General features: G+C 42.7%; 58 protein-coding genes (1 of these 58 running past the window's edge). 30 read left to right on the top strand and 28 right to left on the bottom strand.

Features of this window, described 5'->3' with window-relative positions:
• Positions 1 to 894, top strand: an 894-nt coding sequence (locus HJG39_RS16135) for an IS110 family transposase (RefSeq protein ID WP_268410652.1), incomplete at its 5' end; no start/stop codon positions are given.
• A gap of 366 nt (positions 895 to 1,260) precedes the next feature.
• Here HJG39_RS16135 and HJG39_RS16140 read toward each other — a convergent pair.
• The 3 genes from HJG39_RS16140 to HJG39_RS16150 all read right to left on the bottom strand — a co-directional run bounded on the left by HJG39_RS16140 (position 1,261) and on the right by HJG39_RS16150 (position 2,808).
• Positions 1,261 to 1,755, bottom strand: a complete 495-nt coding sequence (locus tag HJG39_RS16140) for an AAA family ATPase (protein WP_268410655.1) — start codon at positions 1,753 to 1,755, stop codon at positions 1,261 to 1,263.
• 142 nt (positions 1,756 to 1,897) lie between these two features.
• Positions 1,898 to 2,329 carry a hypothetical protein gene (locus HJG39_RS16145; protein ID WP_268410659.1) on the bottom strand — a complete coding sequence of 144 codons (432 nt, stop codon included), beginning with the start codon at positions 2,327 to 2,329 and terminating at the stop codon, positions 1,898 to 1,900.
• A 113-nt stretch (positions 2,330 to 2,442) separates the two neighbouring features.
• Entirely contained in the window at positions 2,443 to 2,808 is a 366-nt protein-coding gene (locus HJG39_RS16150; RefSeq protein ID WP_268410662.1) for a cupin domain-containing protein, read from the bottom strand.
• Between the two features lie 327 nt (positions 2,809 to 3,135).
• On the opposite strand from HJG39_RS16150, the gene HJG39_RS16155 reads away from it, so the two are divergent.
• The 3 genes from HJG39_RS16155 (at position 3,136) to HJG39_RS16165 (ending at position 5,750) form a co-directional block, all read left to right on the top strand.
• Positions 3,136 to 3,312: a hypothetical protein gene (locus HJG39_RS16155; RefSeq protein WP_268410665.1), complete on the top strand. Its 177-nt coding sequence runs from the start codon at positions 3,136 to 3,138 to the stop codon at positions 3,310 to 3,312.
• A 79-nt stretch (positions 3,313 to 3,391) separates the two neighbouring features.
• Entirely contained in the window at positions 3,392 to 4,828 is a 1,437-nt protein-coding gene (gene rimO, locus HJG39_RS16160) for a 30S ribosomal protein S12 methylthiotransferase RimO (protein ID WP_268410667.1), read from the top strand.
• A gap of 16 nt (positions 4,829 to 4,844) precedes the next feature.
• Positions 4,845 to 5,750, top strand: a complete 906-nt coding sequence (locus HJG39_RS16165; protein WP_268410670.1) for a MaoC/PaaZ C-terminal domain-containing protein — start codon at positions 4,845 to 4,847, stop codon at positions 5,748 to 5,750.
• 3 nt (positions 5,751 to 5,753) lie between these two features.
• Here the strand turns inward: HJG39_RS16165 and HJG39_RS16170 are convergent, their stop codons facing one another.
• The 3 genes from HJG39_RS16170 to HJG39_RS16180 form a co-directional block, all read right to left on the bottom strand.
• Positions 5,754 to 6,410: a cyclic nucleotide-binding domain-containing protein gene (locus tag HJG39_RS16170; RefSeq protein ID WP_268410674.1), complete on the bottom strand. Its 657-nt coding sequence runs from the start codon at positions 6,408 to 6,410 to the stop codon at positions 5,754 to 5,756.
• 42 nt (positions 6,411 to 6,452) lie between these two features.
• Entirely contained in the window at positions 6,453 to 7,994 is a 1,542-nt protein-coding gene (rmuC, locus tag HJG39_RS16175; RefSeq protein ID WP_268410677.1) for a DNA recombination protein RmuC, read from the bottom strand.
• 179 nt (positions 7,995 to 8,173) lie between these two features.
• The gene (locus tag HJG39_RS16180; protein WP_268410680.1) at positions 8,174 to 9,685 is read right to left on the bottom strand and encodes a fumarate hydratase; all 1,512 of its coding nucleotides are present in this window, start codon (positions 9,683 to 9,685) and stop codon (positions 8,174 to 8,176) included.
• A 163-nt stretch (positions 9,686 to 9,848) separates the two neighbouring features.
• Between HJG39_RS16180 and pabB the strand changes: the two genes are divergently transcribed.
• The 3 genes from pabB (at position 9,849) to HJG39_RS16195 (ending at position 13,373) form a co-directional block, all read left to right on the top strand.
• Complete coding sequence (gene pabB, locus HJG39_RS16185; RefSeq protein ID WP_268410683.1) at positions 9,849 to 11,249, top strand: aminodeoxychorismate synthase component I; 1,401 nt, start codon at positions 9,849 to 9,851, stop codon at positions 11,247 to 11,249.
• 30 nt (positions 11,250 to 11,279) lie between these two features.
• Positions 11,280 to 11,861, top strand: a complete 582-nt coding sequence (locus HJG39_RS16190; RefSeq protein ID WP_326849270.1) for a CoA pyrophosphatase — start codon at positions 11,280 to 11,282, stop codon at positions 11,859 to 11,861.
• A 138-nt stretch (positions 11,862 to 11,999) separates the two neighbouring features.
• Positions 12,000 to 13,373 (top strand): L-serine ammonia-lyase, encoded by a 1,374-nt coding sequence (locus HJG39_RS16195; protein ID WP_268410843.1) that lies wholly within the window; start codon positions 12,000 to 12,002, stop codon positions 13,371 to 13,373.
• Between the two features lie 116 nt (positions 13,374 to 13,489).
• Here the strand turns inward: HJG39_RS16195 and cysB are convergent, their stop codons facing one another.
• Positions 13,490 to 14,464, bottom strand: a complete 975-nt coding sequence (gene cysB, locus HJG39_RS16200) for an HTH-type transcriptional regulator CysB (RefSeq protein ID WP_268410686.1) — start codon at positions 14,462 to 14,464, stop codon at positions 13,490 to 13,492.
• A 241-nt stretch (positions 14,465 to 14,705) separates the two neighbouring features.
• Between cysB and HJG39_RS16205 the strand changes: the two genes are divergently transcribed.
• Entirely contained in the window at positions 14,706 to 15,395 is a 690-nt protein-coding gene (locus HJG39_RS16205; RefSeq protein ID WP_268410845.1) for a sensor histidine kinase, read from the top strand.
• A gap of 58 nt (positions 15,396 to 15,453) precedes the next feature.
• Positions 15,454 to 16,233 carry a hypothetical protein gene (locus tag HJG39_RS16210; protein WP_268410689.1) on the top strand — a complete coding sequence of 260 codons (780 nt, stop codon included), beginning with the start codon at positions 15,454 to 15,456 and terminating at the stop codon, positions 16,231 to 16,233.
• Positions 16,234 to 16,312: 79 nt separating this feature from the next.
• On the opposite strand, the gene HJG39_RS16215 is transcribed toward HJG39_RS16210, so the two are convergent.
• The gene (locus tag HJG39_RS16215; protein ID WP_326849271.1) at positions 16,313 to 17,200 is read right to left on the bottom strand and encodes a LysR family transcriptional regulator; all 888 of its coding nucleotides are present in this window, start codon (positions 17,198 to 17,200) and stop codon (positions 16,313 to 16,315) included.
• Between the two features lie 103 nt (positions 17,201 to 17,303).
• Here HJG39_RS16215 and HJG39_RS16220 point away from each other — a divergent pair, with 103 nt between their 5' ends.
• A complete protein-coding gene (locus HJG39_RS16220; protein ID WP_268410692.1) occupies positions 17,304 to 18,005 on the top strand; it encodes a CoA transferase subunit A in 702 nt (233 codons plus the stop codon).
• A gap of 11 nt (positions 18,006 to 18,016) precedes the next feature.
• Complete coding sequence (locus HJG39_RS16225) at positions 18,017 to 18,676, top strand: CoA transferase subunit B (protein ID WP_268410695.1); 660 nt, start codon at positions 18,017 to 18,019, stop codon at positions 18,674 to 18,676.
• Between the two features lie 118 nt (positions 18,677 to 18,794).
• Here HJG39_RS16225 and HJG39_RS16230 read toward each other — a convergent pair whose 3' ends face one another.
• Positions 18,795 to 19,109, bottom strand: coding sequence for a TraR/DksA family transcriptional regulator (locus HJG39_RS16230; RefSeq protein WP_268410698.1), 315 nt, complete (start codon positions 19,107 to 19,109; stop codon positions 18,795 to 18,797).
• A 378-nt stretch (positions 19,110 to 19,487) separates the two neighbouring features.
• Between HJG39_RS16230 and HJG39_RS16235 the strand changes: the two genes are divergently transcribed.
• Positions 19,488 to 20,846 (top strand): DEAD/DEAH box helicase, encoded by a 1,359-nt coding sequence (locus tag HJG39_RS16235; RefSeq protein WP_268410701.1) that lies wholly within the window; start codon positions 19,488 to 19,490, stop codon positions 20,844 to 20,846.
• 234 nt (positions 20,847 to 21,080) lie between these two features.
• On the opposite strand, the gene HJG39_RS16240 is transcribed toward HJG39_RS16235, so the two are convergent.
• A complete protein-coding gene (locus HJG39_RS16240; protein WP_268410703.1) occupies positions 21,081 to 22,007 on the bottom strand; it encodes an electron transfer flavoprotein subunit alpha/FixB family protein in 927 nt (308 codons plus the stop codon).
• Positions 22,008 to 22,757, bottom strand: a complete 750-nt coding sequence (locus HJG39_RS16245; RefSeq protein WP_268410706.1) for an electron transfer flavoprotein subunit beta/FixA family protein — start codon at positions 22,755 to 22,757, stop codon at positions 22,008 to 22,010. It abuts the gene before it with no gap.
• Positions 22,758 to 23,171: 414 nt separating this feature from the next.
• On the opposite strand from HJG39_RS16245, the gene HJG39_RS16250 reads away from it, so the two are divergent.
• The 5 genes from HJG39_RS16250 (at position 23,172) to HJG39_RS16270 (ending at position 29,990) form a co-directional block, all read left to right on the top strand.
• Positions 23,172 to 24,809, top strand: a complete 1,638-nt coding sequence (locus HJG39_RS16250) for an electron transfer flavoprotein-ubiquinone oxidoreductase (protein WP_268410710.1) — start codon at positions 23,172 to 23,174, stop codon at positions 24,807 to 24,809.
• Positions 24,810 to 24,931: 122 nt separating this feature from the next.
• Positions 24,932 to 25,330: an H-NS family histone-like protein gene (locus tag HJG39_RS16255; RefSeq protein ID WP_268410712.1), complete on the top strand. Its 399-nt coding sequence runs from the start codon at positions 24,932 to 24,934 to the stop codon at positions 25,328 to 25,330.
• A gap of 758 nt (positions 25,331 to 26,088) precedes the next feature.
• On the top strand, positions 26,089 to 27,006 hold the full coding sequence (locus HJG39_RS16260) for an AAA family ATPase (protein WP_268410715.1): 918 nt from the start codon (positions 26,089 to 26,091) through the stop codon (positions 27,004 to 27,006).
• Positions 27,007 to 27,015: 9 nt separating this feature from the next.
• Complete coding sequence (locus tag HJG39_RS16265) at positions 27,016 to 28,002, top strand: DUF58 domain-containing protein (protein WP_268410717.1); 987 nt, start codon at positions 27,016 to 27,018, stop codon at positions 28,000 to 28,002.
• Positions 27,999 to 29,990: a transglutaminase family protein gene (locus HJG39_RS16270; protein WP_268410720.1), complete on the top strand. Its 1,992-nt coding sequence runs from the start codon at positions 27,999 to 28,001 to the stop codon at positions 29,988 to 29,990. The genes HJG39_RS16265 and HJG39_RS16270 overlap by 4 nt, the downstream gene beginning before the upstream one ends.
• 16 nt (positions 29,991 to 30,006) lie before the next feature.
• Here HJG39_RS16270 and rlmM read toward each other — a convergent pair whose 3' ends face one another.
• The 4 genes from rlmM to HJG39_RS16290 are packed head-to-tail and all read right to left on the bottom strand — an operon-like array spanning position 30,007 to position 32,997.
• The gene (gene rlmM, locus HJG39_RS16275; RefSeq protein WP_268410722.1) at positions 30,007 to 31,092 is read right to left on the bottom strand and encodes a 23S rRNA (cytidine(2498)-2'-O)-methyltransferase RlmM; all 1,086 of its coding nucleotides are present in this window, start codon (positions 31,090 to 31,092) and stop codon (positions 30,007 to 30,009) included.
• Positions 31,093 to 31,467 (bottom strand): DUF423 domain-containing protein, encoded by a 375-nt coding sequence (locus HJG39_RS16280; protein ID WP_268410725.1) that lies wholly within the window; start codon positions 31,465 to 31,467, stop codon positions 31,093 to 31,095.
• 14 nt (positions 31,468 to 31,481) lie between these two features.
• Complete coding sequence (locus HJG39_RS16285) at positions 31,482 to 32,090, bottom strand: alpha/beta family hydrolase (RefSeq protein ID WP_268410727.1); 609 nt, start codon at positions 32,088 to 32,090, stop codon at positions 31,482 to 31,484.
• Positions 32,091 to 32,100: 10 nt separating this feature from the next.
• The gene (locus HJG39_RS16290) at positions 32,101 to 32,997 is read right to left on the bottom strand and encodes a transcriptional regulator GcvA (RefSeq protein WP_268410730.1); all 897 of its coding nucleotides are present in this window, start codon (positions 32,995 to 32,997) and stop codon (positions 32,101 to 32,103) included.
• Between the two features lie 205 nt (positions 32,998 to 33,202).
• Here HJG39_RS16290 and HJG39_RS16295 point away from each other — a divergent pair, with 205 nt between their 5' ends.
• On the top strand, positions 33,203 to 33,481 hold the full coding sequence (locus HJG39_RS16295; protein ID WP_268410732.1) for a hypothetical protein: 279 nt from the start codon (positions 33,203 to 33,205) through the stop codon (positions 33,479 to 33,481).
• Positions 33,482 to 33,821: 340 nt separating this feature from the next.
• Here the strand turns inward: HJG39_RS16295 and kdsA are convergent, their stop codons facing one another.
• The 7 genes from kdsA to hemA all read right to left on the bottom strand — a co-directional run bounded on the left by kdsA (position 33,822) and on the right by hemA (position 40,551).
• On the bottom strand, positions 33,822 to 34,670 hold the full coding sequence (gene kdsA / locus HJG39_RS16300) for a 3-deoxy-8-phosphooctulonate synthase (RefSeq protein WP_268410736.1): 849 nt from the start codon (positions 34,668 to 34,670) through the stop codon (positions 33,822 to 33,824).
• A gap of 103 nt (positions 34,671 to 34,773) precedes the next feature.
• Positions 34,774 to 35,583 (bottom strand): SirB1 family protein, encoded by an 810-nt coding sequence (locus HJG39_RS16305; protein ID WP_268410739.1) that lies wholly within the window; start codon positions 35,581 to 35,583, stop codon positions 34,774 to 34,776.
• A gap of 238 nt (positions 35,584 to 35,821) precedes the next feature.
• Positions 35,822 to 36,199, bottom strand: a complete 378-nt coding sequence (locus HJG39_RS16310; RefSeq protein WP_268410742.1) for a SirB2 family protein — start codon at positions 36,197 to 36,199, stop codon at positions 35,822 to 35,824.
• 106 nt (positions 36,200 to 36,305) lie between these two features.
• Complete coding sequence (locus tag HJG39_RS16315) at positions 36,306 to 37,259, bottom strand: DUF3369 domain-containing protein (RefSeq protein ID WP_268410745.1); 954 nt, start codon at positions 37,257 to 37,259, stop codon at positions 36,306 to 36,308.
• Between the two features lie 71 nt (positions 37,260 to 37,330).
• Complete coding sequence (gene prmC / locus HJG39_RS16320; RefSeq protein WP_268410748.1) at positions 37,331 to 38,176, bottom strand: peptide chain release factor N(5)-glutamine methyltransferase; 846 nt, start codon at positions 38,174 to 38,176, stop codon at positions 37,331 to 37,333.
• Between the two features lie 18 nt (positions 38,177 to 38,194).
• A complete protein-coding gene (prfA, locus tag HJG39_RS16325) occupies positions 38,195 to 39,280 on the bottom strand; it encodes a peptide chain release factor 1 (protein ID WP_268410751.1) in 1,086 nt (361 codons plus the stop codon).
• Positions 39,277 to 40,551 (bottom strand): glutamyl-tRNA reductase, encoded by a 1,275-nt coding sequence (gene hemA / locus HJG39_RS16330; protein WP_268410754.1) that lies wholly within the window; start codon positions 40,549 to 40,551, stop codon positions 39,277 to 39,279. The genes prfA and hemA overlap by 4 nt, the downstream gene beginning before the upstream one ends.
• Before the next feature lie 252 nt (positions 40,552 to 40,803).
• On the opposite strand from hemA, the gene lolB reads away from it, so the two are divergent.
• From lolB to ychF, 7 genes are all read left to right on the top strand, one after another.
• Positions 40,804 to 41,403, top strand: coding sequence for a lipoprotein insertase outer membrane protein LolB (lolB, locus tag HJG39_RS16335; RefSeq protein WP_268410757.1), 600 nt, complete (start codon positions 40,804 to 40,806; stop codon positions 41,401 to 41,403).
• On the top strand, positions 41,388 to 42,245 hold the full coding sequence (gene ispE / locus HJG39_RS16340) for a 4-(cytidine 5'-diphospho)-2-C-methyl-D-erythritol kinase (protein WP_268410761.1): 858 nt from the start codon (positions 41,388 to 41,390) through the stop codon (positions 42,243 to 42,245). Before lolB ends, ispE begins: the two co-directional genes overlap by 16 nt.
• A gap of 244 nt (positions 42,246 to 42,489) precedes the next feature.
• On the top strand, positions 42,490 to 43,437 hold the full coding sequence (locus HJG39_RS16345) for a ribose-phosphate pyrophosphokinase (protein ID WP_268410764.1): 948 nt from the start codon (positions 42,490 to 42,492) through the stop codon (positions 43,435 to 43,437).
• 194 nt (positions 43,438 to 43,631) lie between these two features.
• Positions 43,632 to 43,913, top strand: a complete 282-nt coding sequence (locus HJG39_RS16350) for a hypothetical protein (RefSeq protein ID WP_268410766.1) — start codon at positions 43,632 to 43,634, stop codon at positions 43,911 to 43,913.
• Between the two features lie 134 nt (positions 43,914 to 44,047).
• Entirely contained in the window at positions 44,048 to 44,674 is a 627-nt protein-coding gene (locus tag HJG39_RS16355; RefSeq protein WP_268410769.1) for a 50S ribosomal protein L25/general stress protein Ctc, read from the top strand.
• A 5-nt stretch (positions 44,675 to 44,679) separates the two neighbouring features.
• Positions 44,680 to 45,264 carry an aminoacyl-tRNA hydrolase gene (pth, locus tag HJG39_RS16360; protein WP_268410771.1) on the top strand — a complete coding sequence of 195 codons (585 nt, stop codon included), beginning with the start codon at positions 44,680 to 44,682 and terminating at the stop codon, positions 45,262 to 45,264.
• 33 nt (positions 45,265 to 45,297) lie between these two features.
• A complete protein-coding gene (gene ychF / locus HJG39_RS16365; RefSeq protein WP_268410774.1) occupies positions 45,298 to 46,389 on the top strand; it encodes a redox-regulated ATPase YchF in 1,092 nt (363 codons plus the stop codon).
• A 175-nt stretch (positions 46,390 to 46,564) separates the two neighbouring features.
• Here ychF and HJG39_RS16370 read toward each other — a convergent pair whose 3' ends face one another.
• The gene (locus HJG39_RS16370; protein ID WP_268410777.1) at positions 46,565 to 47,737 is read right to left on the bottom strand and encodes a vWA domain-containing protein; all 1,173 of its coding nucleotides are present in this window, start codon (positions 47,735 to 47,737) and stop codon (positions 46,565 to 46,567) included.
• Positions 47,737 to 48,573 carry an AAA family ATPase gene (locus HJG39_RS16375; protein WP_268410780.1) on the bottom strand — a complete coding sequence of 279 codons (837 nt, stop codon included), beginning with the start codon at positions 48,571 to 48,573 and terminating at the stop codon, positions 47,737 to 47,739. Before HJG39_RS16375 ends, HJG39_RS16370 begins: the two co-directional genes overlap by 1 nt.
• 327 nt (positions 48,574 to 48,900) lie before the next feature.
• On the opposite strand from HJG39_RS16375, the gene cysK reads away from it, so the two are divergent.
• Together cysK and HJG39_RS16385 are read left to right on the top strand one after the other, a co-directional pair.
• Positions 48,901 to 49,866 (top strand): cysteine synthase A, encoded by a 966-nt coding sequence (gene cysK, locus HJG39_RS16380; protein ID WP_268410784.1) that lies wholly within the window; start codon positions 48,901 to 48,903, stop codon positions 49,864 to 49,866.
• A 123-nt stretch (positions 49,867 to 49,989) separates the two neighbouring features.
• Complete coding sequence (locus tag HJG39_RS16385) at positions 49,990 to 50,454, top strand: hypothetical protein (protein ID WP_268410787.1); 465 nt, start codon at positions 49,990 to 49,992, stop codon at positions 50,452 to 50,454.
• A gap of 17 nt (positions 50,455 to 50,471) precedes the next feature.
• On the opposite strand, the gene ggt is transcribed toward HJG39_RS16385, so the two are convergent.
• Together ggt and HJG39_RS16395 are read right to left on the bottom strand one after the other, a co-directional pair.
• Positions 50,472 to 52,229, bottom strand: coding sequence for a gamma-glutamyltransferase (gene ggt / locus HJG39_RS16390; RefSeq protein ID WP_268410790.1), 1,758 nt, complete (start codon positions 52,227 to 52,229; stop codon positions 50,472 to 50,474).
• 12 nt (positions 52,230 to 52,241) lie between these two features.
• Entirely contained in the window at positions 52,242 to 53,084 is an 843-nt protein-coding gene (locus tag HJG39_RS16395) for an enoyl-CoA hydratase (protein WP_268410793.1), read from the bottom strand.
• A 71-nt stretch (positions 53,085 to 53,155) separates the two neighbouring features.
• Here HJG39_RS16395 and rrtA point away from each other — a divergent pair, with 71 nt between their 5' ends.
• Positions 53,156 to 53,764, top strand: a complete 609-nt coding sequence (gene rrtA / locus HJG39_RS16400) for a rhombosortase (protein WP_268410796.1) — start codon at positions 53,156 to 53,158, stop codon at positions 53,762 to 53,764.
• A 66-nt stretch (positions 53,765 to 53,830) separates the two neighbouring features.
• Here rrtA and HJG39_RS16405 read toward each other — a convergent pair whose 3' ends face one another.
• Both HJG39_RS16405 and HJG39_RS16410 read right to left on the bottom strand, forming a co-directional pair.
• Entirely contained in the window at positions 53,831 to 54,901 is a 1,071-nt protein-coding gene (locus HJG39_RS16405; RefSeq protein WP_326849272.1) for a methyl-accepting chemotaxis protein, read from the bottom strand.
• Positions 54,902 to 54,990: 89 nt separating this feature from the next.
• Positions 54,991 to 55,731, bottom strand: coding sequence for a class I SAM-dependent methyltransferase (locus HJG39_RS16410; protein WP_268410799.1), 741 nt, complete (start codon positions 55,729 to 55,731; stop codon positions 54,991 to 54,993).
• 90 nt (positions 55,732 to 55,821) lie between these two features.
• Here HJG39_RS16410 and gloB point away from each other — a divergent pair, with 90 nt between their 5' ends.
• Both gloB and HJG39_RS16420 read left to right on the top strand, forming a co-directional pair.
• Positions 55,822 to 56,604 (top strand): hydroxyacylglutathione hydrolase, encoded by a 783-nt coding sequence (gloB, locus tag HJG39_RS16415; RefSeq protein ID WP_268410801.1) that lies wholly within the window; start codon positions 55,822 to 55,824, stop codon positions 56,602 to 56,604.
• Positions 56,605 to 56,625: 21 nt separating this feature from the next.
• Positions 56,626 to 57,671, top strand: the 5' portion of a protein-coding gene (locus HJG39_RS16420) for a lytic transglycosylase (RefSeq protein WP_268410805.1). 622 nt of this gene lie beyond the right edge of the window; only the first 1,046 of its 1,668 coding nucleotides appear in the window; the start codon lies at positions 56,626 to 56,628; its stop codon lies beyond the right edge, outside the window.

Below are 57,671 nucleotides of genomic sequence, written 5' to 3' on the forward strand. Positions count from 1 at the left end.
TTTCAATTAGATATTTTCCTTCGACCACTAGACATCTATTTCACCGTGTCGAACGATGAGAAAGGCATTAAACAAGCCATTGATAAAATTAAACTGTACAAGCCTCAGAGGATTGTCATAGAAGCCACTGGCAGGCTTGAAATGCCGTTTATTATGGAATGCGCCAAAGCCAAATTGCCGTTTGTGATTGCCAATCCAATTCACATCAAACGCTTTGCAGGTGCAATTGGTCAGAGAGCTAAAACAGACAAGCTAGACGCTCAATTAATTGCTCACTACGGTGATGTCATCAAGCCTAAGTTATCTCAGTTAAAGTCAGAAACCATGCAGGCTATGAGCGATTTAGTCGCTCGGCGAAATCAACTGTTAGTGATGCAAACGATGGAGAAAAATCGGTTGCAGATATTGCCTAAAGCGCTAGCGATGACAATTAAGCCCATCCTCACTGCATTTAAAAATCAAATTGCTAAAGTAGAAAATAAAATCGTTTCACTTATCGAATCATGCTCTGATTATCAAGCGAAAAATGCCATCCTTCAAAGCATGAAAGGTATTGGAAAAATTGCCTCCGCATCCATTATCAGCAACCTGCCCGAGTTAGGTTATATGACCAACAAACAAGCTTCTGCATTAGTCGGTGTCGCGCCTATGAATCGTGAAAGTGGACGCTTTAAAGGGCTTAGAAAAATCCAAGGTGGACGCCATCAGGTCAGAACCGTTTTATACATGGCGATGATGTCTGCAATACAAAGCAACCCCGTTTTTAAGGAAATGTATCAGCGTCTCGTAGAAGCAGGAAAGCCCAAAAAAGTAGCGATAATAGCTTGCATTAGAAAGATGGTCGTAATCTTAAATTCGATGCTCAGAGATGGAGTAATGTGGGAAGCAAATTAGCTATTGACGCCATAGTCTCTTGTTATACACCGAACTATTTATTAATTGAAAGAACTACGTAATAAAAGACGAATACCAATGTCAGCAAACCTACTGAGGAGCACATACCTCTTCCGTAATTACGTTCCGCACTGAAGCCCGTATCGAATGACTTTGGATAAGTACCTAAAGTAAATATTTTACATATCGGCCAGCCTACCCAATAGCAAATGGTATAAAAAAATACTTCTGCGAGTATGTAACCAATAGCTCGAAAAAATCCACTAACTATCTCTTCCATCCACAAATTTCCAATAGGTGTATAACGCCTGCGCTCTGCGGAAATTTAGGAGCGCTAGCGAGTAAATTTTCCGTAGCAGCGCCTTGTTATGCATTTTGCGCCACTTTGGTTGTATTGAAGCCTTCCTCTGGGGTGGGAGCCATAAAATACTTTGTAACCTGCTCAAACATATCTGGTGTATCAGTTGCCGCTCTTTCAGGCTGTTCTTCGCGCCGTTTTTCAATCTGTTTTAAACAGACCTCATTTGACAAGTCGATGTATACCAAATTATGTGGAGCTTCAACCTCGGAGAAAATACTCCGAAACCAATCTCTTTGTGACGGAGTATTTGCCGGGAAGTCCATTACCACATTGGTTCCCGCAGACAACATGGATTGAACAAGCTTTTTAATCTGAGGCTTAAGTAGATTTGAATATTCGATATAGTCATTTAGTGATGAAATCTTATTTGGGTAAAGTGACGCAAGCCATTCATCTTCTGAAAACAATACTGTATTGCCTTTCTGTGCGATTTCGCTAGCTTTGGTAGATTTTCCTGCACCCATTTTTCCACAGAAGAATATCAATGTTCCTTTGTTCATCGTTGCTCTCTATTTTGATGCATAACGCCGCGCACAAGGGCCGGAACGTAGTTGGTTGTTTTGTGGTAGCGTAAGCGTTAAGCCACAAAACGAGCAACGCAGTGGAGGTCCAGCCACGAAGTGGCGTGCTTGGTGCGCCTTGTTATGCACCGCAAATATTCTGTTTTGTGACCGGTTTATACGGAAGGATTTGACTAGCTTCCGTATGAAATTGGAATTTTGCTGCAATCTCTTTACCATTCTTCTTTTTATAGGTATCAACATACCCAAAAACAGGGCCTTTTTCATAATACAGGATATAATAAGTCGATCTAAAACGATCCGTAAGCTCACATTCTGCCAATACCTCCCAAGATTCAGGCTTTCCATAATACGCCTCAACCTGCCCAATCATATTCTCCTGCGCCAGAACAGACTTTTCATTTTCTAAAGTCGACCCTTTAATCATCTCAGGGATAAATGCAGATTTTCCATTTTTTAAATAGGCGTCCATTGCTTTTATTAAAATTTCTGGTGGCTCGCAGTACGCACTTAACGAGAACATTAATATACCAATAGAAACTAAATACTTCACTTACTGCTCCTTACTTTGATTTGCATAACGCCGCGCACAGGGGCGGCCAAATAAGCGCAGCGTTTTGGACGTCCCAGCGACCAGCGGGAGCGATTGCTGCGCTTTGTTATACTCTAAATCCATTTCTGGTCTTCACTTGATACTGTGACATCGCTTTCTAGCTCACCAGTATGTGCTGTACTAGATGGCTCTATCATCATAAAGTGAGTGTCGGGTTCTGCGCGAGGGCAGTGCTCGACTCCTTTAGGCACAACAAACATATCACCAACATCCAGCTCAATATTTTTATCACGGAGCTGTATCGTAAGATGCCCTTTAAAAACTATAAATAACTCATCTTCGTTTTCATGTTGATGCCAAACAAGCTCACCACTACCTTTAGCTATTTTTACAAGCTGACCATTAGATTCAGCAATAACTTTAGGGGTCCACTCTTCCGTAAACAACTCAAATTTTTGGCTAATTGAAATCTTACTCATAATTTTCCTTGAAGGTATAACAGTAACTTACTGCGAATTCTCGGTATCCCCGCATTTGAACAGGCGTAAATCACATCAATTCGCTCATTTTTTTTCAATATTCTCAGGAGTATAGCCACTATTTCTGACCCTGCCACCAACAACTGTTTTGATCAAAGCGAGACTTGGGATTTACACAGGTCCCTGTAAATGCAATTTACTCAAATTTTTACTTTTAATAATCAACTACATACGAAATTTCTGTGGTACAAACGAGACTTCCTGTGTGTGAAAGCGAGAATTATTTCTCTGCTCTTGCAAGCTCTCTGCTCTTACAAGCACTATCTTATGAACGCTAATCCATCCACCGAAGATTCCTCTGCGAATGCAGTATCAAAAAAAGCAAAAGTGTTCGTTGTGAAGGATGTGTTAAGCGGCCTTGTTCTCGCAGAATTCTCACAATTTGAAATGCATATATTCAAGCGTTGGGGTTTGGATAAATACAAATATAGCGCCGCCATATAAATTCAAATCATTGTCTTGTATAATCCGCGCCCGATTCAAATTTGTACAGTTTTACAGCAATCAGATTCATAGGCGACGCATGACCGTAAACCAGTTTGACCCCAAGCAAACCACGACATTGGATACTCCAAAAAAAGTAATTGAAGCGCAAGCGAAAGCTGGCTCTCAGGAAGCCGAAGGTAGCCAAGTCGACCGTATTCCACGCATTGGGTTTATTTCGTTAGGTTGTCCGAAAAACTTGGTGGATTCTGAGCGCATCCTAACGCAACTTCGCACCGAAGGTTACGATGTTGTGCCTACCTTTGAAGATGCGGATTTAGTGATTGTTAACACTTGTGGTTTTATTGATAGCGCGGTTCAAGAATCCCTCGATACCATTGGTGAAGCATTGGCGGAAAATGGCAAAGTCATTGTAACCGGCTGTTTGGGTGTAAAAGAAGATGAGATTCGCGAAGTTCATCCTAACGTGTTAGCTATTACCGGCCCACATGCTTATGAAACCGTTGTAGAGCAAGTCCACGACCATTTGCCGCGCCCTTCTCATAATCCGTTTGAACACTTAGTGCCAGCACAGGGCGTTAAGCTTACACCACGTCATTATGCTTATTTAAAAATATCCGAAGGCTGCAATCATCGCTGTACTTTCTGCATTATTCCTTCGATGCGAGGCGATTTAGTGAGCCGCCCGGTTGGCGACATTCTCAGTGAAGCTCAACGCCTAAAAGACGCTGGCGTGAATGAAGTGTTAGTGATTTCGCAAGATACCAGTGCATACGGTGTGGATGTTAAACACCGCACGGGTTTTTGGGATGGAATGCCAGTAAAAACCGACATGATTGGTTTGTGCGAACAGTTAAGCCATTTAGGTATTTGGGTGCGCTTGCATTACGTATATCCATATCCGTCGGTTGATAAAGTGATTCCGTTGATGGCGCAAGGTAAAATCTTGCCGTATTTAGACATCCCTTTTCAACACGCCAATACCCGTATTTTGAAGTTGATGAAACGCCCAGCCGCTACAGAGCGAACGTTAGAGCGCATTAAAAAGTGGCGAGAAATGTGTCCTGAGTTAGTCATTCGCTCTACGTTTATTGTAGGCTTCCCCGGTGAAACTGAAGTGGAATTCCAAGAATTATTGGATTTCTTAGATGAAGCACAACTTGACCGTGTGGGCTGTTTTAAATACTCAGACGTAGAAGGTGCAACCGCTAACGGCCTGCCGGACCCGGTTCCTGAACATGTAAAAGAAGAACGCTACGAGCGTTTTATGCAAAAGCAGCAAGCCATTAGTGCAGCGCGCTTACAACAGCGCATTGGTCACATTATGATGGTGATTATTGATGAAGTGGACGAAGAAGGTGCGATTGGTCGCACCTACGCCGATGCCCCCGAAATTGATGGCATGGTGTATTTAAATGGCGATATGGACGTTAACCCCGGCGACTTCGTTGAGGTATTAATTGAACACGCCGATGAGTATGACCTTTGGGGTACTCGGGTAACAGAAGAAGATTAGAGGAAAACTAAACGCTATGTCGATGAATTTGCCACTGAGTTTATTGCAGTATCAAGGGCCGATGTTAAAAACCTTAGGTAGCATTGCGTTATCGTCCGTGCTGCCTAAGAAGCGTATGAAGCGCAATCCTGAACATATCGACGATGTGCACGTTGTGCTCCCCACGCCACCGCCCGATTTGGTGAATTTATATCGACGCTGGTGTACTTACTCTGTTCTCACTGAAAATGGCAATGCGCCGCTAGAGTCAAACCAAGAATTACCCCCCCACCTATTCTCTCAATTCGCCCTTTCAATTTGTGCCAAGCAACTAAAGCAAACCCGCTATAAGCTTTCTAATATTCTAAACCAAGGTGTCGGCCTTACTGTGCATCATCCTATTCCAATGGGCGAAGCGCTGCATGTAACCTGTAAAATGCTAGAAATTAAGGAAGAGAATAACCGTGCCCGATTACACCAAGAATTGCACATTGGCACCCAGAACAATCCTCATTGTTATACCGCTTCTTTTCATACTTTGTTTATTCTTGGTAAAAGCAAAAAGGATAAACGCCATTCACCATCGATAGAAGGTTATCGTCGCGTTGGAAAATGGATTGTTGCCCCTAATGACGGCCTTAATTTCGCACTCTTAACCGGCGATTTAAACCCGATTCATTGGATCAGCTTTGTCGCGAAAATGTCGCCTTTTAAGCGCAAGGTGCTGCATGGTTTTGGCATGTTTACTCGCACCATTGAAACGCTACAAGCAAGTGAGGCCGAACCCATCAAGTCGATTAACGTGCGTTTTATTAGCCCTGCATTTTTAAACGGTCAATTGGTGTCGGTAATGCTATCGGAGGCAAAAAAAGAGGGTGAGCGTCATTTAGCGTTAATAGACCAAAACGGGAAAGCTTTAATGTTAGGTTCAGTCGAGATTTAAGCCTTAGCGATTCTTGCGTGTATCTCTGTGCTTTTGGTGACTATTGCTTGCAGAGGTTTTCTCCACATTCTCAGCGGAGTCTGCCTCGGGGTTCAAATCGGTATCGGTATCGGAGTCAGAATCAGACTCAAAATCAATATGTTCAAAGACGCTGGCACCAAGGCCATTATTCATTAAATCCTGCTGCTCATAGCCTTTGACTTTGTTTTTCAATTCACCAATTTCATCTTCATAGCGCAGTGTGTTGTCGTTCATTCCTGTTACTCGCTCCACCAGCCCTGAAATTATGCGATCTTTAATCGACTCGCGAATGCGTGCTGGCATACGCCGGAATTGTTCATCAGCAATTAACATCACTACCATATCAGTAGCGGAGGTCACGGTAGCAGAGCGCGGCTCTTTGCAAATAAAGCCAACTTCCCCAATAAAATTTCCCGGCAATAACTCACCAATTTTCCGGCCTTTATGAAAAACATCCGCTCTGCCAGCCAAAATGATATAGAAGAAGGGTTCCTGCGCGCCTTCTTTAATAAAGGTCTTATCTGCTCGAATACGTTTAATGTTCTGAGTTAACTTCAGAACCATTTCCCTTTCGGCTACCGTTAAATCTTTAAATAATGGAATTCTTGGCAGTATTTCCATTAATTTAATTTTGTTCATTTGACTACCTGTAACCCTAATCGAGCGCCCTCAATTGCATCGTCACGATTCTTCGTGTTGCTCTGACGCTTCCGCCAACGCTGCATCCGATTTATCAACCAGCGCTTTATCCAACTTTTTCGTGGTTTGCACACCGAGTTTGCGAAATTCCTCTGTACGTCGAATCAAGTTACCACGCCCGGTTGAAAGCTTATTAAAGGCATCGTTATAAGATGATTGTACCGAGGTAATGTTTCGACCGAGTTTTTCCATATCGGTTACAAAACCGTGGAATTTATCGTATAACTTGGCCGCTTTATCCGCGATTTCTTGCGCATTTTGGTTTTGATATTCGTATTGCCAAATATTATTAATCGTTCTTAAAGCTACCATTAAGTTGGTTGGACTAACCAACATAATATTAGCGTCCATGGCTTGTTTGATTAAATCCGGCGCTTGTTCCATGGCTAATAAATACGCAGGTTCAACCGGCACAAACATTAGAATATAGTCTAGCGTATTCACACCTAGTAGGGTTTGATAATCCTTTTTACCCAATTCTTTAATATGCACTCGCAAAGAATTAACATGATCTTTTAAGTGGCCTTGCTTTAAAGTGTCATCCTCTTCATTAAAGTATTGTTCATAAGCACTCAAGGAAACTTTTGAATCGATAATGACGTCTTTGTTTTGCGGTAAATGCACAACCACATCGGGCTTAAAAGCTTTGCCTTTTTCATCTTTCAAATGTTCTTGGGTGATGAATTCATGACCTTCACGCAATCCAGATTCCACCAGAATACGCTCTAATACAATCTCGCCCCAATTCCCTTGTTGCTTGTTGTCGCCTTTTAGCGCTTTGGTTAACGCTGCGGCTTCTTGGGTAATTTGCTGATTTAATTCCTTTAATCCCATAATTTCAGTTTTCAGCGAGGCTCGTTCTTGTCCTTCACGGATATGTTGTTCCGACACCTGCTTTTTAAACCCTTCAATTTGCTCTTTTAACGGATTCAACAGCGCATCTAATCCGGCTTTGCTGGTTTCGGTAAATTTGTCGGATTTTTGCTGAAAGATTTTATTAGCGAGGTTTTCAAATTGCGTTTGCAGGCGAATTTCAGCTTCTTGTAACAACGCCAGTTTTTCTTCGTTTGCTTTGTTGGTTTCGGCATGTTTTGCGTTAGCCGCTTGGTATTCACTTTCTCTCAGCGATAGCGCTTCTCGACTTTCCTCATAGCGGCTTTGCCAATCCTGACTTTGTGCTTGCAACTGCGAAATACGAGAGGTGAGTTGGTTCACCTGCTCAAGGTGTTTAGCGGAGGTTTTTTCTAAGTCGGTATTACGATGACGTAATTCATTCACTTCATCTTGAACTCGCTCAAGATCCGCTTTCACTTGCTGATTTTGTTGCTGTTCATATTGCCATTTTTGTTCAAGCGCCTGTTGTGCGAGCTGAGCTTGTTGGTGCTTTTCTGCGTCTGTTTGCATCAAGTCTTGTATCAGCGCTTGCTGGCGTGCGCGTTGCCATAAAATACCAATGACTGCCCCTAAAACAATACCGATCGCTAGCGCAGTCATAGCCGCAAAAATAAGAGAGGAATCCGACATTATCTGTGTGTGTCCTTAAGAAAATACTATTCTGGAAAAATTGTGCGTTAACTCAACCGCTTTGTAAGAAAGCTAGCACGGTTTACGCTAAGAGATAAACAAACTATAGAAACAAAAACACCGTTAGCGAGCGTAACGGTGCTTTCAATTTTACAATGCCTGTCAGGCTAGTGGACGCTTTACTTCAGAGCAATTTTGCCTTTCCACATTGCGGGCCCAACTTCGTGGGCATTTTCACCCGTGCTATCTACCGCAACGGTAACGGGCATGTCTTCTACTTCAAACTCGTAGATGGCTTCCATTCCCAAATCTTCGAACGCAACAACGCGCGATTTCTTAATGGCTTTGGACACCAAATACGCCGCACCGCCCACAGCCATCAAGTACACGGACTTGTGTTTGGCAATGCTTTCAACGGTAGCTGGACCACGCTCAGCTTTACCAATCATACCCAACAAGCCAGTTTGGTCGAGCATCATATCGGTGAATTTATCCATACGTGTTGCCGTAGTAGGGCCAGCCGGGCCTACTACTTCATCACCGACCGCATCTACTGGACCCACGTAGTAAATTAAGCGATTTGTGAAATCCACTCCTGCTGGTAAACCTTCACCACTTTCAAGCATGGTTTGAATGCGTTTATGAGCTGCATCACGGCCGGTTAATATTTTACCGGAAAGCAATACGGTTTCACCCATTTTCCATTCTTGAATATCTTCAGGTTTCAAGTTGTCTACGTTAACACGGCGCGTATTTTCGCCCACTTCCCACGTGACTTTCGGCCAATCTTCTAATTTAGGCGGTTCAAGTTTTGCTGGGCCTGAACCATCCAAATGGAAATGTACGTGACGTGTTGCCGCGCAATTTGGAATCATCACCACAGGTTTGGAAGCTGCATGGGTTGGCACCGATTTAATTTTGATGTCGACAACCGTCGTTAACCCGCCAAGACCTTGTGCGCCAATGCCCAATGCATTTACTTTTTCGAAGATGTCGAGACGTAGCTTTTCTTCGGTCGTTTCCGCACCACGTTCCATCAATTCTTGAATGTCAACTGGGTCCATTAAGCTTTCTTTTGCCAGCACAGCAGCCTTTTCAGCCGTACCGCCAATACCGATGCCTAACATGCCCGGTGGACACCAACCTGCGCCCATAGTAGGTAAGGTTTTAACTACCCACTCGGCTATGTCATCACTTGGGTTGAGCATGACCATCTTGGATTTGTTTTCTGAGCCGCCGCCTTTAGCCGCAATCATCACTTCAATTTCATCGCCCGGCACCATGTCGATGTGAACCACAGATGGCGTGTTATCTTTGGTGTTTTTTCGGCTTCCGGCTGGGTCGGCAACAATGGAGGCACGAAGTGGGTTATCTGAATTGGTGTAAGCTCGACGTGTGCCTTCGTCTACCATTTGTTGAACCGTTAAATTGGTTTTATCCCATTTCACGCCCATACCAATTTTCACGAAACAGGTCACGATACCGGTATCTTGGCACAATGGACGCTTGCCTTCGGCAGACATGCGAGAGTTGATAAGAATTTGTGCCATCGCATCTTTCGCGGCTTGGCTTTCTTCTTTTTCGTAGGCTTTTTCAACGGCCTTTACGTAGTCTAACGGGTGGTAATACGAAATAAATTGCAACGCATCTTCGATGCTTTCAATAAAGTCCTGCTGACGAATAACAGTCATGTAAGCCTCGTAAAAATGAAATTTACTGGTTGTGTCTGGAGTTAGCGCGATATAATACCTTGCTTGCGTGTATCACTCCATGATTAAGACGCACTTCGTTGTCGTTTCCTAGCTCGGTTAACCTTAAAACGTTAGCCCTATAAGGTTGAATAAGATAGTTTTCATGCTAAATATCCACATCATTCCCCTGAATATTAACACTCAGACCGATGTCACCTCGTTATTTTCTGCTTTTCGCCACTTGCGTGGTGCGGTTTTATTAGATTCCGCTAACAGCCCGCACCCTAACGCTCGTTTTGATATATTTGCGGCAGAGCCAATTATCAGCATTGAGGAAAACACACACTCGCCCAACATTACCTTCGCGCTTGAGTCTCTTCGAACTCAAATTAAAGTCGAAAAGAACAGCAGCACCATAGCGCAAATTGTTTCTCTGCAAAAGCAAGTATTTCAGCACACCGCGATACCCGAAACTCACCTCCCCTTTGTAGTAGGTTGCCTCGGCTATTTTGGCTACGATTGGGGAAAGCAAATTGAGAAAGTGGCTTCCCGTTTTAAAGATGACTACCAAACGCCACGCTTAAGCGTGGGAATTTATACTTGGTCGGTGATTCGAGATGCAGATTCAGGTCAGTATTATTTTTGTTATCACCCTGAGTACCCTCATCCTTCGGTCGCAGAAATAACAGACGCTGATGCTAACAAATCTGAAACGTTATACGACGGTGATGAATTTAAGCTAAGGCGAGATTGGTCCAGTAATGTGACACAGGCTGAATACCTAGCAAAACTTGCGAAAATCCACGAATATTTACTCGCGGGTGATTGTTATCAAATTAACATGGCGCAACGTTTTCATAGCGAATATCAAGGTGACGAGTGGCGAGCTTACTTACGTTTAAGACAAGCCAATACTGCACCATTTTCGTCCTTCATTCGCACCCAACATGGTGCAATCTTAAGTATTTCCCCCGAACGTTTTCTATCAACACAGGACGGAAAAGTTGAGACCAAACCTATTAAGGGGACGCGTCCCAGAGGGGCAAATCCTGAATTAGATGCTAAACTGGCAAGAGACTTGCAAAACGCAGAGAAGGATCGCGCCGAAAACTTGATGATAGTTGACCTCTTGCGTAATGACTTAAGTAAAAATTGCATGCCCGGAAGTGTTCAAGTGCCAAAGCTCTTTGATATTGAAAGCTTCCCCGCTGTTCATCATTTAGTCAGCACCGTTGTAGGAGAATTAAAAGCTAACAGTTCACCACTTCAGTTATTGCAAGATGCGTTTCCCGGCGGCTCTATTACCGGAGCACCGAAAAAACGTGCTATGCAAATTATTGAAGAGCTCGAACCGGATCACCGTCATATCTACTGCGGTAGTATTGGTTATTTGGGTATCAAGGAGGATATGGACAGCAACATCTGCATACGCACATTGTTGTTGGAATCCAATAACATATATTGCTGGGCAGGCGGAGGAATTGTGCTTGACTCTGATGCCAACCAAGAGTTTCAGGAAACACTAGACAAAGTGGCGAAGATCCTACCTGTTTTAAAGCCGTAACAAAACGCCAAATTATAATATGAGGGTATCATGCCAGAAATGAATGAGGTTGAATTCTTAGAGAAGTTTCAGCATTTAAGAACCGTCCCCACTCTACCCGACTTCCCGTTACCCAGAGCAGGGAAAAAGGCAGCGGTGTTATTTCCAGTTGTATGCCGAGACGAGTTATCCGTTATTTTTACGAAACGTTCATCTCACTTAAAACACCATGCAGGCCAAATCTGCCTCCCAGGCGGACGTCACGAGAAAAGCGATACTTGCCTAATGGATACCGCACTACGCGAAACCGAAGAAGAAATTGGTCTTTCCAGAAAATACACGCGAGTAGTCGGTAATTTACAGTCTTTCCGTACATTTTCTGGCTATGAGGTCACGCCTTATGTCGGCTTGGTCGAACCCAAGTTCGACTTGCAAGTCGACCCTAATGAAGTCGCGGGTACATTTGAAGTTCCGCTTTCTTATTTAATGAACCAGAATAACCACATCAATTACCCTGTGCACCGCAAAGGAGTGGATTATTCAGTGTATTTTATCCCGTGGAATGACACTTATATTTGGGGGGCAACGGCTGCCTTTATTCGCATCCTGTCTAATCATATTGCCTTAAACTAGGTTAACTTGTTTTCACACTTTTCGCTCTAGCCCGAACCTTTACAGTTGTTTTCGACAAATCGTACTGGTAGGGCTTCCCCAATTTCCCATCCCACGCCAAAATAAGCGCATTATTGATTAAAGTAGTTTATAGAAATGATGATCAGCGTTTTTGATATGTTCAGTATCGGTATTGGCCCTTCCAGCTCACATACCGTTGGTCCGATGCGAGCGGCGAAAGATTTCGTCGTGCAGTTACAAGAACTCAACATTCTGCTCCAAGTGAATTCTGTGCGCGTTGAGTTATTTGGTTCATTGGGACAAACAGGAATTGGACACGGCACTGGCACAGCGGTTATTTTAGGTTTACTTGGACAAACGCCCGAAGAAGTCGATGTAGATCAAATCGAAACCATGTTGTCTGAAGTGGAACGCTCGGCACAATTAAAGTTGGATGGAAAGCACAGTGTTGCTTTTTCTAAGACTGATTCCATCATTTACCACCGTCGCAAAAGCCTGCCCTTGCACGCAAACGGCATGGCAATCCATGCATTTCATGATGACGAAAAGCTGTTTTCACAGTGTTATTACTCTATCGGTGGTGGCTTTATCATTAAAGAAGAAGATTTCGAAGCCAAACAAAATCAAGCCGTCGCTATCGCAGAAACAGAAATCCCCTATCCTTTTGAAAGTGCAGAAGATCTGATGCGTATATGCAAAGAAGAAGGTTTCAGTATCAGTACCTTAATGTTAAAAAATGAAATGCAATTTCAGTCTAAAGAAGCAATTTATGAAAAGCTTTCAGGCATTTGGGAAGTGATGCAATCTTGTGTCCAGCGAGGTATTGATACCGAAGGGATTTTACCCGGCGGCTTGAAAGTAAAACGACGAGCCCCTTCTTTGTATCGAAAATTGTGTAGCGAACGAAATAACGATCCCATGAGTGCGATGGATTGGGTTAACTTATTTGCACTTGCGGTAAATGAAGAAAATGCGGCAGGTAGTCGAGTAGTCACCGCTCCAACTAACGGCGCAGCGGGTATCATTCCTGCCGTACTGAGTTACTACAACAAGTTCATTCGCCCTGTTGATGCTGAAACTGCTTGCCGTTACCTATTAACCGCTGCTGCCATTGGTATTTTGTATAAGAAAAATGCCTCTATTTCTGGAGCCGAAGTAGGTTGCCAGGGAGAAGTGGGTGTCGCTTGTTCAATGGCTGCTGGCGCGTTGACTGAAATTCTTGGAGGCGATCCGAAAGCAGTAGAAAACGCAGCGGAAATTGGCATGGAACATAATTTGGGTCTAACGTGTGACCCTGTAAATGGGTTAGTGCAAGTTCCTTGTATTGAACGTAATGCAATGGGAGCCATTAAAGCGATCAATGCATCACGCTTAGCGATGCGAGGAGATGGTTCTCATAAGGTTTCATTGGATAAAGTAATCAAAACCATGTGGGAAACGGGCAACGATATGAAATCAAAATATAAAGAAACAGCGCGTGGCGGATTAGCCGTGAATATTATCGAGTGCTAAACAACTAATGTTAAAAAGAAAACCCCGTTGGTACTTGCCTAACGGGGTTTTCTTTTCAATCTGGTCTTAAATTGAGGAATACCTTCTGGAAGGTTTACTTAATAAAGGCTAGCCGTTTATTGTACAGGTAAGGTTAAACCTCTAAACATTTTTTCTATGTCATCGTTATTTTTTTGCGTCATTGCTTTTTCAATCACATCTTTAGTTAAATGTGGCGCAAACCGCTCAATAAAGTCATACATATAACTACGCAAGAAAGTGCCTTTGCGGAAGCCAATTTTGGTTGTACTGTATTCAAACAAATGACTCGCATCAATGGTGACGAGATCTTCATCTAATCGATCATCAACCGCCATGGTTGCCACAACACCAATGCCCACGCCCATTCTCACATAAGTTTTGATCACATCAGCATCAGTTGCAGTGAAAACAATTTTTGGCTCTAGTCCTGCTCGGGAGAACGCTTCATCCAATTCTGAACGTCCTGTAAACCCAAAGACATATGTCACTAATGGGTACTTCGCAATATCTTCAATTGAAATAGAGGTTTTGTTGGCTAACTCGTGTTCTTTATTCACGATAATACTGCGATTCCAGTGATAACACGGCAGCATAATCAGGTCGTTATATAAATGCAGCGCTTCAGTCGCAATGGCAAAGTCGGCCTCACCTTTTGCCGCCAAATCACTAATTTGTGACGGCGTTCCCTGATGCATATGCAAAGAAACCTTTGGATATTTATCCATAAACCCTTTAATCACTCCAGGAAGTGCATAACGGGCCTGTGTATGTGTGGTTGCAATGTTGAGTTTGCCTTGGTCGGGCAATGTATGCTCACGAGAGACAGATTTAATACTTTCAACTTTCGCCAGAATTTCACGTGCAATATTAATAATATCGTTGCCCGCTTCCGTTACATGAGTGAGATGCTTCCCGCTTCTTCCGAAGATCTGCACCCCCAGTTCATCTTCTAACATTCTGACCTGTTTAGAAATACCAGGCTGACTTGTGTACAGGCTTTCAGCCGTAGCAGAAACATTCAGATTGTTGTTTAGAACTTCTACTATGTATCGTAGCTGCTGTAACTTCATGATTAACCAACCTAGCTTATTCTTTCTGTCTGTGATGATTTAATATGCGATTTATATCCACTCTAAGAAGAAATCATTCCGAGTGATTATTAAAAATATCCTATCTCGCGATTTTTTTCACCTGTTTAATGAATAAGTTAGTGCGTTTTAATCATAACGACATTAGCGTTTGACCATCGCATCGTCTGACAATACTATTAAGGGCTTTAACGACTTCAGCAGTATTCGAAACCAAAAGACCATGACGACTCGAAATAATCGCATCGATTTCTCAGCGGTACTCGCCTCCGCGGTGCATGATATGAAAAACTCGTTATGCTTGTTAATGAGGTCTATTGAAGACGTTGGTAACGACACGCCCGCAGGCTCTAAGGAAGCAGAAAAAATAGCAGCTATTCATTATGAAGCATCGAGAATGAATACTAGCCTAGTGCAAATCCTTTCTTTATACCGCGCCGATTTAGACGAACTCCCGCTTAATATTAACGAACACTTTGCTGATGATCTGATCGATGAGCTTCTCGCCAGCAATAAAAATTACATTAATTATAAAAAGGTCTCAATTTCGACAGATGTACAAGAAGGGTTATCGTGGTATTTTGATGCAGCACTCGTCAATGTTTTGCTTAACGATGTGTTGATTAATGCCATGCACTACGGCAATACCAAAATTAATATCTCAGTAAAAGAAAGTGATGGGTATTTAAAAATCTTCATTGAAGATGATGGTCAAGGCTATCCAGAGTCTATGCTTAAGAACACACAAACCAACATGCGAGACTTTGATATTAGTAGCGGCAGAACGGGCCTAGGTCTCTTTTTTGCTAGAATGATTGCAGAAGCGCATGTAAGTGACGATAAAAAAGGAATGATACGACTTTCAAATGGCGGCTCCCTCGGAGGGAGTGTTTTTACCTTGGAATTACCTTAGTATGTCACTGATGTGTCTGGGTAAGCATGACAATTAACAGACGGGACAAAAAAAGCAAATGTTTGCAATAATCATAATATTAATCGTCGCCTTGATTGTGTTAGCCATTATGGTGAACGCTTTTCAGCAGCACAAAGAAAAGGTTGAAGCAGAAAAACGCACAGAATTGTCGAAGCAAAAAGCGATTATTGATGAAACGGAAAATGTCATCATGTCAGCTTCTCAAAGCCAAATCCCAATTTCCCCAATGCTTAACCTTATTCTACTAAAACGCATTCAAGGCGCTTTGAAGTTAACCCATGAGTTAAACCCCAAAACTCCAGAAATCAAACAGCGACTCAATGATATTGCCGAACGAATTAAAATGAACGAAGCTGATGCAGAGAAAAACAAAGCGGCAGCAGCAGATGGCATTAGCCTACCGGATAATGACAAACAAATTATCGTTACCATTCAAAGTTTAAAGAAATTACGTGCTTTACTTAGAACCGAGCACAGTAAAGGAAAAGTTAGCGCACAAGTTTTTATTGGTGAGGATAAACGACTCGATAAAATGCAACTTCGTGTCAACGTCGACACCCTTGCGCGTCGAGCAGACAGCGCTATCCAATCACAGATGATGGGCTCAGCTCGTCAATACTTAGAAAAAGCCATTGTCGCCCTGACTAATTTCTCTACTCAGGATGAATATGTTACTTCCAGAAGGGCCCAGCTTGAGCAACAACTCAGCCAGATTCAAGAAAACCTACGCAACAGCAATGCTGAAGATACCGCTCGTCGTATCGAAGATGAGAGAAATGAATTGGATGAACTGTTTGCTCCAAAGAAAAAATGGTAGAAAGACGCTACTTCTAACTAAATTAGGTTTTTCAAAATCAATTTAATCTAACCACATTTGGTGCTGTACTATCGCGACTTTACGATTGCGTCAACATACTCAAAAATCCATTTGCCGCGACTGATAAAGTCCCTCGTTGTTTTTTAACAACACCAACACACTTTCTAAGCCCACTATGCCTAAGTGCAACACAGGATAGTCCCTTATCGAGCATTTGCTGACGAGTAAGTGCCGGCACCACAGAAATACCAAGTCCCGCAGCTACTAGCTCACCTAATAGAACCAACTGCCCTCCCTCTGCAATAATGTTTAGAACAATATCTCGTTTCGCACAAACGTCATCAATCCATCGGCGCAAGGTCGAGCCTAAGTTCATGGCGATAAAAGGATATTGCTGCACCTGTTGCCATGTCGCACTTTTAACCTCAGCTAACGGATGTTTAGGGGGACAAACAAGTATAAAATCATCTTCAAACAACGGAAAAAACTCGAGCCCTTCCATCGACTCAGATTCAAACGTAATTCCCAACTCGCTGCGCCCTGCTAAGACCGATGCCATCACAAACTCCATTACAATGTCTTGTATCGCAATAGTGATATTTGGATATTGCTCATGAAAAACACGTAAATGCTCTGGCAAAAGTGTGCTTGCAAACGATGGCATCACTGCAATTGAAAGTTTACCTTTTTGCATACTAAACAGATTGTTTAGATCCATGCAGGCTTCTTCCCAGTCCCGTAGCAGACGTTTAGCAACGGGAAAAAACGCCACCCCTTCTGGGGTTAGCTCTACTTTTCTAGTTGAACGACTAAATAAAGCGCCACCTGTGGCTTGCTCTAAATTGCGAATCGCAATTGACAGTGCAGGTTGCGAAAGGTGCATCCGTTCTGCGGCTTCCGCATAGTTACTACAAATAGCAACGTTAACGAATGCGCGAACTTGCTTTAATGAAATATTCAACGCCATATTATTAATATATTTTTTTTATTAATTAAGAAATTAATTTAATTTTACATATTAACAATGGTTTCGAATAATGTTAACAAATTAATAATACTGCGGAGTTAATATGGCAGGTTTCAATAAAGTAGTATCCAGTTATGAAGAGGCCATGCAGGGATTGGCCGACAACATGACCATACTTGCAGGTGGTTTTGGTTTATGTGGTATACCTGAAGGTTTGATAGCTCAAATCAAAAAAATGGGGACAAAAGGGTTAACGATTGTATCGAATAACTGCGGCGTCGACGGATTTGGTTTAGGCATATTGCTGGAAGATCGTCAAATTAAGAAAATGATTTCTTCTTATGTTGGCGAAAACGCTTTATTCGAAAAACAACTCATCGCAGGTGAGTTAGAGGTGGAACTGACTCCCCAAGGCACATTAGCAGAAAGAATGCGAGCTGGCGGTGCAGGTATTCCTGGTTTTTATACGGCAACTGGCTACGGAACGCCTGTAGCAGAAGGCAAAGAAGTCAAAGAGTTCAATGGTCGAAACTACATCTTAGAAGAAGGCATTGTTGGCGATTTTGCAATCGTAAAAGCGTGGAAGGCCGACACTTTCGGCAACTGCATTTATAAAGACACCTCAATGAACTTTAACCCCTTGGCAGCAACTGCGGGTAAAATTACCGTGGTCGAAGTAGAAGAAATTGTTGAGCCCGGTCAACTCAAACCCTCTGAGATTCAAACCCAAGGCATCTACGTTGATCGTGTTATTAAAGGTACGTTCGAAAAACGTATTGAACGTCGTGTAACTCGTGAAGCATAAGGAGAATAACCATGGCACTAAGTAGAGAACAAATCGCAATGCGCGTTGCCCAAGAGTTTAGCGATGGCAACTATGTGAACTTAGGTATTGGTATTCCAACCTTAGCAGCAAATTATGTTCCTGAAGGCATCTCCGTCATGATGCATTCAGAAAACGGACTATTGGGAATGGGGCCTTATCCAACAGAGGATCAGGTTGATCCTGATATGATTAACGCTGGCAAGGAAACCGTAACCGCTATCACTGGCGCTTCTATTTTTGAATCGGCTCAGAGTTTTGCGATGATTCGCGGCGGTCACGTTGATATTACTGTACTAGGCGCTTTTGAGGTCGATGTAAAAGGCAATATCGCCTCTTGGATGATCCCGGGTAAATTGGTAAAAGGCATGGGTGGAGCGATGGATTTAGTTGCTGGCGCACAAAACATCATCGTGACCATGACTCACGCCAACAAGAACGGCGAATCAAAACTATTAAAAGCCTGTACTTTGCCATTAACCGGTGTGAACTGTATCACTCGTATCATTACAGACTTGGCAGTTCTTGAAGTAAAAGATAATGCATTCTGGTTAAAAGAGCGTGCTCCCGGTGTTAGCGTAGAAGAAATTCGCTCGAAAACGGAAGGCGAACTTATTGTTGAAGGCGATGTACCGGAAATGCAATTTAACTGAGTTTAAATATTTGATGAGCTCTGCTAGCTCAAAATAGAAAAGCCTCACCTGCTCTTCTCAGGTGAGGCTTTTTATACATTGTCAAAAATTGTAAAGCTTACGTCAGATCAAACAACCTCTAAGTAGCGCATCGCTTACATAGAGTAGTATAAGGCAAAACTCGTAATCTATCCGGTTCTATTGGTTTACCACAATCCAAACACTTACCATATTTACCGCAATCTAATAGATGCAATGCCTTCGTAATCTGTTCCAGCTCTAATACAGCTTCCTTTTGTAGCGCACTAAGCACTTCATCATTTTCGGATTCAACTGCCAGCTCTTCGAAGTCGTCATCCCTTTCTTGAGCAAAATCCGCATCAATCATTGAGACCCTGCGCTGCAAGCGCTTTTGTTTACCTAACAAAATTTCTCTAGTTTGATTAGTATTCATAGCGTTAAGACCATTTGTGATTTCAGCGTACCTTATACCAGCCACTAAAATTACATTTTGATCTACCGCAAATCCGTTTTAAAACAACTTTAACCCTTTAGATCAGCCCATCCATTAAGCTGATATTCCTCTTTCACCATCGTGCTGGAGGCGTCCGCCTCTATGAACAGCCGTAAGGTTAGTCTAACGATTCACTATTATCCGTAGTTATAATAATACCTACTTATTTAGAGTAATAATTATCTCTAAAAATGTAGTCGCTAGAACATGAATCGAAAATACCCGATATTGGGAGCAAATGGATTACTGATTAAATGCTTCATCCTTGGGCAACTGACACGTATAATCAGCGCCAATTAAATTGTAATGAGCATAATAGTGTTATTTTCTGACCTCCCTTTAGATCGTCGCCTACAAAAAATTCTCGAAGAAAAGAAGTTTTCTGATGTTACCGCTGTTCAACAACAAGCAATCCCTCATGGCCTGATGGGTAAAGACTTGCTGGTTTCTTCTAAAACGGGGTCAGGAAAGACATTGGCATTTTTAATCCCCGCCTTGCAAAAAGTGCTCACGCAAAAGTCTTTAAGCAAACGTGATGCACGAGTATTGGTTCTCGCCCCTACGCGTGAACTAGCAAAGCAAGTTTTCAATGAGTTGTTGCCTTTTACCAAACCCACGGGGTTAAAAGCGGCTTTGTTAGTCGGTGGAGAAAACTACAACGACCAAGCAAAAGTATTGAGCAAGAATCCGGCTTTTGTAGTTGGAACTCCGGGTCGCGTTACCGATCATCTTTTTGGTCGCTCATTATTTTTAAACGGGTTAGAACTGCTGATTTTTGATGAAGCCGACCGCATGTTAGATTTAGGCTTTAAAGCCCAATTAACCGCTATCAATAAAGCCGCAGATCACCGCAAACGCCAAACATTGATGTTCTCTGCCACCTTGCATAGTGCGCTTATCAACGACTTTACCGGCGAGTTACAGAAAAAACCGTATAAGATTGATATTGATGCTAGCGATCAGGCAAACGAAGATATTCAGCAAAACTTTATTTTCGCAGACAATGTTGATCATAAAGACAACCTACTTGATGCCTTATTAAAGCAAGAAACCTTCGAGCAAGTGATAATCTTCTCTGCAACACGAGAAGATACCGGTCGTTTAGCCTCACTTTGCGAAAAATGGGGCTTCAAAAGTGCGGCGTTAAGCGGCGATTTATTGCAATCGCAACGCGCTTCAATCATGCAAAGCTTTGCCTCAAAACAACAACAAATTTTAGTGACTACCGACGTCGCTTCACGAGGTTTGGATATTCCAACAGTATCATTAGTGGTTAATTTTGACTTACCCAAAACAGCCGATGAATACATCCACCGAATTGGAAGAACAGGCCGTTCTGGCAATATCGGTCACGCGTTCTCGCTAATTGGCCCAAGGGATTGGAACAGCTTTGAAAAACTAAAAGCGCAGCTAAAACAAGATTTTGCTTTCACGCAACTTGAAGGACTTTCTGCAACATTTTCCGGTAAAAAACCTCCAGAATCCCCTTGGAAGAGAAAAGCAAGAACAACGGCGAAAAAGGATGATCAATCGCTAGAAAAACCCACCAAGAAAACCGTTCGCGTTAAGACAATGGAAGGCAAAGATGTAGGCGATGCGCCGATTATGCGACGCAAAAAGCCGTTGCCGCCGGAGCCTGAACAAGACGATATTGATGATATAGACGAGGAAATCTAAATATCTGTTCCAAATTAACAATCAGCTACGGGCTTATATGAGTGCCTACATGGAAGTATATTCACGGCGAGTTTGCGATAAATCTCTGTAGAAGTAACTGACAATTACGTCCCACTATTTAGGTCGTATTCTCTGTTACAGTTAAGCATCAAAAAAGGCGCTCATCTTTCAATGAACGCCTTTTTCTATATTCACGCTAGGCATTTAAAATGCCTATTGATTAAAAGCCTTAACTTACAGCGCACCTTCCAATTCAGGTAACACTTCAAATAAATCGCCAACTAGGCCGTAATCCGCCACTTGGAAGATAGGCGCTTCTTCGTCCTTGTTGATAGCCACAATCACTTTAGAGTCTTTCATGCCTGCCAAGTGTTGAATGGCACCAGAAATACCTACAGCGATATAAAGCTGCGGCGCAACCACTTTACCGGTTTGACCGACTTGCATATCGTTTGGTACAAAGCCTGCGTCAACTGCCGCGCGCGATGCACCAATGGCAGCACCGAGCTTATCCGCAATACCTTCAAGTAGCTTGAAGTTGTCGCCGTTTTGCATACCGCGACCACCAGAAATAATCACATTGGCAGCGGTTAATTCAGGGCGCTCAGACTTGGTTAACTCTTGAGAGACAAACTTCACTTTATCACTGATTTTAACCACGTCACTTGCTTTGATTGTTGCACTTCCGCCTTCTGCGGCGGCATCAAACGCACTGGCTCGTACCGTAATCACTTTAACAGCATCGGCGCTCTGTACGGTTGCAATTGCATTACCAGCATAAATTGGACGCTGGAATGTATCTGCGCTTTCTACCGCAATGATGTCTGAGATTTGTGCAACATCTAACATTGCCGCAACTCGTGGCATGAAGTTTTTGCCTGTTGTTGTTGCTGCTGCAAGAATATGACTATAACCATCGGCAACAGCTAACACTAGGTCAGCTACATTTTCTGCAAGTTGGTCTGTATACGCTGCATTATCGGCCACAATCACTTTTGCAACGCCGTCAATTTGGGCTGCTTGCTCTGCAACACTTTGGCAAGCCTCGCCAGCGACTAACATATGAACATCACCGCCCATTTGTTGTGCAGCGTTAACTAATTTGTAGGACTCAGCTTTTAGGTGCTGGTTGTCGTGTTCTGCATAAACCAAAATAGCCATTTAGATCACCTTCGCTTCGTTTTTCAATTTTTCGACCAATTCTGCTACATCAGCTACTTTCACACCACCTTCACGTTGGCTTGGTGCGGCAACTTTCAATGTTGTGACTTTAGACGCCAACTCAACACCAAAATCTGCTGCCGTTTTCACATCAATAGGCTTACGCTTGGCTTTCATGATGTTAGGTAAAGATGCGTAACGAGGTTCGTTCAAACGAAGGTCGGTAGTCACGATAGCAGGAAGTTGCAACTCAATGGTTTGCAAACCACCATCGATTTCACGCGTTACTTGCACACTTTCGCCTTCAAGTTTCACTTCAGAAGCAAATGTACCTTGTGGCATACCTGTTAGCGCAGACAACATTTGACCGGTTTGGTTGTTGTCTGAATCAATAGCTTGTTTACCTAAAATGGTCATTTGAGGCGCTTCTTGCTCTATCACCTTGGCAAGCAACTTGGCCACTTGCAGAGAGTCTAAGTTTTCGTCGGTTTCAATATGAATACCACGGTCAGCGCCTAATGCTAGTGCAGTACGAAGTTGTTCCTGACAGCTTTTATCACCAATAGAAACCACCACGACTTCTTCTGCCTTTCCTTGCTCTTTAAGGCGTACCGCTTCTTCAACCGCAATTTCACAAAATGGGTTAATCGACATTTTGGTGTTAGCTAAATCAACACCAGAGTTGTCAGGTTTCACCCTTACCTTGACGTTATAATCAATAACTCGTTTTACCGGTACTAATACTTTCATCATTACCCCTGTATATGACGCGAATCGTATAAAAAACGTAAGTATACGAAATGGCGTCTTGTGCAGTTAGACGTTGACAATTAAAATCTGCAAGCAATCTACTTGCTGTTTACGTAAACGTCAACCTGAAAGGCCAAAATCGACGGTGAAAAGCCGTTAAAATCTTCATTTTCAGGTAATTTTTGTTCACGCCTTTTATTTCTTTTACAGTGTGAACAAATACGCATTTTCATTAATAAAGAATATTTAATCGTGTATTTGACATCCATTTGACCCAAAATACACTGTTCCAAGAAATAGCAGGCAAATCTTTAATATAAGTAAATGTGATTTGATAGTTACAGCAATTCAGGCAAGTTAACGGCGCAACACAACTTTCGGGGCGTAGAACAAAAACAATCGGAGGATATTCCTGTGCAGCGAGAAGCGATGGAATTTGACGTAGTCATTGTTGGAGCAGGTCCAGCTGGCTTATCAACCGCATGTAAAATCATGCAATTAGCAAATGAGAACGACACAGAATTAATGGTATGCGTGGTTGAAAAAGGCTCAGAAGTCGGCGCACATATTTTATCAGGGGCCGTATTTGATCCTCGTGCCATGCAGGAATTATTTCCCGACTGGAAAGAAAAAGGCGCGCCACTCAATACACCTGTCACCGAGGATCACATCTACCTACTGAAAAACGAAAACGATTCGACTCGCCTTCCCAACGTTATCACTCCGAAAACCATGCATAACGAAGGCAATTACATTGTCAGCATGGGTAATGTGTGCCGCTGGTTAGCAGAACAGGCCGAAGCGCTAGGCGTTGAAATATTTCCGGGCTTCCCAGCATCAGAATTGTTATACAACGATGATGGTTCAATTGCCGGTGTGATTACGGGTGATATGGGTATTGGTGTAGATGGTGAACCAAAAGATAGCTTTATGCCCGGCATGGAACTTAGAGCGAAACATACTGTATTTGCCGAAGGTTGCCGTGGGCATTTAGGAAAAGAATTAATAAGTAAGTTTAATTTAGACAAAGATTCATCCCCTCAACATTATGCCATTGGATTTAAAGAAATTTGGGATATTCCTGCTGAGCAACATCAAGAAGGTTTAGTGGTTCACTCTGCGGGGTGGCCATTAAATGATGAGACCGGTGGTGCTTATCTGTATCACGCTGAAAATAACCAAGTGTTTGTTGGGCTCATTGTCGACCTTGGTTATACCAACCCTCATTTAAGTCCGTTTGATGAATTTCAACGCATGAAACACCACCCAGTGTTTAAGCAATATTTAAAAGATGGAAAAAGAATTTCTTACGGGGCAAGAGCAATCGCTAAAGGCGGGTTTAATTCTTTACCTAACATGACTTTCCCTGGCGGCATTCTTGTGGGTTGTAATGCTGGTACCCTTAATTTCTCGAAAATTAAAGGCAATCACACCGCAATGAAGTCGGGCATGCTAGCCGCTGAAAGCATTTTTGAAGCACTTAAAACGGATGCGGCCGAACTTAACCATGATGAGCGTTTTAAAGGTTCTTGGTTGAACGAAGAGCTTTATAACTCACGTAACTTTGGCCCAGCAATTCACAAATTTGGTTCATTTTGGGGCGGTGCATTTAACACAATCGATCAAAATATTTTCGGTGGAAAACTCCCTGTTAATTTAAAAGACAATTCTTTGGATTATGCCAATTTAAAAGAGGCCTCCCAAGCCACTAAAATCGAATATCCTAAACCTGATGGGGTGTTGAGTTTTGATAAATTATCATCTGTATATTTATCGAACACTAACCATGAAGAAGATCAACCGTGTCATTTGAAATTAGCTAACAACGAAATCCCAATTACCGTAAATTTGGCAAAATATGATGAGCCTGCTCAGCGCTATTGCCCTGCGGGTGTTTATGAAATTGTTAAAGATGACTCTGAAAATCCTCAACTTCAAATCAATGCGCAAAACTGTATACATTGTAAAACTTGTGATATCAAAGATCCGAGTCAAAATATTAAATGGATAACACCGGAAGGAACCGGGGGACCAAATTATCCAAATATGTAAAATTTAAAAAATAAAAAGCGGCACAGCCGCTTTTTTATTGCATCTTTTTTAATATAATTATATTTTATTAATACACTTAAATTTAAATTTCACTTATTATTTTCTAACTCGGGGAAAAAAACATGTCTGAATTTTTGCAGATATTGACACATGGGCGTCGTTTGCAAGGTGCAGTGAAAGATTTATCCAGTGAAGAATTGGAAGAAGTTATGGCTAAATTAGCCTCAATTATTGAGTCAAAAAAAGATAAAGAAAAAGAAGAAAAGAAAGTTCAGGCTGAGAAACAAGCTAAAATTGTTCAAATTCAAGAACAGTTAAAAGCAGCGGGCTTAAGCCTTGATGATCTTAACGAGTCAGAACTTATTTCTAAGATTGGCAAATCTGGTAAAAAGCGTCCTGTGAAGTATAAATTAGTCGATAGTAACGGCGAACCACACTTCTGGACGGGTATTGGTAGAATGCCAAAAATCTTTTCTGAAGCGCTAAGCAACGGTATTGAATTAGACGAATTTAAAATCTAGTCTAATCGTGCATCGTTAAGGTACTGGCCTAGGTCGGTACCTTTTCTATTTCTAAGGAATACATCCTCCTAACGCGTGTCTCGCCCCTATCCTCAAGATCCCCCCTAATCCAAATACTATTTACTGTTCCTAATCCAACCCATTCTCAGCAATTAATCGCACCATAACAGCCCTGAGAGCTTTTAAACTCTACCCCTATAAACTTCCATACTCTTTTCACTCAATGCAGTAGAAGGCGTTGAGAGCGTCATTTAAGGCTTTATCCTGCCCACTAAAACACTAATTACTCATTTTCATAGCCTCTCATAACAGGCTCTTAACGTTATTTACGCATCAGATTACGACAAAATATCGTTATTATTTGTTATCGATATAAATAAAATGATTTAGATATAATGCGTAATTATCACAGAATGTAACAGAGTTTATCCTCACATTCTTTAAGCTATAAAATGGTTATTGCTCATTTCAAATTTTTATCCATAAAGATAGTCCTATGGTCAGCCTAATAAAGTTATCTGCCAACTTAGTTTGCTTATACGAGTTACAATTTTATCTGAATAGTTTGAAGCAAATAAAAACATTTTATTTACAAATCAGAAATACTGATTGCGTTGTTTTCCAATAATAGGTACTAGTAAGTATCATTAGTCATACATTTTCATACAAAAAATACCTTCTACTTAACAGGATAATTCTCCTTTTAAGGATGCAGATCAGCTAAAGTATTTACACTGACGCTAGAGCTAGTTGAAAGAATGAATCATATAGTAGAAAAAATTATCCATGAGATAGGGAATGTTGTTGTCGGTAAGCAAGAGCAAATCAGACTCGCGCTCAGTTGTTTATTATGTAACGGGCACTTACTGATTGAAGATCTTCCCGGCATGGGAAAAACAACCTTATCGCATTCATTAGCCAAAACACTCGGATTAATGTTTAGCCGCGTACAGTTTACTTCAGACCTTTTACCTGCCGACATTTTAGGTGTAAATATCTTCGACAATCAAAAAACACAATTCCAATTTCATCCTGGTCCTATCTTTACCAACCTCCTTTTAGCAGATGAAATTAACCGCTCTAATCCAAAAACACAGAGCGCTTTGCTAGAAGCGATGGAGGAAAAACAAGTCACTATTGATGGCGAGACACATCCACTCCCAACCCCTTTTATCGTTATTGCAACGCAAAACCCGATGTATCAATCGGGTACTTATGCGCTTCCAGAATCACAGTTAGACCGTTTTTTAATGCGCATTCATTTAGGTTATCCAGATTGGCAGTCGGAAAAGAGAATGCTTGAAGGAGATACTTCCTTACAATTATCAGCATTAACACAATGCATTACCCCAACAGAATTTAACGATATGCAACAGCGTATTAGGCGTATAGAAGCCTCTGCCGCCATTTTTGACTATATTTTGAAGTTAGTTACATTAACGCGTGAATCCGACGCCTTTCCCAACTCACTCTCACCTAGGGCCAGCAAAGCTATTCTGGCAGCGAGCCGAGCATGGGCTTTCATATCGGGAAGGGATTACGTGATTCCAGAAGATGTACAAGCAATATTGCCTGCGGTAGCGGAGCATAGAATCCGAAGCACGAGTTCCGATATAAATAGCCAACAACCTCTTACACAGCTGTTACTCGAAGAAATTGACCCTCTCGCGGCTTAGAGCACTGCCATGAATAGCTTCACACTTTGGAATAAACGAATGTTGATGTGGTTGGATAAACGCATTCCTTCAGAACGTAAGTTTCAGCTTGGCATGGATAGCATTTTCATTTTTCCCTCAAAGTTTGGCGTTTTATTTATTGGCTTATGTATCGGGCTCTTTATCTTAGGCAGTAACTACAGTAACAATTTACTGCTTTTACTCTGCTTCTTTTTGGTCTCATTATTTCTTATCAATCTCACGGCCAGCTACAGCAACTTTTCAAAAATTCAGCTCCAGATCGGACGCATTCATCCGATTTTTGCTGGTGAAGAGTCAACTTTTCCTATCTGGTTTAGCCACGTAAGCGAAGATGAAAGCCAGTTGCCTTATAAGGGAAAAATATACTTAAAACGTTTTCAGCAAAAAACACACACCACATTTGACCCTGCCCACGCAACTAATCCCATTAACCTTGCTTTTGGAGAATTGCCCCGAGGAAAGCATTCAATTCCGCGAATTACGGTAGAAAGCTATTATCCCCTTGGTCTGTATCGATGCTGGACCCACTTGAAATTTAAAGGAGAAGTGATTGTTTACCCGAAACCGCTTCCACTCTCACACTTTCCCATCCTGAGTGGACATGCTAATTCAGAGACCTCTGGAGCCAAGAGTCAACAGGGACAAGAAGACTTCGAAACACTAACCAGTTATCGCCAAGGCGACCCAATGCATAGAATTGCTTGGAAGCTGGTTGCAAAAAGACAAGCTCTTGTTAGCAAGCAATTTTCAACTCCTTTAAGCGAAACGCTTTGGCTGTCTCTAAACCAAATGCCCACTCGTAATATTGAAGAAGCACTTAGTTATTTATGTTGGCTGGTAAATGAATGTCATAAATCAGAGGTTCGTTATGGGCTTCACCTTGGTAACACCAGCATTGAACCGCAAAATGGTGCAGCCCACCGAGAGGCCTGTTTACATGCGCTAGCGTTATACCCAAATGAGCGTAGTTCATGACACGCACTCAAAATCGAGCTCATCTATTCCTAAGCCTATCGCTACTCATCATCACCTTTACGCTAGGTGAACCTTTGTTGTTATGGGTTCAAATATTAATGGCCTGTGCAGTAGCGATGCGACTCTTTCTTTTTTTCAATGTGCATAAGCATTTACCCAGCATTCGTACCATTAACTTATTAGCGGTGCTCAGTGCTATTGGCCTAGCCTATTCAGGTTGGCACCTTGGTTTATTACTGGGAATGATCAATTTACTTGCAATGGGCTGCGCTTTGAAGCTCATGACAATGCGACGTTATCAAGATTACTTTGGTTTAATTGTTGCGACCTTTTTCCTCATTTTCTGTGGTTTTATATTTCAACAAACCCCGTTATTTACCTTTTTGTATAGCGTTACAATCTTACTGTTACTAACGTCATTGATTTATCACACGGCCCCTCATGCTCGCCTCTCTCATCAGTTGAAAGTCATTGGGATTCAATGTTTACAGGCGCTTCCAATCACCGCTCTGTTATTTTTAATCATCCCTCAAATTGAACCCTTATGGAGAATGCCCACAGGAAAAAGCGCAGAAACAGGGCTAAGCGAAACTGTCACCCCCGGAGATATTGCAAACTTGTCACAGTCTTCTGATTTAGCGTTCAGAGCAACGTTTTCCGGTGACATTCCACCTCCAGAAGAACGTTACTGGCGAGCATTAGTGTTGGAAGATTTTGATGGTAGCACTTGGCGAATATCACCTCAGCGCAAACAGGCTAAAGCCTTGAACAAACAATTAAACTTGGGTTTCACTCCCGAGCTTAAAGGCCCTTATTATCAGTATGAAGTCATCGCAGAACCAGTATCACAACCTTGGTTGTATAGTTTGGACATCGCACAAAGCAAGGATAAACAACTTTGGTTATCTCAAGATTATCAATTACAAAGAGAAACTGGCGCACAAGGTCAATTCAAGTATCAAGTCAACGCCTACTATCAATCACCCTTATATTCAGCAAACGCTGCGTTCGACAAACTACTAAACCTACAAACACCAAACAATAGCAACCCTAAAACCAAGAAATGGGTCCGATCGCTTCGCCAAAAGCACACAAACGATGCCGATTTTATTCATGCTGTAAAAGCGCATTTTGTGCGAGGAGATTACCGCTATACGCTTCAGCCTATCGCGATGCCAACCAACGCCATTGATACATTATTATTCGATTCACAAGCAGGTTTTTGTGCTCATTATGCCAGTGCAATGGCGTTCATTATGCGAGAAGCAGGTATTCCCGCCAGAATGGTTACAGGTTATTTAGGTGGCGAAACTCGCGGTGAGAATTACATGAGTGTGTATCAATACGATGCTCATGCATGGGTTGAAATTTGGCGAGAGCAAACAGGCTGGCAGCGCTTAGATCCTACCGCGCTTGTTTCACCAGAAAGGATATTACACGGATTAGAAGTTGCGGTTGCCCACGAAAATACGTTCTTACTGGGCTCCCCCTTTTCTCTCGCCAAGCTCAAAGATATAGCTTGGCTCGGTCAACTACGTGATTTGATGGAAAATGTCGATTATTTATGGAGTCGATGGTTACTTGGATTTGACCAAGAAAAGCAGGTGTCCTTATTTGCGTCTATTTTAGGTAGCTTATCGCCGTATAGAATTATGGCACTAACGATAAGTACATTATTTTGTATTGGCATTCTGCTGGTCGCCTTTCAATATCGAATTTGGTTTCCCAAAATCAACGACCCACTATTACATCATTATCATTTGTTAATTGATTCCATGACAAAGAAAGGGTTTCATAAAGAAAAGTCGCAAGCAGCAATAACTTATGCAGAAGCCATTTTAAAACAAAGCAACGATGAATTTGCTAAGGAGTTTATGAGGTTAACTCATCTATTTGTACAATTACGCTATGCGAATAATGCAAATACAGATAAGGAAATCAGCGCTTTTAAACAGCAAGTGAAGCATTTCAAAAAGCGCTTTAAATAACGAGCGTATCCGTTCATTAGCCAACGCGATGACGTCGAATATGCACCGTAACTTCTTCGCGATCATGGTACAAATGCTTTGCTCGTAACGAAAACTTACGACAGCCATTGGCCTTTAGATACTCTCGAATAAAGTCTAAGCATTCCATTAACGACTCGTAACGTCGTTTCATGGGCAGCTTCAAATTAAACATGGCTTCAACACACCATTCTTTTGCCACCCAATCAGCCATCAATTCAGACACTCGCATTGGCTTTTCTACCATGTCGCAAACGAGCCAATACACATTTTTCTTTTTCGGTTCATAAACAAATCCATCCACTTGAAAATGTTCAACTTGACCGGTTTGCATCAACGACTCATCAATTAGGCCATTATCAATCGCTTGTACAAACATACCTCTACGCACCAGTTGGTATGTCCAGCCTCCGGGACAGGCGCCTAAATCAACGGCCTTCATGCCTGAACGCAATCTATCTTCATGCTTGATTTTAGGAATAAAGACTTGAAAAGCTTCTTCTAATTTAAGTGACGAACGGCTGGGCGCATCTGCTGCTGCCTTCAAACGTAAAATCCCATGGGGCAAAGGTGAGCAGTTATCGGTTTTAGCGTAGCCGACAAAACAGGTTTGATTATCCGTAAAAAAAACGAATAGTTCATTAGGACTTTTTTCTGGCTTGTCCGTTAACAAGCCATGCTTTCTAAGCGACTGCCTAAGCGGCACGGTAAACTTGCGGCAGAATTTCGACAGCTCTTTGCCAGAATCCGTGTCAGGGTGCTCCACGCGCACATTGCCACATTGCGGAAAATGCTCGTCTTGTGAAATGGCTTCAATAATATCGCCAACGCGATCTTGCAAGTTCAAATTTTGCAAGTGCAGCTTTGAAGCAAACCATTGGCGCGAAAAAATTAAATGCTCAATGGGAAGAATTTCAATAAGTTCCTCGACTTGTTCTGACTGATAGCTTTCAAACAGCACATAGCCATTACCTTTTTTGGCATTTACATAGCCAAACACACCTCTATCGGAGGCTTGTTGCATTAATTCATTTGCCGCATCGTTTTCGAATCCGGCACGACAGTATGTCAACACTGCTGTCATCTAACTATTTCCTAACTTCAAACTGGCGACTAGAAGAATTATCCAGCCAATCATAAAAAAGACACCGCCAATAGGCGTAATGGGGCCAAAAAACTTCATTCCTGTTAATGCCAACAAATATAAACTACCGGAAAAGCATATAATCCCTGCTAGCATGAATCCGTAGGACCACAAAAATAAGCTCTGTTGAAATTGACGATATAATACCACCAGTAGCAGCAAAGCTAACGTATGGTAGAACTGATATTGTACACCCGTCTGAAAAGCGGTGATTAAATGTTCTGGAATACGATTTTTAAGACCATGAGAGGCAAACGCTCCAAGTCCTACCGAAAAGAAGCCTAACAACGCAGCAATCGACAATAGATAGTTCATATAAATGCCCTTGGCTAACTCAGCCCCTGAATCTGTTGTTGAATAAATGTAGCAACCTCATTCGCCGCCACCTGCAAATTTTGCTCAAGTGTTATACCGGAAGCTTTACGAGGCTTAAAGCTGTGATCGCCATCGGGTAAATAACGTAAAGCAATGGCGTTGGATAATGGGTACTGTTCAATTTCTGCTTTATTACCAAAGGTATCCCGCTCACCTTGAACAACTAATAAAGGCTTGTTTAAATTTTCAAGGTGCTCAGTTCGCAATTTTTCTGGTTTACCGGGAGGATGAAAAGGATACCCCAAACAAATACACGCCAGTGCAGATGATGCTTCAAAAATGGTGCTTGCCACACGTCCGCCCATCGATTTTCCACCGATGAATAAAGGGAGTTCTTCTGAATAAGAGAGAATTTGTTGCTGCCACTGCTGTTGTAACTTGGCTATCGTTTCGGGAGGGCGCTTCTTACCTGTTTCCTGAATGGTTTTCATGTAGTCAAAATCGAACAACCGTACATTGATTCGCTTTACTTTTAGCAACTTAGCCATGTCTTGCATAAAGTCACTATTGCTACCTGCCCCCGCTCCATGAGCCAAAATGAGTGTTGCAATAAAATCAGACACCTTCTCTCCTTTAATTTGTCTCAACGGTGACTTTGGTCATTACCCAATTCTTAAATGTTTGGATACGCCCTAACTCAGCCTGTGCTTCCCTACACACTATATAATAGGCTTGCTTAGTAACCATTCTTTCTTCAAATGGACACACTAAACGCCCCATCGCTATATCCGGCCCAGCAAGTGCATTATCAACCAATGCGATACCCTGACCCAATGCTGCGGCTTGAAGCGCCAACATCGTATGCGAGAAAATCGGGCCTTGATTCACATTTACACCCAATACATTAAATTGCCGAATAAACCCTTTCCATGACTCTCGAGAGGTATCATGCAATAACATATGATGCTTAAGATCATCTAATGTATCTAGCGGCTTAGCTCCCATCAATAATCCCGGAGAACAAACCGGAATGAGATACTCGGTATATAGCTTTTCTGCGACCAAGCCGGGCCAACGACCACGGCCATAATAGATAGCAAGATCCACATCGTCTGTTAAGAAGCCATCCTCGGAATCCACCGCTTTGATTCGCACATCAATATCGGGTTGCACTTCAGCAAAATCAGATAGTTTTGGCACTAGCCACTGAACCGCAAAACTCGGCGGGAGTGCAATCGTAATCGATCCCTTTGCACCCATTGCCAACAAACGGTTTGTCGCCTCTTGCAAACTAAGAAAAATATCTTTTATTTCGAGAAAATAGCTTTGCCCTTCTTCGGTCAAAAGCAGCGTTCGGTTCTTCCGTAAAAACAGCTTCATTCCCAAAAATTCTTCTAGTCCTTTTATCTGATGACTCACCGCGGCTTGGGTTACAAATAGCTCCTCAGCAGCCCGCGTAAAACTCAAATGACGAGCTGCCGCTTCGAAGGCCCTTAGCGCGTTTAAAGGAGGTAGTCTTTTAAAACTCATACGCTTTTAATTCACTTAAACTTATGGATTAGTTTTTCTAATGGCTAACCCATATATTTTCTCGTTTTTAAAACTTCACTACTAGTTGTATATTTAACCTGTTCCCGACGAAAACCTTGTTTTACAGGGAGTTGGTAAAGCAAGGTTTAAACGGTTAACAAATTTCGTGTCAATTTTAACATTAATTTTACTTTAGGTGAGAACAATGAAATTTTTAAATTCCCTCGTTATCAGCAGTGTAACTGCTTTAGTTCTAAGCAACAACGTAATTGCAAAAGAATCTGTATTCACTGGCAACGATTTACAAGACGCTTTAAGCAGCAGCATTGAATTAGCTGTTAATAGTATTGAGCGCCCAAACATTCAATTTACCGTTAAAAATCAAATAGCTAAAATGGACCTAGAACAGAACGTTCAACAGTTTTTAGCTTTAACCAAATTTGACGAAGCGAAAAAACCAATCGTTTCTTTACGTGCAGAGTAAGTTGAACCTATATTTGTCAGTATTGCTTTAACAAGCGGTTCTTACTGATAAAGTTCAATTAATGACACGTACTCCCCCGAAAAACCATCTTTTCGGGGGATGTCATTCCCTCAAAAAACATCTCAATTCATACTTTAAGATACTCTTCCATACAGACTATTCAACGTAATAACATCTATCTTAGTTTCGCTCGGTATTATGTCGCCTTCCTTTGTAAAAAAGATGATCTAAAATACAAAAAAGACAGAAAAAGTCATCGCTAAATCTGCCTTACATTAATTAGTTTACATTATGGTAACGAGTTAAAAAGAAAGGTTAACCTTCCTTTAACAACGACAATTTAATCGCTCGTTTGCAACGGCTCAAATCCTTTGATCAGATCATCTAACTGCTTCATTTGCTGCAAATAAGGTTCAAGCTGATGCAGAGGCAAAGCACAAGGCCCATCGCATTTTGCATTATCAGGATCAGGGTGCGCTTCAATAAATAATCCCGCTAACCCTAACGCCATACCAGAGCGAGCAAGTTGTGCCGCTTGAGCACGACGCCCATCAGCCGAATCACTTCTTCCACCTGGGCGTTGTAATGCATGGGTAGCATCGAAAATCACTGGCGCAAATGCTTTCATGTCGTCCATGCCAAGCATGTCAACCACAAGGTTGTTGTAACCAAAGCTACTACCTCGCTCACATAAAATGATTTTGTCGTTACCGGCTTCTAAAAACTTGTTAATGATGTGGCGCATTTCATGAGGCGCAAGGAATTGGGGTTTCTTAACATTAATAATGGCGTCGGTTTTCCCCATCGCCACCACTAAATCAGTTTGGCGGGCAAGAAATGCTGGTAATTGGATCACGTCCACCACTTCTGCTACGGGTGCAGCCTGATGGGGTTCGTGAACATCTGTGATACAAGGCACATCAAACTGATTTTTGATTTCTTCAAAGATCTTCAACCCTTCTTCCATTCCCGGACCTCGAAAAGAGTGAATAGAAGAACGATTAGCTTTATCGAAGCTGGCTTTAAACACATAGGGAATATTGAGACGAGTAGTGACTTCTTTGTAATGCTCCGCAATCTTCATTGCCAAGTCTCTGGATTCGAGGACATTCATCCCACCAAAAAGAACAAAGGGAGCATGGTTGTCGACTGTAAAACCAGCCAAAGGGATGCGAGTTAAGTTTTGCATGAATTTGTCCAAATTCAGTTGCTGATCAAATTGCGAAGGATAATAGCGAATTTCAGTAGATTCGGCGAGGTCGAAACGTTCAAACTAGACGATAACGAAACAACTAGTGAAATACGACCTCATTAAGCTGCATATTGTGCATATGCACTTTGAGCAATTCAGTCAACGGATCGCTCGGGCACTTTTCAATAAAGTAATGGTAGTCTTCAAGGGCTAACTGAGGGCAATCTAGCTGATGCAGTAAAAAACCTCTATCTCGCCGCTCATAAGGGTCATCCGGTGACAACTCCAGCAATAACTCTGAGCAAGTTAAAGCTTGGTGTAATTGTCCTTCGTTAATCAGCGATGCTTTAATACTGTGCAACATTCGAATAACGGTTTCTTCACAGCCCGTTGGTTGAAGAATTTCGTGAGGTAGAGTATCTGGATCTTCATCTGTCATGGTTTGATATAACTGTTCTAACTGTTGCCAATCCAAGCGCTTCCCAGATAAAGGTTCAATATACCAATAGCGTTGTGGCTGCACTTCTACCCGGATAAGGTAATGTCCGGGAAAAGCGACTTCTTGTGTACGCAAACCAACAGCTCGACCAAGCTGACAAAACAAGATTGCAAGGGTGATAGGAATACCGGTTCGATAATCAATGACTTTATCGAGGAAATTATAATTAGGTGCAAACAGCTGGTTTTCATCACCTGTAAAAGCCAGTTCTTGATAAAAGTAATTCAACAACTGAACAAGTTTGGTTTCATTGCTTTCTTCTCGGCTCACCACTTTAAATGCGCCACGAATAAAATACTCCACCTGCTGGATATGGGTCGTAATATCCAGCGAAGGTTGGAAGTATTCAGCAAGATACAATCCGGCCATGAATGTGTTTTTTTGTTCAATTGCTTGTTGCAGTCGTTGCACTAATACGCCTCAACTAAACCCTTTCACTTATCGTCTTTCTACTTATCGGTATTTTCTGGTGAAGCTTTACTAATTATTTGTGTTCATTTTTACGCCCAGTTCCGAAAACAAGGATGGCGATTTCAGTAAACGCTGATAAGGCAGAGGGGGAGATCGAAGAATAAGAAAAATCAGGAAGCTATTAATTTGGCGAGAGAAAAGAGGCATACGCCACTTTCTCTACACTATTTTGCAAAAACTAACCGAACAAAATGGGTTGTTTTAAAACGGCTACTTTTGCAATGAATACGATCCAAGCCAGTGCGCCAAAAAATCCAACCCATCTCATAAGCGGTGTTCTACCATTTTTTAACGCCACCATGCCAAGCACAATGTAAAAGACCAACCCCATTACTTTTTCCGTCAACCAAGCATCAACAAAGGGATATTGTTGAATAATAAAGCACAATGTTAACGCACTCACTAACAAAATAGTGTCGACGACATGAGGTACAACTTTTACCCACTTTAACTGCATTTTGGCAGGGTTACGTAAAGACCAATAATAACGCACAATAAATAGCAACACGCTAATAGCAATTGCTGTTAGGTGGATATGCTTAACAATAGGGTACATAGACTCGTCCAAGTTCAGTTACTTTGAGTTCTGCAAAGGTAATGTTTTTTAATAGAAAATCAATAGAAATCATGAGGCTTACACGAACAAACAAAATGTCATTCGATCAGGTAACGATTTTTTTCTCTTGAGAAAGTTGAACTCGCTCAAAAGCTGCTTGTGCGTTTTGTAGGTAGATGCTTTGAATTCGTTGCGCTTCTACCGAAAGCTCTTGCGGAATGCCATCAATTAAAAACAGAGTTGGGTTGGTTAGAGCTTTTTGAGTAAATAACACCACTTGATTACCCTCATGTACCATCGACTGCTTTACTAGCGCAAGAGAGCATACACTTTTCGCGGCACAGTTAACCGCTTCGCTTAACGCATGGTACTTGGTTAATTTATCATCGGTGTTAAAGACATAAGGGGTAAATGCATTTAAGTCGCTCGGGTTTGCGCGGTGACTCGATAAATAAACCAACCTTGGCTTATCGCCAAATAAGGTGCAGCACTGCTCAAATAGCATCTGAGCATAAGAATCAATATCTTCAACACGAAATAATTGGCTGGAAAAAGTAATGACATCTTCTAACGCTCTGCGGCTATGTTCTAGTTGAATAATATCTCGATATGAGCGCAAAGAGGCGATTACTGACGTAAACAATTTTTGTGCGGTTAATTCGGTTTTAGAGCGGTAATCGTTAATGTCGTAATCTTGAACGACTTGCCTTTCTGGCGCCCTACCCGGTTGCCCGGTACGTAAGATAATTCTAGAAAAAGGGTTATTGCTTTCAGTACGAATGAAGTTAGCAACCTGTAAACCCGCATCCTCGGTTTCCATGACAACATCAAGAAGCACCAACGCTATATCAACATGTTCTACCAGCATCTGTTTTGCTTCTGAGCCACTATGGGCACTCAAAAATTCGATGTTTTTATCCATAAAAGAGAAGTCACTCAAGGCCAATTTTGTAACCGAGTGAACTTCAGGCTCATCATCGACAATCAGCACTTTCCATGCCTCATTATTAGAAGGAATATCATCTTCTACATCATCAATGAAAAGTAAATCTTCGGACATAAATTAATCCCTTGGATATGGCTTGACCCACCACGCAAAAACGTTCCGTAAAACTAACGGTTTAGAATACGTTATGCAACTCTCTTTTGTGCGTAACACATTCTTGGTAAACCGGAATAATCACTCTCTGTAGTCACGCTATCGTATCCATGATCGACTAGAAGCCCCTGAATGGCCTCACTTTGTAAATGTCCGTGCTCAATCAATAACCACCCTCGAGGATTAAGCCACGTAACAGCGTGGTCAATGATCAGACGAATGTCATCTAAGCCATCTTCCCCTGAAGTTAACGCTGTATCAGGCTCGAAACGCACGTCACCTTCCGATAACCAAGGAGATTGAGATTCAACATAAGGTGGGTTAGTCACAATAAAATCGAAGCTTTGTTGAGGAATATTTGAAAACCAACTGCTTTGTAATACAGAGACATTTTTCAACGCTAATTGTTGTGCATTGTATTTCGCAAGTTCAACCGCCTCTTGAATAAAATCAACCGCCAAAACCTGACTTTGAGGTAATTCACTGGCAAGTGCCAAGGCGATTGCGCCTGTGCCTGTGCCTAAATCTAAGATAGCGGGTTGCTTTAGCGGGTTAAGCTCGTGGAGTTGCAAGGTACGTTCAACCAACAATTCGGTTTCTGGCCGAGGAATTAAGGTATGCTCATTCACGTTTAGCGTGAGCGTCCAAAAATCTTGTTTGCCTGTAAGGTAAGACACCGGCTTCCCAATTTTACGCTGCTCAATTAATGCTGTGAACTGCTCAATTTGAGCATCAGTTAGCGGTTTTTCGGGGTAAGTCAGTAATGTGGTGGTTGAGCAATTGAGCACATGACAAAGTAACACACGCGCATCAATTGCTGGAGACTCTCCTTCGAAAAGGCGAGATTTTGCCCAGTCTAGTGCCTGAGCAATAGTCATCTTAGCCATCACCGCAAATTATTCGTCAGATAGTGAGGCTAATTGGTCGGCTTGATATTCTTGACGAATTGGTTCAAGAATCAAATCAACCGACCCTTCTACAAATTCATCCAAACGGTATAAAGTTAAGTTGATACGATGATCGGTTACACGGCCTTGAGGGTAGTTATAAGTGCGAATTCGCTCAGAGCGATCGCCACTTCCCACCAGTAGTTTACGTGCAGAGGCTTCTTCTTCCTGACGCTTTTCCTGCTCCATATTATTCAAACGAGCCTGCAATACCGACATCGCTTTCGCTCTGTTTTTATGCTGTGAGCGCTCATCCTGACACTCAACCACCATGCCTGTGGGAAGGTGGGTAATACGAATGGCAGAATCGGTTTTGTTAACGTGCTGACCACCCGCACCACTGGCCCGGAAAGTATCAACACGTAAATCAGCAGGGTTAACTTCTATCGCTTCAGATTCAGGGATTTCAGGTAAAACAGCAACGGTACATGCTGAGGTGTGAATACGACCTTGCGATTCCGTTTCAGGTACACGCTGCACACGATGACCGCCGGATTCAAACTTCAAATAACCATATGCACCATCGCCAACCACATTGGCAATCACTTCTTTATATCCGCCATGCTCCGCTTCATTGGCGCTAACGACTTCTACACGCCATTTCATTTTTTCCGCAAAACGACTATACATGCGGAATAAGTCACCCGCGAAAATACCTGCTTCATCGCCACCCGCGCCTGCTCTAATTTCAAGGAAGCAGCTCATGTCGTCATTAGGATCTTTCGGTAGCAGCAAAATTTGCAAATCGTGCTCTAATGTTTCCATTTTTTCTTTTGCTGCTTTGACTTCCATTTCTGCCATTTCACGCATTTCGGCATCATCTTCTGCCAACATTTCTTTTGCGGCTTCAATGTCTTCCTGACATTGTTGATAATCTTTAAAGCCTTTTACCACTTCTTCAAGTTGTGAGTATTCTTTTGATAATGATCGGAATTTATCTTGATCGGCAATGATCTCAGGTTCGCTTAATAATGCTTGTAACTCCTCAAATCGTTCAACCAAGGCTTCTAATTTTCTGATTACTGATTCTTTCATTCACTTTCCGACAAATTTTCTTGTTTCAACCCTAGCGAATCTTGTAATAACGCTAGCGTATTTTCATCCTGATATTCAGCCGCTTTTTTCAACGCTGAAGTTGGTCCGTGGATTAAACTATTTGTAAGCTTATTCGCCAGCTCAACAAGGACCTTTTCTGGGGGCTTGCCATCGGACAACTGTGCCATGGCTCTGTCCAGCAGTTTATTTTTCTGTTGTTCACTTTGCTTGCGGTAATCGCGCAGTAATTCCACTGCACCTTGCGCATTATTCCAACGTGTAAACTGATCAACTTGATCGGCAATTAATGCTTCGGCTTGTGCCGCTGCTTCCTGCCGAGACGCGATATTTTGCTCTACAATTTGCTGTAAGTCATCAACGCTATACAAATAAGCGTCACTTAATTCGGCAACCTCTTCTTCAATGTCACGAGGAACCGCCAAATCAATCAGCAACATTGGCTTACGACGCCTTTGTTTTAACGCTCTTTCTACCAAGCCCTTACCAATAATTGGCAATTGGCTTGCAGTAGAACAAATGACAATATCCATTTCAGCTAAATGCGCGGGAATTTGGTTTAAGGTTAATACCTGAGCATTAAACTTATCGGCCAAGGAATGGGCATTAGCAACGGTGCGATTAGCAACTGTCATATGCTGCGCCCCTTGTTCTTTCATGTGGGTTGCGACTAATTCTATTGTTTCACCCGCACCAACAAGCAAAATTTTGCTATCTGCTAAAGAAGAAAATATGTGCTGCGCTAACTGCACCGCCGAAAAGGCGACAGACACCGCATTCGCCCCTATTTCCGTTTCTGTTCGAACTTTCTTTGCAGCGGCAAAGGTTTTTTGGAAAAGCTGTTCAAACAGACTGGAAACCGCCCCCGCATTCTTTGCGTTAATATAGGATTGCTTAAGCTGCCCCAATATTTGTGGCTCACCTAACACCAAAGAATCTAGTCCACTCGCGACGCGCATAACATGACCAACCATATTCAAATCAGAATGCGCGTAACCCTGCTCCCACAATCCGTCGAATTGAAGATCATGAAACTCAGCGAGCCACTGACAAACGGCTTCTGGCGATGCTTCTTCAGCAGCAACATACACCTCAGTCCGGTTGCACGTGGAAAGAATAACCGACTCAGCCATACCAACTTCGTTTTTCAACGAGTGTAGAGCATCCTGTAGGCTGTCTGGAGAAAAAGCGACTTTTTCCCGTAACGCTACCGGAGCTGTATTATGGTTAATTCCGAAAACGACGAGTGACATTAGATGTTGTTTTTTCCCCAATTAACAATTCGCGAAGTTCGCTATGTAAAACCGCCCTTGATGAGATAAACGCAACCCCTCGAATTGAGCGCGTGCATTGTACGAGAATCTCAGCACCAAGAAAAGTTACGTTAGGTTGTATAGTTTTGATATATTATTGAACCTAAGAAACTTTACAACCAATTATGTGTAATTTTGTTCTCCAATCGATTATATCTATTAACGCTTAGCTCCCTGCATTTTCAACCTTTTTTGAAGCATTTCTCGGTTTTTTTAGTTATTTTAACACTTTTTAGTTGTGCCTCAGCGCCCAAAAAAATAGACAAAAATATTAACCTGACACAACATCAAACCCAACTTGCTCAATTATTGAACTGGAGTATTCAGGGACGAATTGCAATTAAAACACCAGAAGAAAGGTTTAGTGCATCATTGCATTGGCAACAAGAAGACAAAAACTACCAAATCCATCTAACCAACATTATCGGCACAACGCTGATGCAACTCGAAGGCAACGATAATTATGCAAAGCTTACCTATGATGACCAAGCTTTCATTGATTCAGATCCAGAAAGATTGCTATTTCGAATCACAGGCTGGCGACTCCCTGTCAAACACCTGCCTTCTCTCATAAAAGGCGCGGTGCCTAAATCAGGCTTCGAGCATACCGTCTCGGATCAAGGGTTGATGCAAACCATAAAGCAGCTTGCAGACGGCGATATTCGTAATCGTTGGGAAGCGAACTATGTCAACTTTACTCAAGAAGGTGCTCTATTCTTGCCAGAAAACATCACCTTAAAAAACGCGTCGAATACCATCAAAATAAGAATTAGCCAATGGACACTGAACTAACAATTTGGCCCGCACCGGCCAAACTCAATTTATTTCTGCATATTATCGGTCAGCGTGCCGATGGATACCACAACCTGCAAAGTCTATTTCAGCTGCTTGATTACAGCGACTCACTGCAAATTAAAGTTGATAACAGCAGTGACATCCGTGTTAGCGCCAATGTAAACGACATACCATTAGAAGAAAATATCATATACAAAGCGGGTAAATTACTTCAAGAAACCACAGGGACAACAAAAGGTTGTCATATTCAACTTGATAAAAAGCTACCAATGGGAGGGGGACTAGGAGGCGGCTCATCAAACGCAGCAACAACACTGATTGCCCTTAATCAACTGTGGGACTTGGGCTTGACCCAAACGCAGTTGCAGCAACTCGGATTGCGATTAGGCGCCGACGTTCCTATTTTTGTATTTGGTCAGAACGCCTTTGCGGAAGGAGTCGGAGAACAACTTTCTGCTGTTAATCTACCAGAACACTACTTTCTTGTTGTGAACCCTGGTGTACATGTTTCAACACAGAAGGTGTTTCAACACCCTGACTTACCGCGCAATACTGCTAGGATTGATAAAGAAACATATTCTTTTTTAAACAGCCATAATGATTGCCAAAAGTTAGTTTGCGAAATGTATCCTAATATTGCAAAAACCTTAGGCTGGTTGTTACAATACGCCCCGTCCCGAATGACTGGAACCGGGTCTTGTTTATTCTCTATTTACAACGATAAAAAAGCAGCAGAAGAAACGCTTAAAAAGCTTCCTGATGGCTGCACTGGTTTTGTTGCAAAAGGCGTAAACAAATCACCTCTACTTGACACACTAAAACAATTAAAAGACAAGTAGTGGAAGGAATTTTTACTAATTTATTTCACTTTCAAACAGAGAATTGGGGTATGTCTGCGTTTTATACGTGGAAGTTGACCAACATGAGTTTTGTCAAATACATACACCCCCGAACGTTAACACGCTTTAGGTATCATTAGTTAACGTTGCCGGGGATAACCAAATATCGATCATCCGATCGAACTTTGCCCTCCTGACTGCGTTTAACGAGTGTCTCCTAAGCAATATTCTGAGGATATACACAGTGCCGGACATGAAGCTTTTTGCCGGAAACGCAGTACCCGAGCTAGCTCAAAAAGTTGCCGATAGACTTTACACCAAACTGGGTCACGCCAGTGTTGGCCGTTTCAGTGATGGTGAGATCAGCGTCGAGATCCATGAAAATGTTCGCGGCTCAGATGTATTTATCATTCAATCAACCTGTGCGCCAACTAACGACAACTTAATGGAACTTATCGTCATGATCGATGCGTTTCGCCGAGCTTCGTCTGGCCGCATTACAGCCGTTATTCCTTATTTCGGTTATGCACGCCAAGATCGCCGGGTCCGTTCCGCTAGAGTACCGATTACCGCCAAAGTGGTAGCGGACTTCTTATCTAACGTAGGTGTCGACCGCGTTATGACCATCGATCTTCACGCCGAACAGATTCAAGGATTCTTTGACGTTCCGGTAGATAACGCCTTCGGTACGCCAATTTTGCTCGAAGATATGCGTGAAAGAAACTTGGAAAACCCTGTTGTAGTCTCCCCCGATATTGGTGGTGTTGTGCGTGCAAGAGCCGTTGCCAAGCTACTTAACGATACCGATTTAGCCATTATCGATAAACGTCGCCCGAAAGCAAATGTTGCTCAGGTCATGCATATTATCGGTGATGTGGAAGGCCGAGACTGTATTGTTGTTGACGATATGATCGACACTGGCGGTACACTAGCAAAAGCGGCAGAAGCCTTAAAAGAGAAAGGTGCTAAGAGTGTGTTGGCTTATGCTACTCACCCAATTTTCTCTGGTAATGCTCCTACGATTTTAGCGGAATCTAAAATCGACGAAATTATTGTGACTGACAGCATTCCGTTAAGCGCTGATATGAAGAAAGTCTCAAAAGTGAAACAACTTAGTTTGTCAAAAATGTTAGCCGAAGCCATTCGTCGTTTAAGCAACGAAGAATCTATCTCAGCAATGTTTGAGCACTAAAAGCATAGTCAATGCGTAATGTGCCGATAACAAGGCTTTTTAACAACAAGAGGCAACCTTACCTCTTGTTGTTACTCTTTTTTTGCTCAATCACGCTCAGCAGTTGTAGCCCCGAGCAAAGTGCATTGACTCCCGCTAGTCAACAGAAAAACCTCACCTCCCAACAACCCATTGCCACCCCAAAAGGACAGTTCATGAAATCAGACACTCAACCTGTCGCCGCAGAAGTGGTTATTACGGGAGAAATTGTACACAAAGACTTAGAAGGAGGGTTTTATGCCATTTACGCCGACAATAACCAGCGATATATGCCACTCAATTTAGCATCGAAGCACAAGAAAGCGGGATTGAAAGTCAAACTCACCGCTACGCTTCAACCTGAAGTCCGCACAATTCAAATGCACGGCACACCAATAACCATCCTTTCTATTGAAGTTATTGGGCAAAATGCCCACACTGACGACCCTCGTATTTAAACAAATCCTCTCCATCCGAAAAGCCAGCTTGTTTGGCTGACTAACCAGTGTTAGAATGCGCCGCCCTTTTTCATAAGGGGCATATTTATGTAGTTCTGGTCGCAAGAGCTACTCATCAATTTTTGGAGAAAAAAATGACAGACGCGATTTTTAACTTGGACGCAGAAGTCCGTACAGATATAGGGAAAGGTGCGAGCCGCCGCCTACGTCGTGCAGATAAAGTCCCTGCGGTCCTTTATGGTGCAGATAAAGAAGCTGTATCGTTAACGTTGGATCACAACAAAGTGATTCAAGCTCAAGAATTTGAAGCATTCTATTCTCACATTCTTACACTAAACATTGGTGGTGAGAAAGTTGAAGCGCTTATCAAAGACATGCAACGTCACCCGTTCAAGCCAAAAATCCTACACATGGATTTCTTGCGCGTTGACGCTTCACATACTATTACAACGCAAGTTCCTCTTCACTTCTTAAATGAAGACACATGTAAAGGTGTTAAATTGCAAGGCGGTCACGTTGAGCATAACCTAGCTGACGTTGAAGTTAGCTGCTTACCTGGTCAGCTTCCTGAGTTCATCGAAGTCGACCTAGCTGATGTTGAGAAAGATCAGACTCTTCACCTTTCCGACCTTGTTCTTCCTAAGGGTGTTACTTTAGTTGAATTAGCGAAGGGTGAAAATCACGACCAAGCAGTTGTAACGGTTAAAGGTGCCAAAGGCGGTAGCGCAGAAGACGACGCCGCTGAGGACGATGCGGAATAATCAGCTTGTCTGATATCCAACTTATCGTGGGCCTGGGTAATCCGGGCCCCGAATATCAAAACACTCGCCATAATGCAGGTAGCTGGTTTGTAGAACGGCTAGCGCGCCAACATAACATCTCTCTAAAACTCGATAATAAATTCTTCGGCTTCATTGGGCGCGGCAACATAGCTGGCCAAGATACCCGCTTGCTTATTCCCACCACTTACATGAATAAAAGTGGTCAATCGGTTGCAGCAGTCGCCAAGTTTTATCGAATTGCGCCAGAAAGCATGCTTGTCGCTTTCGACGAACTCGATCTTCCCCCTGGCATCGCTAAATTCAAAGTCGGTGGAAGCTCTACTCAAAATGGCATTAGAGACATTGTATCTTGCATGGGCAATCAAAAGAATTTCCCTCGCTTACGCATCGGTATTGGTCACCCCGGCGACCGAAGCAGAGTAACGGGCCACGTTTTAGGTAAAGCCCCTGCTGCGGAGCAAGAAAAAATGGATGCCGCGATAGACGAGGCATTACGCTGTACAGAAATACTAATAAAACAAGATTTAACCGCCGCTATGCAACGCTTACATAGTTTTAAGGCTGAATAATCGGGTTTTACCAACCAAATATAGGAACAAATAATGGGATTTAAGTGCGGAATTGTAGGATTACCTAACGTCGGCAAATCCACCCTGTTTAATGCTTTAACCAAAGCTGGCATCGAAGCCGCTAACTTTCCATTTTGTACTATCGAGCCCAATACAGGCGTTGTTCCTGTACCGGATTTACGTTTAGATGCATTAGCAGAAATAGTCAATCCTGAGCGCGTTGTTCCTACCTCAATGGAATTTGTCGACATTGCCGGATTAGTAGCTGGCGCGTCAAAAGGCGAAGGTCTTGGTAATAAGTTCCTTGCTAACATTCGTGAAACCGACGCCATTGGTCACGTTGTTCGTTGCTTCGAAAACGACAACATTGTACACGTTGCGGGTAAAGTTGACCCGCTTGATGACATCGAAGTCATCAACACTGAGCTTTCCTTAGCCGACTTAGAAACCACTGAAAAAGCAATTATCCGTGTTGGTAAGCGCGCCAAAGGTGGCGACAAAGACGCCAAATTTGAACTAAGCGTATTAGAAAAGCTCCTGCCAATACTAAATGAAGGTAAAGCATTGCGTTCTTTGGAACTCGAAAAAGAAGAACATGCCGCCATTTCCTACATGAACTTCTTAACCTTGAAGCCGACCATGTATATCGCCAATGTGAATGACGATGGCTTCGAAAACAACCCTTACTTAGATAAAGTTAAAGCGTTAGCAGAAGAGGAAAACGCGGTTGTGGTAGCCGTTTGTGCTGCGATTGAATCAGAAATTGCCGAACTCGACGATGACGAAAGAGACGAATTCATGGAAGACATGGGCCTTGAAGAGCCAGGGCTAAACCGTGTAATTCGTGCTGGTTACAGCTTGTTGAACTTAAAAACCTACTTCACCGCTGGCGTAAAAGAAGTCCGTGCTTGGACGTACCCCGAAGGTTCAACAGCGCCACAAGCAGCTGGCAAAATCCATACAGATTTTGAAAAAGGCTTTATCCGTGCAGAAGTCGTGGCTTATGACGATTTCATCGCCCACAAAGGCGAACAAGGCGCAAAAGACGCAGGTAAATGGAACTTACAAGGTAAAGACTACATCGTCCAAGACGGCGACGTTATTCATTTCCGCTTTAATGTGTAAGTAAGCTGCCTAGCACCTAGCAAGAGAAAGGCGTTGAAAGAACGATAAAAAAGAGCTGAAGTCAGCTCTTTTTTTGTGTCTGTTAAAGAATTGAAAATTTCGCTCATGGTTAACAATCTTGGCTCTAATCGCCTTTCCTAAATTCTTACTAGGATTAGCCAAATACTATCACCCACTACGTCAGCGTTTTTATCGCATCATTCAAACCTTGCAGGGTTAGCGGAAACATTCTGTCTTCCATAATTTGGCGCATAATTTTTATGGAATGATAGTAGTCCCAGTAATGTTCTGGTTGCGGATTCAGCCACACGGCATTTTTGTAATGGTCCAATAAGCGTTGCATCCACACCGCGCCGGGTTCTTCGTTCCAATACTCTACACTGCCACCAGCATAGGTAATTTCGTAAGGCCCCATTGTGGCATCGCCAACGAAGATGAGTTTGTAGTCGCTGCCGTATTTATGGATCACATCCCAAAGTGGGATTTTCTCGTTCTTTCGACGGGCGTTATCACGCCACACATAATCGTAAACGCAATTATGGAAGTAGTAATATTCAAGGTGCTTAAACTCGGTATTACATGCTGAAAACAACTCTTCACAGGCTTTGATGTAGCTATCCATCGAACCACCCACATCAAAAAACAGCAACACTTTCACGGCATTATGACGCTCTGGCACCATGCAAATATCGAGCATGCCGCCGTTTCTTGCTGTTGCACCAATGGTTGAGTCTAAATCCAACTCATCGGCAGCACCGCTGCGCGCAAACTGACGCAACTTACGTAATGCGACTTTAATATTGCGCGTGCCTAGCTCCACATCGGACGACAAGTTTTTGAATTTGCGCTCATCCCATACTTTTGCCGCCGAAAAGTTACGGTTGCCATCTTGCCCAATACGCACGCCTTCTGGGTTGTAACCGTAAGCACCAAAAGGCGATGTGCCTGCCGTGCCAATCCATTTATTGCCTCCTTGATGACGCTTTTGTTGCTCTTCTAAGCGCTTTTTCAAGGTTTCCATGAGTTTGTCTAGGCCGCCCATGGCTTCGATTTGTTTCTTTTCTTCTTCGGTAAACATGCGCTCAATTTCTTTGCGCAGCCATTCTTCGGGGATGTCTTTGCCAAACAAGTCGATGCTTTGCACCCCTTCAAAATAGTCAGCGAAGGCTTTGTCGAATTTATCGAAGTGGGCCTCGTCCTTCACTAAACACAAACGCGACAAATAATAAAAATCTTCAAGGTTGGCAAACACTACCTGATGCTTAAGCGCGCCAAGCAAATCAAGTAACTCGCGAATACTGGCGGGCACTTTGTATTCCCGCACTTTCATGAAGAAGGAAATGAGCATTATCGACGCGCCATAAAGACCAATTTCTCGAACAGATGAATATCTTGTTCGTTTTTAAGTAAAGCGCCGTAAAGTGGCGGAATGCTTTTTTTGCTGTTGGTTTCGTGCAAGGTTTCCGGTGGGATGTCTTCGGCAACCAGTAGTTTTAACCAGTCCAGCAACTCCGACGTAGACGGCTTTTTCTTCAGTCCCGGTAACTCGCGCATATTAAAGAAGGTTTCCATCGCCACGCTAAGTAAATCTTTTTTGATATTGGGATAATGCAAATCCACAATTTGACGCATTTCGTTTTCGTCGGGAAAGCTAATGTAATGGAAGAAACAGCGGCGTAAAAAGGCGTCCGGCAGTTCTTTTTCATTGTTAGAGGTAATGATCACCACGGGGCGTTGCTTGGCTGAAATCACTTCTTTGGTTTCGTACACAAAGAACTCCATTTTATCGAGCTCTTGCAGCAAATCGTTGGGAAACTCAATATCAGCTTTGTCAATTTCATCAATCAACAACACAGGACGTTTTTCGGCGGTAAAAGCTTCCCATAATTTGCCTTTTACAATGTAGTTCCCAATACTTTTGACTTTCTCATCACCTAATTGAGAATCGCGCAAACGCGATACTGCATCGTATTCATACAAACCTTGCTGCGCTTTGGTGGTCGACTTAATGTGCCATTGCAATAAATCGGTATCTAAGCTTTTTGCCAGCGCTTGCGCCAACATGGTTTTACCTGTTCCCGGCTCGCCTTTGATAAGCAGAGGTCGTTCTAACGTGACCGCAGCGTTCACGGCTAATTGAAGTTCGCGACTAGCAACATAATTGTCGGTTCCGGCGAAAGACATAGTTTCTCCTATTAATTCGAAAAGGAATTAGGTTTACATCGGCGGCGCAAGTACAAAATGAAAAACGAAGAAACGGGCTTTGCTGATAATCTTTGATGTCATCGTTAAAAACATTCTTACTAAGATATAGCAAAAAACACTTTCGTTTTGCCCCGACATCCCTACCCTAGAGCCTAAATAAATTTTGCACCTAGGCTAACATAAGTCGGTGTAAAACAGGTAAGGCCGCACCGAATTTTTCCAACGTAGTTACGGTCTACACACCTACTCAGATTTACGTGTATTGCTCGGATGGGCAATCGCAACATTCCATATCAAGGAAACAAAATGAAAGTATTTGAAGATAATTCGAGATCGATTGGTCAAACACCGCTTGTACGCTTAAATCGTGTAGCGAAAGGCAACGTCTTCGCGAAAATGGAATCCAGAAATCCAAGTTTCAGCGTAAAGTGTCGTATTGGTGCCAACATGATTTGGGACGCCGAAAAGCGCGGTATTTTAACGCAAGGAAAAGAACTGGTAGAGCCAACTTCAGGTAATACCGGTATTGCTTTAGCATTCGTTGCTGCCTCTCGAGGTTACAAACTCACGTTAACGATGCCTGCAAGCATGAGCTTAGAGCGCCGTAAGTTGTTAAAAGCATTAGGTGCTAACCTTGTTTTAACAGAACCCCCAAAAGGCATGAAAGGTGCCGTTGCAAAAGCGCAGGAAATTGTTGATTCTGATCCAAGCAAATACGTTTTATTGCAACAATTCGACAACCCTGCCAACCCAGAAATTCACGAACAAACAACTGGTCCCGAAATTTGGGAAGATACTGACGGTGAAGTTGATGTATTCGTAGCAGGCGTAGGAACAGGCGGCACAATCACAGGTGTAAGCCGTTACCTTAAACACACGAAAGGTAAAAACGTCATCAGCGTTGCCGTTGAGCCAACGGACTCTCCTGTTATCACCCAAGCAAAAGCAGGCAAAGAGCTAACGCCGGGACCTCACAAAATTCAAGGTATTGGCGCAGGCTTCATTCCTGGCAACCTCGACTTAGACATCATTGACTTGGTTGAACAGGTAACTAATGAAGATGCCATTGAAATGGCACATCGCTTAATGAAAGAAGAAGGTATCCTTGCGGGTATTTCTTCTGGTGCAGCAGTTGTTGCAGCAGCGCGCTTGGCTGAGCAACCAGAATATGCCGATAAAAACATTGTCGTGATTATGCCAAGTTCTGCGGAGCGTTATTTATCTAGCCCAATGTTCGCGGGTGAATTCTCGGATTTAGAACTAGAGCAATAATCGAAAGATAACCAAAGCACTATTTTTGAAGACGATAAAGGGGAAGCTTATTGCTTCCCCTTTACATTTATGCGGAATCATCACACACTAATACTAATATAATACTTCATTCCCAGTAGAATTATGTATAGAAAAGCGATTGCATTCAGCCTATTTTTTGTCTTAACACTATGCGCCTGTACCGACGCCAAGCAAAAAACAGGGGCAGGGAAATACGGCATGATGGACAGCTCAACACCGGAAGGTGCCGCCTTGCTTTTCTTTGAAGCACTGTATAGTGAAAAGAGGGACATTAACCTCGTAATTAGTTACTCTACGCCGAAAATGGGTAGGCTACTGAAGTCTTACCATACTACCCGCTCAGTACAACGACACGTTTTAAACTTACCCTATGACAATGTCCCGGAAATGCAAATTGATACGGGTGATGATGTAGGCCGATCTGAGTTTGCAACAGATACCGAAATTTCTGTGTTTTTTACGGGCTTAAGTAATGGCGACAAAGTAGATGATTTACGCACTGTAGAAATGCTGAGAATCAAAAATAAATGGTTGGTTAATGCAATAAAAGCTGACAAGTATCTGTAACTCGCCAGCGCGACTTATTATTGCCCCACAGCGACACCTTCTCTTCGAGGATCTGCGCCACCAATCAGCTTACCGTCCCTTAGCATGATGCCATGTAGGCCGCTATTTAGGTCTTGAACCCTCACGTTATGACCGCGCTTTTCTAGCTCGCTTTGTAAGCGTTCAATGCGGGTTCCTGCTTCAAGCGCCGTATAATCATTACGATTGGTAAACTTAGGTAAATTAATCGCTTGCTGTATATCAAGCCCCCAGTCCAATACGCCAACAAGTGTTTGTGCAACGTAATTAATAATACGACTACCGCCAGGAGAACCAACAACGATCTTTAACTGCCCTTTTTCATCAAATACCATTGTCGGCGACATTGAGCTTCTAGGGCGTTTCTTTGATTCAACGCGATTCAACGCTTGGTATTTACCTCGAGTGGGAGAAAATGCAAAATCCGTTAGCTGATTATTCAGCATAAATCCTTCCACCATCAAGCCCGAGCCAAAGGCAAACTCAATACTGCTTGTCATCGACACAGCATTGCCTTCTTTATCAACAATCGAAACATGAGAGGTGTTGGGTAAGTCAAACGCGTTATCCACCTGAATAAACGCTGTAGAATACGCTGAACCCGGCTTTTCTTTTTTCCAAGGCGCCTTGACGTCAATTAACTTAGCTCGCTTTTGCATGTAAGTATTGTTAATTAATGCACCAAAAGGCAGATAAGTGAAATCTGGATCAGCGATGTACGCATCTCGGTCAGCAAAAGCCAAACTAGCCGCTTTCGACATTAAATGCACGGCTTCAAGTTGGTTCGGTTGGTATTGCTCCAACTTTTTGTCTTCCAACATTTTCAAAATCTGATACACCGAAATCCCACCCGAAGCTGGGGGTGCCATCCCACAAATACGATACGTTTTATAAGGACCGCAAACAGGCTCCCGCTTTACCGCTTTATATTCTTTAATATCATCGATGGTTAACAAGCCAGGGTTAATATCTGCACCTGTCACTGCCTTAACAATTTTCTCTGCTATTTCACCTTCATAAAAGAAAGTCGAGCCTTCTGCCGCAATACCTTGGAAAACTTTGGCTAACGCTTCATTTTTCTTCAACATACCACTTTTAAGCGGTTCGCCGCCGGGGAAGAAATAGCGCTTTGATTCACTAAAGTGATCCAATCCCGGATGCAGTCTCATACCAACCAGTTTTTCCAAACGCTCAGAAACACGAAAACCAGAATAAGCAGTTTCAATACTTTCCTTAAACAAATCGGCCCATTTTAGTGTTCCAAACTCGCGCTGCGCCATTTCCAGTGCTTTCACAGTTCCCGGCACGCCAACGGAACGCCCGCCAACTACCGCGTCTCGCCAAGCAAGCGCCTTTCCATCCTTGAAAAAGAGATAAGAGTCTGCCGCCTCTGGCGCAGTTTCTCTGCCGTCAAAAGTATGTAGTTTCTTGTTTTTATTATCCCAATATAGGATGAAAGAACCTCCTCCTATACCTGAAGATTGCGGCTCGACTAGCGTCAACATAGCCTGCACGGCGACTGCGGCATCAATAGCACTGCCGCCACGCTCAATGACTTGCTTACCAGCCCAAGAAGCGTAAGGGTTAGCGGCTGTTACCATATACTGCTTGGCAACAAATGCCTTTTTCTCATTAAATCCTGTCGCCGCCTCTGGCTCTCTATCTTCTCTGGGTTTTGTTTGCGCCTCAGCTATTGTCGCGAGTGACAATGCAGCACAACAAAGTAACAACCTAGTTCGCACTGAAATACGTTTCATCTTTAAGTTTATCTAGTTAAATTTTTTGGGATCGGGAGCGCGCTTTTCTAAAAACGCTGCGAATGCTTCTTTTGCTGGTTCCGTCGTTAATTGACTAAAGAAAATATCTAGTTCTTCTGCCATATGCGCCTTAACACTTTCTTGTTCATGCTTTAGTAACGCTTTGGTATGTCGCATTGCTAAACCTGGCTTGAGCGCCAACTTTGTCATAATAGCGTCGACGTGACTGTCTAACTTTTCGGCCTCCACTATGCGATTTACCAACTTATACTGGTAAGCCTCTTGCGCAGGAATTGGCTCTCCTAACATTAACCACTCAGCGGCTTTGACATGGCCTGACAATTTAGGCAATACCCAACTTGCCGCAAACTCAGGCACTAGAGCTAAGTTAATAAAAGGCATACACAAAGTGGCACTATCATCGGCAAACACAAGATCGCAATGCAATAACAAGGTTGTACCGATACCCACGGCTTGGCCTCTTACCTTCGCCACCACAGGTACAGGACAGTCCATTAACGCATTCATAAAGCGAACCGTTTCAGATGAAGTGTCTTCTTTATCAATTGAGGCGAACGTTGATAAATCATTACCGGCACTAAAATGCTTTCCTTCCCCCTGAATCAACACTGCCTTGGCCTTATTTTCTTCTTTAACCGACTCAAGCGCATTTGCCATTGCACCGTACATCTGTGGCGTCAGTGCATTATACTTATCTGCTCTAGCCATCGTTATAGTAAGAATTTGCTGTTCCAGCTGGATTTGAATATTTGACATGAGATGGGTTAAATAGTGTTGCTGACAAAGTGCAGCAAACATAAACTGTGCAGCGGCAAGTTGCAACGATGGAATCATTAAACCATCTTGCCGAACGGATAATTTTGGTATTTTGCCAATGACTTTTTAAGGAAGGAAATACTTTCAGTATGGTGCAGTTGCCTTTAGCAAGAGCTTATATCATCGGTCCTGTTTTCATTCTGTTAATAGGATTCATTTGTTGGATTGCTTCCCCTTGGAGCTTTGATCACTTAGCGTATCAACGTGAAGCTGTCATCCAAGGCCAATGGTGGCGGCTTATCAGCGCCAATTTAACCCATTCTAATTTCATGCATTTAGGACTTAACGCACTCGGCGTTTTTACGATTTGGGCACTTTATGGAGATGAATATAAAACCCGCAAGTATTTCACTCTAATTGTTGTTTTTAGCCTAGCTTGCACCGTTAGTATGCATTTCCTGAATCCAGAACGAATAAACTATGTTGGCTTATCTGGTGTCTTGCATGGCTTGTTTGCTTGGGGAGTCATTCAAGATATTAATCGTCGATATATTACAGGCTGGCTCTTACTTATCGGCTTAACCATTAAAATTGTTCATGAGCAGCTACAAGGCGGCAGTGCAGAAATTGCTTTACTCATTGAAGCAAGAGTCGCTACCGAAGCGCATTTATACGGCACAATTGCCGGGCTTATCACTGGATTATGGGACGTATACAAAAGCCGGACCCGCGCCTCATCTCCTGTATCGCCTCACTAAACCCTATCAAAAGCGACAAAAAAGCCGGACTCAACCGGCTTTTTGTTCATATCGTTTTTAGTACCCTTAAAAGTGGGCAGCCAATTTTTCAATATTCGTTAGCAACTCATCACTGTATTTTTCCATTTTACGCAATACTTCGATTGTTTCAGGATTGACACCAGCCGCGCCAGTTGAGATAGCATTTCTTGCTTGCTCGTATACCTTATGCAGACTTGACTCAACAGCTTTGAATTCACTTAAGCGGCTATATTCAGCACCTTCATCGCGGAGCCAGCGAGACAATTCTGTTTCGCTAACATTTTGCAAGTTGTTACCTGTACCACGCCCCATGAGCGCCTGATATACCGATGCTTTAAATGCCATATTTTCAATTTGTGCCGCCGCTAATACCCCACGTTCCGCGCAACTTCTTATCGCCTTACGCATGGAAGACGACATATCCAAAACTTGGCTTACTTTATCTTTTACTTCGCCGTTTTTAGCGACTAATAATCGAGACTTTTCGGACACTTCATTAATGTTGGACTCAATGCTTTGTGTACCGTTTTCAATTTTCTCAACCAAGTTATTTATTTCTTGTGTCGACTCAGATGAACGCATTGCCAAATTACGCACTTCTTCTGCAACCACAGCAAAACCACGTCCGCTCTCGCCCGCTCTCGCCGCTTCAATTGCCGCATTTAGTGCTAGTAAGTTTGTTTGTTCCGCAATAGAGTTAATCACACCAACAAAACGGCTGATGCTACTCGCTAACCCAGATAACTCACCTGCATGTTTTACACCTTGCGCTGCTATCTGGTCTATCTGACTTAAGTTTTTGCCCGCCTCATCCAACATTTCTGCTGAACCTGTGAACAAATCGTCAGTATTTTCTAATCGTTGTCTTTCTGAAAATAATGTCTCCGTTGTTCTTGCTTGAACATCGCGAAGACAGTGTAAGCCTCTCTGCCCATCAAGCAACACCTCTCCAGCGGAAACACCTCCACTGTTCTGCGTTTCTTTTTCGGAAATTACTGCCTCTGCATCTGCCAACAAATTCTCCAACTCCCTTACTCTAAGAGAAAGCGAATCATTTTCGGCAGATAAGTCCTTAATTCTTTGTAGTTCTTCTTGGTTGTCTTTTTTCCAAAACATAGGGGGAATCCCATTGAGTAGTTACGAAAGCCCTGCGAATCAATTTACTTATCGGTTACGTTTCCATTTATCTGATATAAAGTTAGTCTTTATTTTGTGGTTGCGCTACGTATACTCGCACCTACCGTTGCAAAACGTGTTTTTAGTTCCCATTTAGGCTTAATCAGAGATAATGGAAATTCTCGTTTTTTACCCACTATCAGATACACAGAAGCCATAAAAGGTAAGTAGCGACTCGCAAATTTAGCCCACTTGCTATTCAAGTCGATTTTCTTCTCAAAAAATAGCGTTGAGTGAATATAAAACTGTTCATCAACAATCTGATATCCGAGCAAACTCAACCAATCTTTTACTCTATGAGCGCTAAAAAAGCGAGCATCATGTAATACGTTTTGGTGCTTAAAAGGGGTCCACTTCAAACAACCGGGCAAACTCACCGGGTTAAAGCCCAAAATAGCCACATGTCCATCAGGCATCATACATCGATCAACTTCTCGTAAAACTTGATGCGGATCCTGAGCGAAATCCAACTCATGAGCCAAAATAAAGGCATCAATGCTGCGACTCGCAAATGGCAACCATCCTGGCTCAGCAATAACTGAAGGAGAATTAAAATCAAATGAGGTTACATTTATTTTATGCTGGATCGGACAGTTATCTAACGCTAACTGACTGCTTAAACTCCCCAATTTCACCAAGTGATAGCCAAACATTTGCCGACTAGGCTCCGCCAATTTTAGCTCGGCGACCGCCTGCAAATCCTTGCCAAGATGCAGTGCTTGCCAATTTTTGGGGTACTTAGGAAGCTTAGGAACTAAAGCGGGTTTCATAAAAACTGATCATGAGCATGGTTTTGCGCCTTACGAATCCCTATAATATGCATCAACTCTTTCAAAGATAACAAATTTAACTTTTCAATCATGTTACAGATATCTCCCATTTTAGCATTTGACGACAATTACATTTGGTGTATTGAAAACAATCAAAATGCATACGTTGTCGACCCTGGCGACGCTTCGCCTGTTATGCAGTACCTTGAAGAAAAGCAGTTATCTCTTAAAGGTATTTTGGTTACTCACCATCATCCCGACCACATTGGTGGAATCAAAGCCTTAATGCAATGGCAAGCAGCAAATAAACAACCAGAATTGCATATTGTTACGCCTGACACAGAGCGTTATGTCTTCGCAACACAAAAAGTCAACGATGGCGATGTTGTCGAGCTTAAAGACTTAACAACATCACTGAAGGTGATGCAAGTGCCGGGTCATACTCTTGATCATATTGCTTATGTTAATGACTCAGCACTATTCAGTGGCGACACTCTGTTTTCCGGCGGATGTGGACGCTTATTCGAGGGTGATGCCAAGCAAATGCAATCTAACTTTGCGCGATTTAATGCATTATCAGACGACATTAAAGTCTATTGCGCCCATGAGTACACCGCTGCCAATATGGCGTTTGCCAAAGCCGTTTGGCCGCAAAATGCCGCCATTGATGATTACCTAGATTGGGTAGCCTCCCAGCGCCAACAAGAGATCCCAACAATTCCAAGCAATATTGCTTTGGAGAAGAAAATAAACCCGTTTATGAATGCGCACTCCAATGAGCTAAAAAAGAATGTAGAACAACACTTCAATAACTCATACACTTCACCAACAGATGTCTTTGCAGCCCTTCGGCAATGGAAAGACACCTTTTAGCAGGCCAATAAAGTAAGGAATATGTATATTAAAAATTTATTTTGGGGCGCTATATCTTGCTTATTACTCAGTGGATGTGAGTTAGCAATCACTCAACCTTCACCGGTTGTTAAAGAAGCACCTTTATCGAACTTTTTGGCAGTTGAACAGAGCCATGAGTGCGACTTTTCACCGGATGTTGCCGACCTTGTTTTTGCATGTGAGGAAGAATCCGGCGGCACTGTCCCTGTGCTGCATCCAATTGAAGATTTTGACTACACCTTTGCTCAAAAACAAAAAAATGAAGATTGGGTATCCTCGCAAGATTTATGGCAACAAGTGCGTCGGCAACTCACCTTTCCTATTCCTAACAACCGCCGCGTTCAGAACCAACTCCGTTGGTACAAGCAACATCCAAATTATATGCAACGCGTTAACAAGCGCGCAGCACCGTTTCTTTATCACATTGTCAAAGAAGTGGAAAATAGCGGTCTCCCATTGGAATTAGTGCTACTGCCAATTGTGGAAAGTGCTTTTGACCCTTTCGCTTACTCTCACGGCAGAGCTGCGGGGATGTGGCAATTCATACCCGGGACCGCAAAACGCTTTGGTATGAAACAGAATTGGTGGTATGACGGTCGCCGCGATGTGCTAGCCTCCACACGAGGCGCGATTAAATACCTCAAGTATTTGCATAGAACCTTTGACGGCGATTGGTTACACGCTTTAGCCGCATACAACAGCGGAGAAGGTCGCGTTTTAAAAGCCATTAAAAAGAATCGAGCAAGAGGCAAAGCCACTGATTTTTGGTCTCTCGATTTACCCCGCGAAACCCGCGCATACGTGCCTAAATTATTAGCACTCTCGGAGCTTTTATTTAACAACGAAGACTACAACTTCCCTTGGCCTCGCTTGCAAAACCAGCCCTTTACCGAAATTGTTGATGTTGGCTCGCAAATCGATTTAGCGCTTGCCGCAGAAATGGCAGGGTTAAGCGTAGAAGAACTACATGCACTCAACCCCGGATTCAACCGATGGGCGACCGACCCTAAAGGTCCACATTATTTATTCGTGCCAATTAGCAACGC

Source organism: Alteromonas sp. a30, from assembly GCF_026788005.1.
Taxonomy (GTDB): domain Bacteria; phylum Pseudomonadota; class Gammaproteobacteria; order Enterobacterales; family Alteromonadaceae; genus Paraneptunicella.

Excerpts from the sequence above, each read along its gene's own strand:
- HJG39_RS16350 (WP_268410766.1), top strand. The coding sequence starts at position 43,632 with ATGAAATCAGACACTCAACCTGTCGCCGCAGAAGTGGTTATTACGGGA.
- prmC (WP_268410748.1), bottom strand. The coding sequence starts at position 38,176 with ATGACTATTGCTCAGGCACTAGACTGGGCAAAATCTCGCCTTTTCGAA.
- HJG39_RS16290 (WP_268410730.1), bottom strand. The coding sequence starts at position 32,997 with ATGAGTTTTAAAAGACTACCTCCTTTAAACGCGCTAAGGGCCTTCGAA.
- HJG39_RS16240 (WP_268410703.1), bottom strand. The coding sequence starts at position 22,007 with ATGGCTATTTTGGTTTATGCAGAACACGACAACCAGCACCTAAAAGCT.
- HJG39_RS16265 (WP_268410717.1), top strand. The coding sequence starts at position 27,016 with ATGAATAGCTTCACACTTTGGAATAAACGAATGTTGATGTGGTTGGAT.
- HJG39_RS16370 (WP_268410777.1), bottom strand. The coding sequence starts at position 47,737 with ATGCTCATTTCCTTCTTCATGAAAGTGCGGGAATACAAAGTGCCCGCC.
- HJG39_RS16210 (WP_268410689.1), top strand. The coding sequence starts at position 15,454 with ATGTTTGCAATAATCATAATATTAATCGTCGCCTTGATTGTGTTAGCC.
- HJG39_RS16405 (WP_326849272.1), bottom strand. The coding sequence starts at position 54,901 with ATGTTTTGGAAAAAAGACAACCAAGAAGAACTACAAAGAATTAAGGAC.
- HJG39_RS16410 (WP_268410799.1), bottom strand. The coding sequence starts at position 55,731 with ATGAAACCCGCTTTAGTTCCTAAGCTTCCTAAGTACCCCAAAAATTGG.
- HJG39_RS16260 (WP_268410715.1), top strand. The coding sequence starts at position 26,089 with ATGAATCATATAGTAGAAAAAATTATCCATGAGATAGGGAATGTTGTT.
- HJG39_RS16180 (WP_268410680.1), bottom strand. The coding sequence starts at position 9,685 with ATGACTGTTATTCGTCAGCAGGACTTTATTGAAAGCATCGAAGATGCG.
- HJG39_RS16375 (WP_268410780.1), bottom strand. The coding sequence starts at position 48,573 with ATGTCTTTCGCCGGAACCGACAATTATGTTGCTAGTCGCGAACTTCAA.
- kdsA (WP_268410736.1), bottom strand. The coding sequence starts at position 34,670 with ATGCAAAACTTAACTCGCATCCCTTTGGCTGGTTTTACAGTCGACAAC.
- pabB (WP_268410683.1), top strand. The coding sequence starts at position 9,849 with ATGCTAAATATCCACATCATTCCCCTGAATATTAACACTCAGACCGAT.
- HJG39_RS16315 (WP_268410745.1), bottom strand. The coding sequence starts at position 37,259 with ATGTCCGAAGATTTACTTTTCATTGATGATGTAGAAGATGATATTCCT.
- ychF (WP_268410774.1), top strand. The coding sequence starts at position 45,298 with ATGGGATTTAAGTGCGGAATTGTAGGATTACCTAACGTCGGCAAATCC.
- ispE (WP_268410761.1), top strand. The coding sequence starts at position 41,388 with ATGGACACTGAACTAACAATTTGGCCCGCACCGGCCAAACTCAATTTA.
- HJG39_RS16150 (WP_268410662.1), bottom strand. The coding sequence starts at position 2,808 with ATGAGTAAGATTTCAATTAGCCAAAAATTTGAGTTGTTTACGGAAGAG.
- HJG39_RS16140 (WP_268410655.1), bottom strand. The coding sequence starts at position 1,755 with ATGAACAAAGGAACATTGATATTCTTCTGTGGAAAAATGGGTGCAGGA.
- HJG39_RS16295 (WP_268410732.1), top strand. The coding sequence starts at position 33,203 with ATGAAATTTTTAAATTCCCTCGTTATCAGCAGTGTAACTGCTTTAGTT.
- ggt (WP_268410790.1), bottom strand. The coding sequence starts at position 52,229 with ATGAAACGTATTTCAGTGCGAACTAGGTTGTTACTTTGTTGTGCTGCA.
- hemA (WP_268410754.1), bottom strand. The coding sequence starts at position 40,551 with ATGTCACTCGTCGTTTTCGGAATTAACCATAATACAGCTCCGGTAGCG.
- HJG39_RS16165 (WP_268410670.1), top strand. The coding sequence starts at position 4,845 with ATGTCGATGAATTTGCCACTGAGTTTATTGCAGTATCAAGGGCCGATG.
- HJG39_RS16245 (WP_268410706.1), bottom strand. The coding sequence starts at position 22,757 with ATGAAAGTATTAGTACCGGTAAAACGAGTTATTGATTATAACGTCAAG.
- prfA (WP_268410751.1), bottom strand. The coding sequence starts at position 39,280 with ATGAAAGAATCAGTAATCAGAAAATTAGAAGCCTTGGTTGAACGATTT.
- HJG39_RS16385 (WP_268410787.1), top strand. The coding sequence starts at position 49,990 with ATGTATAGAAAAGCGATTGCATTCAGCCTATTTTTTGTCTTAACACTA.
- HJG39_RS16155 (WP_268410665.1), top strand. The coding sequence starts at position 3,136 with ATGAACGCTAATCCATCCACCGAAGATTCCTCTGCGAATGCAGTATCA.
- HJG39_RS16255 (WP_268410712.1), top strand. The coding sequence starts at position 24,932 with ATGTCTGAATTTTTGCAGATATTGACACATGGGCGTCGTTTGCAAGGT.
- HJG39_RS16195 (WP_268410843.1), top strand. The coding sequence starts at position 12,000 with ATGATCAGCGTTTTTGATATGTTCAGTATCGGTATTGGCCCTTCCAGC.
- HJG39_RS16205 (WP_268410845.1), top strand. The coding sequence starts at position 14,706 with ATGACGACTCGAAATAATCGCATCGATTTCTCAGCGGTACTCGCCTCC.
- HJG39_RS16225 (WP_268410695.1), top strand. The coding sequence starts at position 18,017 with ATGGCACTAAGTAGAGAACAAATCGCAATGCGCGTTGCCCAAGAGTTT.
- gloB (WP_268410801.1), top strand. The coding sequence starts at position 55,822 with ATGTTACAGATATCTCCCATTTTAGCATTTGACGACAATTACATTTGG.
- HJG39_RS16230 (WP_268410698.1), bottom strand. The coding sequence starts at position 19,109 with ATGAATACTAATCAAACTAGAGAAATTTTGTTAGGTAAACAAAAGCGC.
- HJG39_RS16220 (WP_268410692.1), top strand. The coding sequence starts at position 17,304 with ATGGCAGGTTTCAATAAAGTAGTATCCAGTTATGAAGAGGCCATGCAG.
- rmuC (WP_268410677.1), bottom strand. The coding sequence starts at position 7,994 with ATGTCGGATTCCTCTCTTATTTTTGCGGCTATGACTGCGCTAGCGATC.
- HJG39_RS16215 (WP_326849271.1), bottom strand. The coding sequence starts at position 17,200 with ATGGCGTTGAATATTTCATTAAAGCAAGTTCGCGCATTCGTTAACGTT.
- rlmM (WP_268410722.1), bottom strand. The coding sequence starts at position 31,092 with ATGACAGCAGTGTTGACATACTGTCGTGCCGGATTCGAAAACGATGCG.
- HJG39_RS16280 (WP_268410725.1), bottom strand. The coding sequence starts at position 31,467 with ATGAACTATCTATTGTCGATTGCTGCGTTGTTAGGCTTCTTTTCGGTA.
- HJG39_RS16190 (WP_326849270.1), top strand. The coding sequence starts at position 11,280 with ATGCCAGAAATGAATGAGGTTGAATTCTTAGAGAAGTTTCAGCATTTA.
- HJG39_RS16355 (WP_268410769.1), top strand. The coding sequence starts at position 44,048 with ATGACAGACGCGATTTTTAACTTGGACGCAGAAGTCCGTACAGATATA.
- rrtA (WP_268410796.1), top strand. The coding sequence starts at position 53,156 with ATGGTGCAGTTGCCTTTAGCAAGAGCTTATATCATCGGTCCTGTTTTC.
- HJG39_RS16395 (WP_268410793.1), bottom strand. The coding sequence starts at position 53,084 with ATGATTCCATCGTTGCAACTTGCCGCTGCACAGTTTATGTTTGCTGCA.
- HJG39_RS16170 (WP_268410674.1), bottom strand. The coding sequence starts at position 6,410 with ATGAACAAAATTAAATTAATGGAAATACTGCCAAGAATTCCATTATTT.
- rimO (WP_268410667.1), top strand. The coding sequence starts at position 3,392 with ATGACCGTAAACCAGTTTGACCCCAAGCAAACCACGACATTGGATACT.
- HJG39_RS16310 (WP_268410742.1), bottom strand. The coding sequence starts at position 36,199 with ATGTACCCTATTGTTAAGCATATCCACCTAACAGCAATTGCTATTAGC.
- cysB (WP_268410686.1), bottom strand. The coding sequence starts at position 14,464 with ATGAAGTTACAGCAGCTACGATACATAGTAGAAGTTCTAAACAACAAT.
- HJG39_RS16270 (WP_268410720.1), top strand. The coding sequence starts at position 27,999 with ATGACACGCACTCAAAATCGAGCTCATCTATTCCTAAGCCTATCGCTA.
- cysK (WP_268410784.1), top strand. The coding sequence starts at position 48,901 with ATGAAAGTATTTGAAGATAATTCGAGATCGATTGGTCAAACACCGCTT.